The organism is Acidicapsa dinghuensis (genome assembly GCF_025685685.1).
Classification (GTDB): Bacteria; Acidobacteriota; Terriglobia; order Terriglobales; family Acidobacteriaceae; genus Acidicapsa; species Acidicapsa dinghuensis.
The window spans coordinates 1-57,671 of record NZ_JAGSYH010000005.1 but is presented as its reverse complement, the minus strand read 5'-3'; the positions used below and the strand labels follow the sequence as shown (position 1 = coordinate 57,671).

Genomic DNA, 57,671 nt, shown 5'->3' with positions numbered 1-57,671 from the left:
GCGGGAGATTTGCAGCTGCCTGTAGTCAAGCGCAAGCGCATAGCATTAGGGCGCTCGCGCAGACGGTTGAGCTTTGAGCGCGCCTTGCGTCTTTGGCTTTATTTAATGGGACTGCCAGCCTTTGGGTTGATAGCGCTTGAGTTATGGCAGCATCATGTCGATTCATCGATTGTCTGGATAGCTCTGCCTGCCACCGCTTTCTCCTGGATGTTTCTCGTTTCGCTCGTGATGGAGCATGTCATTCGCCCCCTGCAGACGTTGGCGAATGTGGTGGCTGCTTTACGTGAAGACGATTATTCCTTTCGCGCGCGCGGCGCCAGACGTTACGACGCAATGGGCGATCTCGCACTCGAAATCAATGCACTCGCCGGCATGTTGCAGGTGCAGCGTGTTGGTGCCATGGAAGCGATGGCTCTGGTCGAGCGAGTCATGAAATCCATGCAATCTCCAGTCCTGGCGTTTGATCCGGATGGGCGGCTGAAGCTTTTAAATGCGGCTGCTGAGCGGGCATTTAATCTACTGCCTCGTGGCGTGCAGCGTTCGGCCGTTCGCTCAAATAGCAGCAAGCTGGATGTCGAGCGGCTGCTGCGCGCAGAGGATAATGATGTACTTTCCGTGGGCGATCCACAGCACACAGAAAGATGGGTGGTAAAACGCAGTAAGTTCCGATTGCGCGGCATTCCACATACGTTGTTTGTACTCTCCGATGTGAGTGAGGCACTACGTGAGGAAGAACGGTTGGCGTGGAAGCGTCTGATTCGCGTGCTCGGACATGAGATAAACAACTCGTTGACGCCGATCAAGTCAATCGCTGAGAGCTTGCGTGGTCGGTTCAGCGTGAGCCGAGCTCTTTCAGAAGACGATGAGGATTTCGCGCGCGGATTGGAAGTAATTGAAGATCGCGCAGAGTCGTTGAACCGGTTTTTGCAGGCTTATCGCGAGTTGACAGGTTTGCCAACCCCGAATTTAGAGCAAATTTCGTTGGCGGGGGTGATCGGCAGAATTGCAAAGTTAGAGACGCGTCTACCGGTAACGATAAGGAACACGGACGACGTGCTGCTAGATGCCGATCCGGATCAACTCGCTCATGCACTGATTAATCTTGTGCGTAATGCGGCCGAAGCCGCCCTCAGCCCGGATGCGGCATCCATAGCGACTCTCGCCGAAAAAAATGTGGATTCAGCTACGCTACCTGATCCGTGCGTCGAGATTCTATGGGAGACAGGATTTCAAGAAGTAATGATAACGATCCTCGACAATGGTCCCGGTCTAACGAATGCAGACAACCTCTTTGTACCTTTCTATACGACCAAACCTCAAGGAACTGGAATAGGACTTGTGCTCGCGCAGCAGATTGCACTAGGGCATGGCGGTTCAGTACAACTGTTGAACAGAACGGATACTCACGGATGCAAGGCATGCCTTCGGCTGCCGTTGCGCACCACTGCTCGCGAAATTTCTTGACTACGTCTCACGATTCACCTGTGTGCAGGTCAATTTTTATTCCTATATTAGATTTGTTGGAACATCATTGCGTCCTTGACCGTACAACGCACTGGAGGGCTCCGCATGGGCACGGTGCAGCAGGATCTCGCGTACATTATTCGCAGGCTTTCACGTTCAAAGGGATTCGCAGCGGCGGTAATTGTTTCGATCGGCTTAGGGATTGCTGCAAACGCAACCATCTTTTCTATGGTGAGTCGCTTTGTGCTGCGGCCAACGCCGGCCGGTGATCCATCTACACTGCTCGCATTGCACACGCTCCATGATGGAGACCAATGCTGCAACGCTTTCCCTGAGCCAATTTATGAAGATGTGCGGGATCAGGCGAGATCGTTCCGTGGAATAGCTGCCTATTATGAACTTGTGCCTGCTTCAATTAGTGGCAGCGGTGAACCGCTGCGAAGTTGGGGACAAGCTGCGACAGCGAACTTCTTCGACGTGTTGCAATCGTACATGACCTTGGGGCGAGGATTTTTGCCCAAAGAAGAAGATCAGCAGGTGGTCGTTCTTAGTAGAAGGCTCTGGCAAACGCGTTTTGCGGCAGATCCTTCCATCGTAGGACGAAAGATAACCGTGTCTGGACGGCCCTACACGGTAATTGGCGTAGCACCCAAGGGATTTCATGGGCTTGATCTCGTCCTGGATACAGACTTCTGGGTACCGCTAGGGAATGTTCATTCACTCGTTGCAGAGTCGCTTGACGAGCACTCGCGAGAACAGCACTGGCTGCAAGTTGTTGCGAGACTGAACCCTGGTGTAACTCGCGAACAGGCCTCAGTTGAACTAAACACTATCGCTCGTAGGCTGGCGGTTGCATATCCAGCGACGGACAAAGGCAATGGATTCCGGCTTGACCAGGCAGGAGCATTGCCTCCACGAATGAAGACGGTCGTCCTTCTTTTTCTGACCGCTCTATCTGTGGTTGTCATGCTCGTGCTTTGCATTGCATGTGCTAATGTAGCGAACCTGCTGTTGGCACAAACCGTTGGACGGCAGAAAGAGATGGCAGTGCGCCTCGCTCTTGGAGGAACCAGGGGTCGCATTCTAAGGCAGATGGTGTTGGAGTCAGTTGTTCTTTCACTCAGTGGAGGCGTATTGGGTGTTTTGCTTTCGCTTTGGTCTACTCAGTCTTTGTCGGCCTTTCGCATTCCAGCACCCGTGCCTCTCGATATGTCGATTACTGTTGATTGGCGTGTGCTTTTATTTGCATTTGTGCTAAGCGTAGGTGCGGGCTTTCTGTTCAGCGTGATCCCCGCTTGGGCAGCCTCGCGGCCAGCGTTGATGAACGCATTGAAGGGGGAGGATCCCCTCGCGAAACCTGGGCGCAGAATTACTTTGCGTAGTGCGCTGATTGTGGTTCAGATGGCGATGTGCGCCGTGTTGCTGACTGCGACAGGTCTTTTTCTGCGGAGCCTCCAGAATGCTGCAAACATCGATATCGGATTTCGCACACATGGGATGGTCAGTATGCAGCTTGATCCACGCGTAAACGGTTATTCGCCAGAGCGTACGGTTGCATTTCTGCACGAATTGCGTGATCGGATAGCGGGTGAGCCTGGCGTGCAATCAGCCGTGATAACCGACACGCTGCCGCTTAGCGGTGGCGGTCGAAGCGACGGATTCACTGCGGTGGTGAAAACCAAAAATGATACTGGGGCCAATAGGCAACCAGTGAATACCGAGCTTTATATGGCGACGCCGGGATATCTGGAGACAATGGGCATTCCTCGAATTACGGGAAGGGACTTTCGAAATGAATCAGTAACGACTGGACCGAAAGCCGCAATTGTGAATGAGGAATTTGCGAAGCAGGTCTTTGGTTCGGAAAATCCTATCGGACAACTGGTATCTGGAGGAGGCGTTATCTATCAGATTATTGGCGTGGCCGGAAATATCAAGTCACGAACCCTGGGGGAGTCAGCGCGGGCTGTGCTGTTTCGTTCACTGGACCAGACAGTAAGCTACGATCCGGCAACGATGGGGTATACCCTTGTGATCCGATATGCAGGAGATGAAGGCACAACCTTGGCGCAGGCGCGTCAGACTGTGCGAACTCTCGACTCTTCGATAGCTGTGTACAATATCGCAACCATAGAAGAACACATGAATGAAGCATTCTTCCTGCCTCGATTGGCCGCAGCGTTGTTTGGTGTCTTCGGTGCGATCGGTCTGATTCTGGCCTCCGTCGGGTTGTACGGCATGATGAGTTATTCTGTCGGGCGGCGCACACGTGAGATTGGTATCCGCATGGCGCTTGGAGCACAAGCCTTAAAGGTCCAAAGCTTGATTCTGAGGCAGGGCCTCATGCTTGCAATCATTGCTCTTGGCTTGGGCATTCCAGGAGCTATCGCAATCTCTCGGCTTTTCTCCAGCGTTCTGTATGGGATCGGAAATCACGATCCCATTACATTTATCGTGGTCCCGGTATTTTTGCTAATCGTGGCTCTGCTCGCCTGCTGGGTTCCAGCCCGAAAAGCGTCACGCGTCAATCCGCAGGTAGTGTTGCGGAGCGAGTAGCTATCCAAACTGAAAAGTGCTCGCTTACATTACGACAGTCAACAGACAAGGCATGCATTGCTTCTTGCCGGCAGGGCACGTAATGCATTAAATGTTCGATAACGTTTTGGAGCGGGAGACCGGGATCGAACCGGCGACATTCAGCTTGGGAAGCTGACGTTCTGCCACTGAACTACTCCCGCATCAACGGTATTCTACTTCATTTTACCAGCATAATAGGCGCGCGCCAGAAGTTAGCTTTCTGCCCGGCCGGATCGAGAATCGTCACCTGACAGTCATATTTGCCAGGCTCGAGAGTGTGAACATCCAGATTGAACGACATCGACATCGTTCCTAATCGGCTTGCACTTGGAACAATCCGTTCGGGCTCAGTCTCATAAGTCTTCTTGCCATCTTTATAGAGGTTTACAAACGCAAACAACGGCTCTGTGCTCGGCGTGGATGTTTGCCTGTAGGCCTGGAAGTACACATACACGACACGCCCAGTGTTGAATACACGTGTCACGCTTGGAATCATCTTCTTTCCGCCAGCTACAAGCGGATTTACCGCGTCATCCTTCTCTCGCTCTTTTGCTTTGGTTGCGTCGTACAACGTATCGCTCAGCGCCACTTTCTGGCTGCTCAACACCACCGAACTCATTGCTACGCGATCCCGTACGCGGTTGAGATTGGGAATCGTGAACGATGTCTGGTAGGTGCCGATTCTTCCCGTCTCGTCATCGCGCGCCAAAACCTTGATCATATAGCTGCCGGGAAGCAGGGTGAATCCCGCGTCGTATTCGATAGGACGTTTAGTCAGTTCGGTCGCGGTCGCATCAGAGAGCTTGATGTTCACATGATCACGCACATTCGTGACTGTGGTGCCACCCACCGTATCCTTAATCTCGCCCACAAAGTCAATTAACGTGCGCGGCGCTCCTCCGTGCTTGGCCAGTGCCAGCTCCTTTCCAGGAATCTTCACGATCACAGGTACAAAGTATTCGGCACGATTGATCTGGAAGTAGTCGATTTCCATTGAGATGGTTAGATCTGTTATCGGATCTTCCAGCATCAGCGCGTCCTCAAGTTGCCGCTCTTTATCAACCGAATTAAACTTTGCAAATTCCTTATCCGCGTAGTATCCCTCGCGATAACTCAGATCTGCTGCGATCTTGTCTGCTAACGAGATCTTGATACGTCGGAAACGACCATTCTTCTCTGTATTTGTCGTGTAGTAGCCGAGAATGTAATAGTCTTGCGTTGCTCCCTGCGCCTGCACGATCCCCCGCGTCAGGTCGTTATTGTCCAGTAGCACCTTGCCGCCGCTGTCGCCTGCAAGAGCAAACATAGTGTCTTGCGACTGCTGAAAATCGCTTACTGTGGCGCTTGCTGCGTCACCGGTGTAGATGCCGGAATTACCTGCTGACCCGTGGGTTGCATCGCCCAGCGGTGCTGCCGCCACGAGTCCGCGTGCATCAATCGGCCAGAACGAAACGCCCGCTTTGATCGCTGCGTCTACTGTTGCGTGCAGCTGTGCTTGGTTATCAATGCCGTTCAGCCGTAGCCCACTGGCGAAATAGAGCAGCGCCTTCTTTTCGTTCACATGGCCCAGTATGTTCGCTGCCGTTTCGAGCGCAGAGAGTTGACGATTCGTATTGAAGACATTGAACTCGCTATCGTCTTGGCCAAACGCCGCACCGGTATCGGCGCTGCTCGCGTCGTCTACTTCATTGGCCGAGTTCTGCCCCTCACCGACGATCATCGTTTCCAGAATGCTTAGCAGCCGATTCCGATCAGCCGTAAAATCCTGCAAAATGTCCACTGACCCACCCTGGTAGCGCATTAGCGCAATCAGGTCAGCGCTGGTCATTTGTGTACGAATAAACTTCTCCGCCGCGCTGATAGCTCTTAACTGATCTCCCGGCGGCATCGTTGTCATATCGAAATAGAACGCGAGCAATCTGCGGTTTTTGTATCGATTTGTCTCCACCGATTCTGGTGTAATTTGCGATCGCACCAGCCGATTGTAGATCTTGATGTCTTCGTCCGCGGCTTTCATCGCCGGCAGCGGTTTCGATTGTGCGCTCAGATCTTGGTGCTCACAAAAGCGTACTGTCTGCAATGCGCCATCTTCGGTCAGTACAAAATCCTTTGCCGTCAATCCTGGAATGAATTTGCCTTGCTTATCTTTCACCTCCACTGCTTCTACAACAAGTTGCGACTGCATCGCTAGCGTAAAGTTCTTATCCTGCTGCCCCGCAGGCGTATTCGTGCCAATCTCCTGCGCGCCGGCAGCAAAGGCAACAAGAAGCGCAGATGCAATCAATGTGCGCATGGCTAAAACCTGAGGCGCAATACCGTTTGCAGGCTGCGCATTGAGCCGGCGGAAACCGGTAGGCCAAATTGCGTATTGCCGATAGTCGAGTTCCAGCTTGAGAACGCCGGATGATTGAGCGTGTTAGTTGAATCAATGCGGAGATCGAGATACCACTTTTCATGTGGGCGAAACGTGCGCTGCAGCGAGCTGTCCAGAGTCAATTCCCCCGGCCCAGTGATTGAGTTGCGTCCGGCGTCGCCCCATACTCCGGATGCGGGGGCAGAGTACGCACCAGGATTCAGATGTTGACCTGTCGTCCCGCCATAAATCATCTCATTCGTCCGATCAGGCCGGATGAATCCAGAGAAACCGGTCCCTGGAGTTACAGCGGGATATACCGGTGTTTCCGGTTTACCTGCACCCCAGGCCAATGTTGTTGTCAGCGTCCATTCCTTGTAGGCCCGACCCTTCCATCCGCTTAGCAATGTGCCGCCATGCAACCCTTGGCCTGTGGTGTATTGCGCTTGCACGTTCAACAAATGCCGTTGATCAAAACTCGACAATGACCTTTCTGATCGCGGAGACAGCCAGTTCTGCGCAATAGCAGCGGCCGTTGTTCCTGCCGCTCCTGGCGCTTCGCCGGGGCTGCTCGCTACGACGTGCCCCGCCCCTCCTAAGTACGCGTCGTCGTCAATTGACTTCGAGTAGATATACGCAGCCGACGCTCCTAATCCATTCAACAGTCTTCGTCGCAGTTGGATGTGTCCTTCATGCCGCGTAGAATCGCCGCCGGACATCTCATATGCAAATCCTGAAGGACAGCTTGAGCAGGGATTCGTTGCACCGATCGGGTAGCTGTTTGGCAGAATTTCCTGAGGTCCATGCGTTCCTTTTGTGCCAACATAGCTTGCCACTACCTGTAACGCGAACGGCAGATCGCGCTGCATCTCAAGATTCCCTACCTGCGCATAGCCCACGCGAAAATGCGGATCAACCGCAAAGGTGCTGCTCGTGAATGCTGAACAATCCTGAAATCCATTCGCTAATGTCAGTGGGCACATCGCGCTGTTTTCGACATTAAGGCTTTTTGACAGTGGTGCTTGCTGCGACATCTGGTTCACGATGCGCAGATATACCGAAGTGTCGTAGTAGATACCATAACCAGCACGCACAACTACCGATGATGCAGGAAATGGTCGCCATGAAATTCCGATGCGAGGTTCTATGCCTGTACGATCTGGTCGCATCAGCGAAGACGGATAGTGCGTGCCCGTGATCGGTCCGATCGGATTGCTGCCCAACACAGGCTCTGCTTCGCTGAAATTGTTGGCTATATCCAGGTTTACGAGACGCTCGAAAAGCTCCGTCATCGGAGCTCCATACTCCCAACGTACGCCTGCGTTCACCGTAAGAGCTGAGTTCACGCGGAAATCATCAGTGAAATAGGCGTCATACACAGGCTCGCGAAAGTATTTGTCAGAGTTGCCGTAGGCAATGGTGCTCGCATCGGGAACGCCAACCAGAAAGTCTGCAACGTCTGATCCTGTTGCTGCTCCCGTAAATGTAAATGAGCCGCGCGGATTCTGCTGCGCGAGATAGTTGTATTCTTGCCTGCGAGAATCTCCGCCCGCTGAAATATTGTGCGGCCCGCGATAGTAATTCATCGCAACAGAAATAGCATCTGTGCGGTCGCGATTGAATGCGCTATTTCCGTCGCTCATGCCCGCAATCCCGCTCACAAAGTTCAGAGCAGGCGGTCCCCAGTTCGTTGAGTCCTGATCGTTGCCTGTAATGCCTGCCTCACCGGAGATGTTCACGCGGCCATCAAATTGAGGCACAATATGTGTTCGTAGGCGGCTGAAGTTAAAGCTGGCATTCAAAAAGAAGTGTGGATTGATCCGGTGAAGCCAGTGCACATTCGTATTCATGCCTAACACATTGGTCGTGTCGACAAACCCCAATAGATTCATGCTTTCGGCTCGAGTACTTTCAAGATTGAATCCTCCGTAAAAGTGATCGCGATGACCAATCGACTTCTCAAGCCGAAGCTGCACCGTGTCCTGATGTGTCGCGTTCAATACCGCCGTCTGATAGTTGTATGCACTAGCGTCAGAGATATTGGGCTCGGGATATAACGCCAGCAGCGCAGCCGCTTCGGAACTGACCGGAACCAGGTTGTTTGCATAAGGCTCTCCGGTCACGGGATCCTTCACTGATACTGGCAGGCTCGACAGATCGCCATTGCGTTCTGCCAGGGTCGGTACGAGACCAGTATTGATGGCTGCATTACTCACGCGCGTCCATGTATATGCCGCAAACAGATTTGGCCCTTTGGGCATTAGATGTGGAATATTTAACGGCCCACCGAATTGAGCGGAATTCGTCACATGCGTGTAATCGTTCTTCGGCGCCTCCACGCCGCTTACCGAATACGGCCGTGCGTCTGTGCTTGAGTTATCGATAAATGTTGCTAAACCAAAGTTGTAGAGTGAGCGCCTGTTCCCGTGTGCATTACCAAACGCCGGATCGATCGTGAACGGAGATGTAGCTGAGTTGTTCTGGCTTCCATTCACCAGAAATCCGTCCTGACTCTGCTCCTCCGGCTCCTGCACCTTCGGAATCTCCACTTCGTCGCTTGGTTGCTTCTTCGTATCCTTGGTCTGTTTCACTGTGGCGCTGGCAGTTTCTTCTATATCCGGCGCGAGTGCAGGCCGCGAATGCGCCGTCAGTTGTGCGGTTGTCTCAAGCACCAATGGCCAGCTTACGCTCTTTATATGTGGCCCTATCGTCACCGTTGCATGGATAGTTTCGAAACCTTGTAGATCGATCTCGATCATCCACTCGCCATCAGCCACATCATCAAATTGAAATACCCCTCCTATACCCGTTACAGTTGCGAGCTTTTGCGAGCCATGAGTCATCGTTACTGTTGCGCCCGGAACAGCAAGGCCTTGGAATGTGACTCTCCCTGCATAAGGTGCAGCCGCCGCCATCATCGCGCAACTGAATAAGCACAGGCTCACCATCAGACATCTGACCGCATGCCAACAACGCATCCGCAGTCTCCGGGAATCGTTAACGTATGTTCTGAAGTGGCGTAGACCGAAGCCACGACCTTTAAGTGAATTTTTCCTCAAGAGAAATCACCTGCTTACACTTTCGGAAAGTCCACACTAATTTGAAAAATGCCTTAATTCGGCGATGGCTGATTGATCTGATCCACGACGATCACATCCACCAGTTCCTTCTTCGATTCGAGCTTCAGCCCAAGCTGTTCCTGAAGTGCTGCAACGAGCGAGGGGCCTGTAGGACGCGTCGTTGCGCCACCGCCTGGTTCAGATCCTTCTCCTGGTCCGTGCGGCATCATCGGCATACCCTGTTCAGGAACCCATGTCATCTTGTAGTCATACTTTCCTGTCAGGCCGGTCTTGTCGATCACAGTCGCACCTAACTGGAGCGAGAGTGCATGTGCAAGGTTCTCGATCGGCGCATCGTCACCTTCCATCGTCATGCCTTCGGATGACATGCGCATCATCTGTTTAGCATGGTTCTTGTCATCGCCCGCCTCAGGCGGCGACTCCTTCAGCTTAGGACCGCCCTTCCCGGCCACCAGTGTATACACCTGCAGTTCCTTCGTCTCGTGGTGATACTTCAGGCCAAACCGGTCCTGCAGAAGAGACAGCATCATTGCCCAGCGATCTTCCATTTTGATCTTGTCCAGTGCGGATACATCCGCTGCACTCACCTTTGCTTCAATGTCGTATCGAGCTGTCTTGGTCCATCCCAGTGTACCTAGTACGCGATCCTGCGATATACCAAATGCCGCACGAATAAGTTCGTTGAGCGGCATGCCTGATACCTTCACGCCATCCGGAGTGAATTGAACACCAATCATCATTCCGCTCGCCGGGTCGTCCTTATGCGGCTTGATCGAAGCCACATCGAACTCTGGTAGCTTCTTTTCCGTGTTAGCCTGCGACGTCGCTGTATTCTCTTGCGCTTGGCCAAAGATGCCGAGCGTAACCGGAGCGCTCACGCAAAGGATTGCCACTACGGCGAGCGCAATCCGTCGCTGCAGGCTTATTCGGCATTCAACTGGATTCGACAGAATACGAATGACTCGTGTCTTTAGATCCGCGCCGGTGATTCCCGAGATGCATGTCATAGGAGATTCCGCACAGAACCGGCACGCCTTAAGCAAACTCATCGCATAAACCTCCGGTCTGCTCGTTTGCTCCACGGCAGCCTCATCGCATGCTCGTTCCCGCTCCTCCAGCATGTGCGACTCAATCCACCAAACCATGGGGTGAAACCAGAACACAGCTTCCACCACCATGTGGATAGCCGCTATCAGATTGTCCTGCCGGCGCACGTGCATGAGTTCGTGCGCAAGAATGGCATCCAGATTTTCAGTTGTCAGTTGTTCAGTCAGGCGCTCCGGCCAAAGCAGCGCGGGACGAAAGATCCCAAAGATACCGGGCTCTGTCATTTCTTTCGATCGGAGAAGGACGACCTTGCGGCGCAGTCCCATTTGGAGCTCAAGCGTCCTAAGTGCTTCTACTTCAGTTCCTTGCTCTGATGGAAAAGCCATTCTTTGTAAACGTGAGACCTTCTTCCACCGCATAACCCAGATCGACACAATTACCATCGCGCCGAGCATCCAGGCCAACGCCGCCGCCGGAATAAGCCAGTCAGAGTAGGTCCTTTGTGAAGTCGAATTTTCTGTATAGAAAGTTCGCTCCTCGCTCGAAAAGGGTTGCTCTAAGATGTGCGCCGTTGTCGACAATGAAGTTCCCTGAGGCACAAGTGTGGGCTGCAGCTTGAGTGAATGAGCACCGAGTCCAATCAACACAGAGAGAGGGATTAAAAATTTCAGCGACGCCGCAAACCAAAGGAGATGGCGTGTCCGGGCGCGATCCTTCCTAAGAAGCATCGTCAGAAGCCAGACCAGAACTACGAAGCCGGTTGATTGCCACAAGTGATTAGCTAATGCAGGACCGATCCGCGTACCGATTATGGTGAGGACTCCGCTCATTCTTCTTTACCTCCAAGGTTTGCTTTCTTGAGGGCCTGCTCGGCAAATTCGATATCTTCCAATGTCAGCTTGCCTGCGCCGATCAGATGGGCCATCACCGGTCTCGATTCGCCACCAAAGATCGCCAGTAGATCGTTTACCCACCTGCGTTGTGCGGACTTGCGTGTTAATGTCGCTGCGAACAAATGAAAATTACCGACCTTGCGTACGCGGCGCAACACCTTCTTCTCCTCAAGCCGATAGACCATCTTCTGTACAGTCGTATAGCCAGGACGTTTTCTGCCTTGAAGCGACTCCTGTATCTCTCGAATAGAGGCCTCGCCCTTGGCCCAAAGGGCCTCCATGATCTCCATTTCAAATTTCGTTAATCGAACTGCTGCCATATTCGCAGACTCCTGTCATAGGAACTATGACAAGTGTCATAGAAATTGTCAAACCTTTTGATGAAACTCCTTAGGGGGTGACTTCATCGGCAGCCGCTGATGGGTCCGGTCACGAGACGGAGGCTTTCGTTCTGCTCTGAGAGTGTTGAGCAGGATGAAATTAGAACGCCCCACAACGTTGGTTTGGCGATGCAACGATCACCTTGTCGACGATCAACACGTGCAAACGAAACGTGGCATCTTGTAGGTGCCAACAGGTAGCCGCAATTTCACCAGGTCGGTCGATCCACTCCGGTGTCAGTACGACAAATTATTCCTTTTGTTGGGGAATGAGCAGCGAAAACCAGGTTTACGATCACATCGATCGGTTGGCAATTAGCGAACTCCGCTAGTGACAACGGCGTTAACTCCAAAGCGAAGCTGTTGTAGATATCTCAAGTTTCAGGTCTGCTTTTAGGAATGATGATTTCTCGTCTTCCGAAGAGGCATGCGTCGATAGAGAATGCTCCGGGACCGAGCAATACCAGTGCAACGGAGAGGACCGTTAGATACAGCAGCGCGAATTCATCCGCATGCAGCGTAGCATCCTGTGCAGATAATAATGGCAAACCAATACACAGTGTACGAATTGCAGCCACCGCTGCCGCGATGGGTGTCAGAAAGCCGGTAACCAGGATTATTCCGACCAGCAGTTCCAAAAGGCCAGGTGTCCAACGGGCCGAGCCTAAGTCAATAGTGAGCCGCATTATGTGGTAGCCATCAGCCAATCCACTCACGCCGACTGTAAGCCGCAGAAGCAACAGGCCAATACCCGGACCGCCATGCGGGAATGATGGGAAAAGCAGTTGCAGCCGCTACCTCCCTGGCATGCTTCAGCATTCACAGAAAGTCTAGGCTGCGGGCTAGCTGCCGGTAATCCCTCGAAAGGGTTGATTTTCTATCTTGCAAAATCGCTTTTCCACGAATGCACTAACTATCAGAGATGAATCATGCCTCTGCGCAAACCGATTGCAACGGCTTCCGTGCGATCGCTGGCTCCGAGTTTCTCCATGATGTTGCGAACGTGCCCTTTGACGGTTTCTTCTGAAATGTAGAGTAAAGAAGCAATATCGGAATTGCGGTTACCGCCAGCGATCTTCTGCAGAACTTCGAGTTCGCGTTTGCTCAGTGATTCTTCGCCCACATGTTCGGCCAGCAGTGCAGCAACTTCGGAAGGAATATGCTTCTTCCCGGCGTGAACTCTTCGTATTGTTTCCAACATTTGTTTACGCGGCATGCTTTTCAGCATGTATCCCTGTGCTCCTGCTCGAAGCGCGCGTTCTATCTCCGCATCTCCTTCAAACGTAGTCAGCATGATGACTCGCGCGTCAGAATTGACAGCACGAATTTCGATTAACGAATCGATGCCGGAGATGTCGGGAAGTCGAAGATCCATCAGCGTCACATCGGGTCGATATTCGCGAAAACGCTGAATTGCTTCTCGCCCTGTCGAGGCCTCGGCAATCAATTCCATATCCGGTTCATTGGCAATGACAGCTGCAATACCTTCGCGAATGAGCGGATGGTCATCGACGCTGAGTATGCGAATTCGAACATCGTCAGTCATGGCTATCCTCCCGACTGTTTGTTTGCCTCTCTTTATATCTCTTCGGCTGAAGGCTATTCATAATCCAGTGAACGCTTCGACGCGTAGAGCCATCGGCGAAAGCGATGGCCCCGGGAACAGTCAACTCTACTTCGGTGCCGGCCCCAACACGGCTCCGAAGCGTCACAGTAGCGCCGATTGCCTCGGAGCGCTCGCGGATGCCGATCAGCCCCCAGTGCCCTTTGCGTCCTGATTCAAGTATCTTTGGGTCCATGCCGCGTCCATCGTCGCGTATCAAGAGCCGAAGAGACTTTCTCAGGTATTCTACGTCGACTTCAATGAAGGTAGCGCCGGAATGTAAGACCGCATTGACGACAGCCTCGCGACCTATATGCCAGACGCCATCGCGTACGATGGGATGCAGCGGCCGTGAGTCTCCTCGTACAAGGACACGGTAGAAAATGTTCTCATCAATAGGGAAATCGTGCTTCAGTTGCGAGAGGGCTTGTTCAAGCAGAGGCGCGGCAATGCCATCGTTTCTCAGGCCGCTGAGTGCGCGTCTGCCTTCATCGATGACTTGCCTCATAAGCTGCAGAACACGATGCAGCCGCGATCTGGCTGGAGAGTTTTCAGGTAAACGATCTTCGACCAAATCAAGCTGCATGGAAGCGCTGAGGACACCTTGGAGCAGGGTGTCATGCAAATCCTGCGCGATGCGGGTGCGCTCTGCAAGACGCTCCTGAAAGCGCATGTTGAGTTGCCGTGTGAGATGGGTTACACGTAGTTTGTACAAGGTAGCGATTACCAGCAGGATCGCAATCAAACAACCGACGCGAAACCACCATGTTTGCCATGCCTCAGGAGAGATCTGAAAGGATACGTCTGCCTCTGGGCCATTCCAGAGTTCATTTACGCTGGATGCGACCACTCGAAACCTGTATTTCCCCGGTTCAAGATTACTGAATACCACTTGCCGCGAATCGATAATACGGCTCCAACCTTGTCCGGAGCCGTCGAGCGTGTAACGATAGCGAACCCTGTCAAGATCCGAAAGATTTGTGGAGGCATAATTGAAAATAATAGTCCGCGTTCCCGGAGCGATCTTGAGAGAACCATGTAGATTGATCGCGTCTGAGCCGGCCAGCATGGAGTCAATGCGTACTGATCCCGGAATAGCATTGCGCAGATTGCGTATGGGATCAGCAACTGCCAGTCCTCGACTGAGCGAAACCCAAATACGGCCAAGGCCATCGGAAACAAGAGAACGATCGCGTCGAACGCCTTCGATGTCGCGTAGGCCATCTTTAGGTCCAAAACTTTCAACATCGGAATCGTCAAGTGAGCCGCTTAAGAGCTTGTCGCGATTTACCTCGAGAATATGATCGGATGTTGAAAACCAAAGATTCCCTAATCCATCCTGCGCGATGCCAAAGATTGGCTCATTGAGTAAAGCAGGTGAATTATACAGTGTGTGAAATTTCCCCTGTATCTCATAAGCAACGCCCGCCGCAGTTGCAATCCAGAGCACACCATGTCCATCCCCAAATAGAGAGAAAACATTCAAAGACGGAAGTCCATCTGACGTTGTATATCGATGCCACTTGCCATTGGAGAACGAACCCAGGCCATTCGGAGTGGCAAACCATATTGTGCCGGCCTGAGATTCGACAATGGAATTCACCGAATTGGAAGGCATGCCTTGTGCAGTTGTGTAGCGTATGAACGTCCCGTTTTTCCATAGGGATACACCGGCGTTCAAGCTTCCAGCCCACACCGAGCCATCCGGATTACATCGGACAGAAAAGATGCTGTTTTGTGCGAGTCCCTGGGTTGTCGTGTAATTGTGGATTGAAAAGGAAGGCGTTTTCAAAGACTTGCTGGACTCTTTCAGCAGCGTCAACCCGCCGGTCTGACGACCAAGCCATATCTCTCCTTTTCGGCCATCGATCGAATAAATTACGTCACCGTCAAGATCCGTATTCGCTAAGTGATGCAACGTCCCATCCTGGAGCCAATCGAGGCCGCCTGAGATTGGTGCAAACCATGTCCGTCCCACGTTGTCCACGTAAACGGGACCGTTGTTGTCCGAGGGTACACCCTCGGCAGTGGAGAATGTTCTGAAGAGACCTTCGTGAAACCGCTCTATACCTCGAGCAATGCCAAGCCATATGCCGCCATCGTGATCCTGATACAAAGCGCGTACAGGACCGTCGGGATTAGAAATAGTGCGTACTTGAATTGCCTCGTCATAATTTTCCAAACGCCACAGTCCATGAGTTGTCCCTACCCAGACGTCTCCGTCAGAGTCTCTCATCATGCTCAGCACTTGTAGCGTGCCCTTTGTCCAGCGAGTCGAGAGGGAAGTCAACACTCCATCATTCCAGCGCAGCAACCCATCGTCGGTGCCGATCAGTATCGATCCCCCTTCGGCTGGAAGCAGCGACACGATAGCCGTGTCGGTAAACGGAGAAATCAGAGAGTAGTGGCCGTTGTCGCTCCGGTACAGTCCGTCATCTTGGGTTCCCATCCAAAGCGAACCGTCTCTGGTTTGTGCCAGCGATATGATTGTGCCCGGAATCCTGTCCGCATCTATTAACGTTTGCAGTGCGTAATTATGATGTTGCAACACCATGTTATCCGGCCCCGAGAAGAGAAGGTCTCCCGTTTGATTGCGCGCAAGGGCAATTACAGTTGATTCCTGTAATTGCAATGAAGAGGTAGCTTCTTCAAAGTGGCCGTTATGGTAGAGAACAAGACCTAACCCCTCTGATTGGATCCAGAGAGTTCCATTTGCGTCGTTTATCAACGCCCGGACAGATCCAATCGGTGGAAGATCAGGTATTGGCCGTTGAATCAGGGCAAAGGTATATCCATCAAATCGAACAAGTCCTCGTTCAGTTCCAATCCAGAGATAACCATCGCTGGATTGACAGATGGTATTGACTGCTCCTCCGAGAAACCCTTTTTCTGAATTCCAATCGTCATGAACGTATTGCGATATCTTTGGGTTGCTGCATCTGCCCACCATAGATCCAAGGCATACAAACGCCAGCACAACGAAGGCCACGAGGTTGCTCATTCGTAGATATGGAGAACGGCTATTACGGTAAATATTCAAATTTCTCAATGACAACCTCGACTGGGCCTTGCAGGTGACTTTGAGAGTGATGGAAATCATATAAATCAATGTGTGCCGTTTGCGCTGCCGCGGCAGGCACGCCTGATGTGAAGACATGCTGGGCGAATGGCTTTGAGTCAGGGTGTATCATCCGGCCACGAACGGAAGCGAAAGATACCTTGCCCGGCTGCCATCGAAACGAATGCGTTACCAAGCCGTCAGGAGTTGAAAATCGCGCGACGTTTTCAGTAATGTAGTACGGCTGCACAAGATATTGCGAATTCTTGGAATTCGGCTTGCTCCATTGGCTTAGCTCAACATCGAGCTCATTCTCGACGATGGAACTCCTGGTTTCATCCGTGGTGAACAAGCCAACGACTGCAGAAGGAGGTAGATGAGAATTGTCTTCCAATACAAATCGGTATGAGCCATAGCCAAGACTATGGTTGAGGTTGACTTCAGCGCAAGTCCAATGGCCATCTTCCATCGTCATGCGTAGGTGCAAATACCCCTTGGAATCGGTCCATACATTTTTAGCAGAGTATGCATTCGTTTCGCCGCCGCGACTGCTGCTTGCTGCGCGTACGATCCAATCGTATCCGCTGAAGTGAATCAGTTTTTCCGATGCGGGCATTCCTATCGTTCCTTTGCTGACCATGACACCGGACACGCCTTTACCTAAAGGAGGAAGGGTATCTAATTTTGCGCCGGGGTGATAGTTGGGGGCTACTAGGAGTGCTGCATACTCCGTGCCAAGATGCGTGGAGTTTTTCCATGTACCATCGGGTTGTATTTTCGTGAAGGGTTGATCCGTGGTCGGCTGAATCCACCAGGCGCCCGCATGTGCATAGAGCACAATTTGTTGATCGGGTGCAGCGTTTTCTACGCGCCCTTCGATGAGGTCAAGCAAGTCAGGCCCTCCAGGATTCGCTTGAGGAACACGGGTAAATTCGATCGCTGGCGACTTTTGAAATGAAGATTTGCAAGAGGCGCAGCAGACGAGAAGAGTCAATAGCAGCAACCGGAAATATGGCAGGGAGATGTAAGAGGCTTTCATTGGTAACGAGATTGCTGCCGAATCATGTCGTTCTCCGAGAAAATGGTCCGGTAGATGAAGTTAGGTGGTGTTGAAAATTGCAACTGCTGCCATGAAGTCAACGAACTTTGTGCAGCAGAACTCTGTCGGGCTCAAGAAAAGACCACTCTATCGAATGGATTGGCCTTTATTGTTCCGATACCGGCCTGATCAGCAGGGTATATGCCTGCCGGGGAATCATCCCGCAACATACTGCGTGGCCAGATGATAGCAGACGAGACCATGTCAGGATTTCGATCCAAAAGGGTTGGAAGGGAGTGCCGGAGCTTACCAGGAAACCGTTCACCGGAGACCATTCAATTGATGACAGAGCTTAGAGCGCTTGTAGGAGCAAATTTTCGGAGCATGCGTCGACAGAATATCTTCTTGTGAAAGCGCATGAGGAAGAGCGAAGCTTCCATTTGCGCACTAAGCCTGCCCCTCTGAAGGATTCGCTTGCCCAACCGTAAATCCGCGCCCGTATACGTGAAGAAGCCACAATCCTTGTGCGGGATTGATGACCGGCCGGCTATCTAACGCTGTCCCCGAGTCGATGCAACGGCTCCTATCCACTTTTGCTCACTCCACTAACCAGAGGTACAACACGCATAAGTAGGCCCGCATCCCATGATCAGTTTGTTAATGAGATAGGAGAGCCAACTATGCTTTGGACTATTTTCGTGATACTGCTCGTGCTGTGGTTAGTCGGATTTATTGGTTTTCACGTGCTCGGAGCTTACATTCACATCTTGCTTCTGATAGCGCTGGTAGTACTCATCCTGCAGCTCGTAGGTGGTCGTCGTCCCATTGTCTAGCTCACAGGTTCTTTACTAAGCGGCGGACTTTCGGTAGTCCGCCATCTTTAGGTTTTGAGGATATGGAAGGCTTTTTCCAGGTCAATATCCTGCCTCAGCCTTCGCATTGTTACCCACGGATCGCCTCCGTGGTTCCACTCCGCTGCAGTCGCCACAAAAGCATGCGGACGCTCGGATCCGTCGAGTGCAGACCATGGAAGTGGCAGCGCAACAGGAGCTCCGCTACGGGCTCGTGGTGAATACGGCGCTACTGCGGTTGCACCTCGCTCATTACGCAGATAGTCGACAAAAATTCTTTCTTTTCGCTCAGCCTTACTCATCTTCGTGATGAAGAGCCGTGGATCCTGTTTCTCAAGATGCAAAGCAATTTCGTGCGCAAGTTGCTTAATCGCAGTCCAATCTTGATCCGGGATCACCGGCGCGACAATATGCAGTCCTTTTCCACCCGTGTTCTTGAGAAAGCTGTCGAGGTTTATCTCTTTGAATAAATTGCGGACAGCGATGGCGCTTGCGGCAAGCGTAGGCCATGAAATCGATGGATCCGGATCAAGATCGATGATGATGCGATCTGGATGCTCAAGATCGTCGTTTGTAGCACCCCATGGATGAATTTCCAGAACACCTAGTTGCGCGAGCTCCACCAGAGCATCTTTTGTAGAAATCGTGATATATGGCTCTGCTTTATCGCTTTTCTTATCTTTGATCAAAACAGACTCGATAGCCGAGGACAGCGAATCTGTCGCATGCTTTTGAAAGAAGCACGGCTTGGAAGAGCCTTGCGGGCAGCGCACAATGGATAGCGGGCGATTCGCAATATGGGGCAGGATACCGTCTGCAATCGATAGATAGTAGTCTGCCAGTTGCTGTTTTGTTAGCTTTGATTCCTCGTCGAGAATCTTCTCCGGGTGTGTCAATACGACAGGTGATTGTGATGCCTCGACCTTTGTAGTGGATCGATTCATCTTTTGAACTTGGTGATGACGGGCCTTTCTTGATGCAGAAGCATTGGTCTTTGGAGCCCACACATGATCTTCGCTTTTTGAGATCGCCTCCATGCCCCGCCCAGTCAACGCGCTTTTTGTCTTTTCATCAACAATAGATATGTCCTCTGCATCGCGTTCATAGCGATCATGCTCTTTTATCAGAAGCCACGCCGGCTTCGTCTCTGATCCAAACTTTCTTTTCATTCGCACAAGCGCCCAGCTGCCTTTGAGCTTGGTCCCGTGCAGCGTAAATTTCAAAGATCCTTTCTCAAGCTCCTCGTTCACATCCGCATGATCAGTCTGAGGTTCCCATGTTCCGTAATCCCAAACCATAACAGTGCCGCCGCCATATTGGTCCTGAGGAATAATTCCTTCGAAGCCGCCGTACTCAACGGGGTGATCTTCTACCTGAATGGCCAGCCGTTTGTCGGCCGGATTCATACTTGGGCCTTTTGCCACAGCCCAGCTCTTCAACACGCCATTCCAGCCCAGGCGAAAATCGTAGTGAAGATGAGACGCGGCATGTTTCTGCACAACAAAAGGCAGCTTGGCAGATGCTTTGTGAGCAGCATTCTTTCCGCGCGGCTCACCACCGGTAATACCAAAATCCCTCATCTCCCGGTACCGTTCGAGTTGTTTTTCCACGGCCTCGGCGGGCTTCTGTTTGCTATTACGCTTTGCGCTCATTTGCAAACTCCATTTGTCACGAACCAATAAAAATCGCGAGATTCGCCTCTGATTATGCGAATCTCGCGCTCTGTTGCAGGAACTTCAGTGTCTAGGGAAGGCAATGAGGAAATCTAACGTAGTCAGCCGTTTTCTGTTTTAGTTTGGATGCTCTGTGCATTCTCCACTATGCAGCAGAGCATCTCGACTACCTGTTGACGGAGGTTATTCTCCAGCTCTTACCTGTGCGGTGCCGAAATAGCGGCTGATGGCCCGCAGGAACGGACGGGTTGCTTCAGGAGGCGGAACCGAGCCATGCAGAATCTGCTCGAAGCTGTGATCTCCACCATAAAGTTCATTAGTGTCTGCCGTATTCTGGCTGACCGAGACGCCATTCAAGTCGATTCCCGCAAAGAGGCCGCGGCTGCGTGACCAGGTTAGCAACTCGGCTCTCATGCTTATATCAGTAGCTGCTTGTGCGTCGCGCCCAACGGGACCAGCGGCAGCAGACGCATCGCCGCCAATCTTGAATTTGCTCTTGAGCAGATCAGTAAATCCCTTGTGATTGACAGCTACGAGAACAAGATCGGTGCCTTGTCCGCCAATTTGAAATCCAAACGATCCGCCAGCCATGCGGATGAATACTGGAGCGCTCCATCCATGCGGAGTACGGCAGGTGACAACGCCTTGCCCATATTCGGCGCCTACAATAAAAGCTCCTTTGACCACGCTGGGTATCACGCCGATGCAGACTGCCTGTTTCGCAATGCTGTCAGGCACCGCTTTGTCGGGTACAGACATGATCTGATCAATCACCGCGCGCGCGGAATCCAGGCGAGAATCAAGTTTTTGCGTATCGTCAGCGGCACGTGCAGGAAGTGTCATGGATATTCCCGCCAGAAGCATCAGGCCAAGCAGCTTCTTCATTTCTTTTCTCCTTTTGTTGTTTGTTTCGATGCACTTTTCCGAAAGGATATGCTGCTTCTCTCTCCATCTAGGATGCAACGGGTACTCAAGGGGAGGTCTCAGTTACAGCGGTGAATCACGAAAAGAAAGTTTCGATTCAATCCCGTTCGCAGGAAAAGATGCAGAACGATAACGGTTTGTTGCCCGCTTATTCCCTCTTTTTCCGGTCGGGAAAGGTGGCGCCGTTCATTTATCCGGCGTTAAATCAATCACAATCCCAAATCGGGAGATATCGTCGCGACGAACTTTCGCAACATACCTACCGCAGACCGGTCGCATGCTCTTCCTTTGGTGATCCGAGAGATTCCGTCGGGGCAATCTGTGCGGCATCTGGCTTAGGAGTGTTTAACCATCTTAGTAACGCCGGAGCAAGCAGAGCCGCGCCATCATCCGAAAGGTGAATACCATCCTGAGCGCGCAGCCGTACGGTCCTGCTGTCTGATGTCTGGCCAAAGTCACGATATGCTCCCGTGGCATCGCCAATATAAGTCGCTGGATTCCACCACACTGCCAGCGGGTTGCGGCTGACAACGCTGTAAGCGATGCGATTGATCTGAGCGATTTTGGCGTTATAGATACCGGATTTCATCGGTGGCAGCCCGATCCAGACAACGTGGGCGCCATGGGCCGTTAGCAGATTTAGAAAAGCTGTGGTCCGCTCTTCGTAGACTGCAATCCAGGCAGGCGTGCCAAACGCGAGTACCGTGCCGTTCTCAACAAATCCTTGGCCATCGTTTGCTCCGATCGCTACGTAGATTGCGTTTGGCTCTTGATCTGCAATCATCGCGTGATATTCCTGCATCCAGTTAAAGACATCCGGGCGTGCGAGACCTGTTCCTGAGCGATATGCACGAATGACTTGCAAATTAGAGTTGCCTGCAGTCTGGCGCAGCAGAATGTCGCTGAGAGCCACCGCCATCATCGAATCGCCCACCAGCGCCATCGCACGACGCTGGCCGGTCATCAGTTGGGGAAGAGGAGTAAGCGAAACATGCTGCGGTACATCGTCTATGATCGAACCCCGGGTAACTGAAGGGTGTGCCGTTGTAGTGAGCGCTAAAGTTTCAGGCGTTGGCACTTTCGCGCTGCTATTCCCGTTATGTGGACTGTTTACAAGCAATGATGCTTGGGCAGACGCAAACTGCGCCGGGTCATCGCTCCACCCCACGCGATTTAAGGCGGCGAGTGCTTCCTGGCGCATCGCCGACACCCCAAGCGGAGCCAGCATTTGTCGTAGTCGCGAGGTGAGTTGCACAGCGATAAGCGACGTTTGGCTGACCTCGAGTTGCAAAGCCCATTGCTTCAGGCCCTCTGAGTCCAACAAAACCATCGTGAATGCAAAGCCACAAGCTGCTGTTGCAAGCTGCAGAAGCGAGTTGTGTCGAAAGATGCGCATAAGGATTCAAAATCGGAAGTAGATAAATGGAGCAACGCCAGATGGTCCCAGCAGTTCAACAGTGAAGACCGCTCCGGCAAAGATGGCTCCGCGGGCAGCCGCCGGCCAGTAGCGTAGCTCCATCTCGATGGCCCTGCGCCAGCGCTTGGGTTGGAATTGTCCGGCCAACCCAGCGATAAGCGCGAGCGCCACAGGAATCGTCGCCAAGGTGGATCTGCCGGGAACGGTGAGCCCGTGCAGCATTGTGAACGCAATCGTGAACGATGGCGCGCGAAAGAAGACCCATCCCATACAGACCGCATTGAAAAGAAGCAGCCGGGCAATCCATCGCCATGCTGTTGTTTCCCGGAACTCGACCAGAGGCTGCCATGAGATTGCTCTCCATGTCCGATGAATGACCAGATAGACACCATGCAACGCACCCCAGATGACAAACGTCCACGCAGCGCCATGCCACAAGCCTCCGAGCAGCATTGTGATCATCAGGTTGGCAGCAGTACGCCACACCGAGCCGCGAGATCCGCCCAGCGGAATGTACAGGTAATCGCGCAACCAGATCGAGAGCGAGATATGCCAGCGCTTCCAGAATTCCTGCGGATTCGTTGCGGTATACGGCGCGTTGAAGTTGCGCGGAAAACGGTAGCCAAGCAGCATTGCGCAGCCGATCGCCATATCCGTATAGCCGGAAAAATCGCAGTAAATCTGTGCGGCATATCCGTAGATAGCCAGCGGAATATCCATTCCGTGATACGCCTGAGGAGCGGCGAAGACCGGTTCCACTAACCGCGTTGCAATGATGTTGGAGATGACAACTTTTTTGAAGAGTCCAGCTACGATCAGCAGCATCGCGCGATCGATGCGTATCGCCAGCGGATCTGGACCCTGTTTCAACTGTGGCAGAAAGCTGGATGCACGCAGGATCGGCCCAGCGATCAGTTGAGGAAAGAAAGCGACATAGAGCAATGCATCTTCGATGCGAACTTTCTCTTTAAGCTTTTTGCGATAAGCATCCATCATCAGAGAGATGGCGTGGAAGACAAAGAACGAAACGCCAAGCGGAAGCATTGGTACTGGGATATGAATCGTAGGTGGATGCGCAACATGAGCCCACACGTCGAGAACTGTTATCAGCAGAAAGCTTGTGTATTTGTAATATCCGAGGGTGGCGAGGCATAGAGTTATGCCCGTGGTGAGTCACAATTTCCTGCTGCGCGCTGTATCGCTTGACTGGATGCCCCTGGCGACCATCCCGCTCAAAAGAGAGATGCCAAAGAGCAGAGGAATGAACCGCCAGTCCCAGAAACCATAGAACACGTAGCTGGCCAGAAGCAGAAAAGCCTTATGTGCAGTCGGCCATCGATACAAGCTCCAGGCGGCGATGAGCACGATAAGAAAGAAGAGCGCAAATTCAACAGTAGGAAACAGCATCGAGGCTCCGTTACGGCATCACGTCATCCGAAGCCATGCACATGCACCGCCAATCTTGCATTATGAAAACAAAGGATTTATGAAGAGCTGGTACCAAACACATCGTGTCCCTGCAGACACGATGTGTTTTCGCTGACATAACCGCGCCGACTTTTTAATCGCTGTAAACGTCGTTCATTACACTGGACCGTGCGGTAAAGAGGCTTAAAACACAGCTTCGCGGATCGTCTGGTGCCGTCCATAGATATTTCGCAGGATTTTTAATGACCGAACAGGAGTCGTTTTATGCCAACGCAACAGAGTCTTTCTGCAGCCGCCGCCGGTACGTTCACTCTAGGCGGCGATCTCGCAGTCAACCGCATGGGATACGGAGCCATGCGCATCACAGGCAAGGGAATCTGGGGACCTCCGGAAGACAAGCCGGGAGCGCTTGCCACGCTTCGCCGCGCTGTCGAACTAGGTGTCAATCTGATCGACACTGCCGATTCCTACGGTCCCGGCACATCGGAAGAGCTGATTGCTGAAGCCCTGTATCCCTATCCAGCAGGTCTCGTCATTGCGACCAAAGGCGGATGGGAGCGCCCCGGTCCCGGCAAATGGACACACAACGCCAGCCCCAAGCATTTGACGGAGACTCTTGAAGGCAGCCTGAAGCGGCTTCGCCTGGAGCATATCGATATCTATCAGCTTCACACACCTGATAATGCAGTTTCTTTCGAGGCTTCTGTCGAAACACTGGCGCGTATGCGGGAACAGGGCAAGATCCGCCACGTTGCGCTGTCGAATGTGACCCGCGAGCATATCGAGCGAGCGCGGGCCATCGTTCCCATCGCATCGGTGCAGAACCGATACAGCTTCGCCGATCGCGAATCGGACTATATTATTGACCACTGCGAGAAGCACAACATTGGCTTCATGCCCTGGGCGCCGCTCGGGCAGGCAAGAGAAGCGCACGAGGCTATCAAGAAAGTAGCCGACGAGCTCAAGGCTACTCCGCTGCAAGTGGCATTGGCGTGGCTGTTGAAGCGATCTCCAGTGATTTTGCCTATTCCTGGTACATCATCAGTAGCGCATCTCGAAGAGAACATCGCAGCCGCTAGTCTTGAGTTGCCGCAAGGCTCATTCGACGAACTCTCCACAGTCAGTCACCCGCCTGCCAGCCTGCGTGGCTGAAGTGTAGAAATCGATTGCGTTGCTATAACCCCGGCCTGTCGCTTACCTTGGACTTGTCTCCACGAATCGGCGTTCAGGTCGGGATGCAATGACAAAACAAAATTCTCTCGCTCACATTCCCAGAAATTTCCGATGGAATCGATACCATCCTTTTGCCGTGTCAGTTGCGGCGGTATCGCTGTGCTGGCTCCTATCGCCGCAGGTAGAGGCCGCAGTTCACTCCGACGCGCCGCAGGATGCGCTTTACCGTCACGCCGACGCCCCAATAGAGGAGCGTGTCTCCGATCTGGTACGCCGCATGACGCTGGAAGAGAAGGTGCGCCAGCTCGACATGTACTCTGGCGCCACGGCGATAGTCGACAAACACTCCGACGAAACACATGCCACAGCCGACGCAGTGTTTCTTCCCGAAAAGGCCGAAGCTCTGTGGGGCAGTCTAGGCGTGGGCGCGATTCATGATCTGAATCCCACGCCGGATCAGGCAAACACCATCCAGAAATGGGTTATCTCACACAACCGCCTCGGCATCCCGGCGATGTTCATCGAAGAGGGCTTGCACGGTTTCGACACCGGCACCGTATATCCAGCGCCGATCGGCCTCGCCGCTACGTGGAACCCGGAAATTGCCCGCAAGACCGCGGAAGGCATCGCATCCGAGGCACGCGCGACCGGCGTGGACATGATCCTCGCTCCGGTGCTCGATCTTGCCCGTGAACCCCGCTGGGGCCGCGTCGAAGAGGACTTTGGCGAAGACCCGTACCTGACAGGGCAGTTGGGGCTTGCGTACGTTCGTGGAGCGCAGGGTACCACGCTGAACACAGATCATTCCGTAGTAGCCGAGCCCAAGCACTTCGCCGGACACGGTTCGCCCGAGGGTGGCACCAACACCTCGCCCGTTCACATCGGTGAGCGCGAGCTGCGCATGGTCATGCTCAAGTCCTTTGAGCCGGCCTTCCGCGAAGGGCACGCCATGAGCGTGATGGCTGCTTATCACGAGATCGATGGCATTCCCGTAACAGCCGATCCTCTGCTCTTCGAAACTATCCTGCGCAAAGAGTGGGGATTCAAAGGCTTCGTCCTTTCCGATCTGGGCGCGATCGAGCGTCTCTACAACGCACACCATGTTGCCGCGACGCCGAAAGATGCTGTTTGTCTTGCCAATCGCTCCGGCGTCGATATGCAGTTCTACGATTTCCATCACGATGTCTATCAGCAGGCCCTGATCGATTGTGTCCACGATGAGTCGATCCCCGAGTCGGACCTCGACTACGCGGTGCGCGCCGTATTGCGTGTCAAGTTCGAGCTCGGACTCTTCGACCATCCTTACGTCGCTCCGGCGCTCAATAGCAGCGTGCATCGTTCGCAGGCCCATCTCGATGTTTCGCTTGAGTCCGCACGTGAATCGATGACGTTACTCAAGAATGAAGGCGGCCTGTTGCCGCTTTCGAAGTCGACACGGCACATCGCGGTCATCGGTCCGAATGGCGACGTAGCTCGCTACGGCGACTACGAACGCGAATCAAACGGCGAGCGCATCAGCATTTTGCAAGGTGTCCGTACCTTGCTGCCATCGGCGTCCGTCACCTTCAGCAATGGCGACGATATCGCCGCTGCAGTTGCACAAGCGAAGTCTGCCGATGTGGCAATTCTGGCGCTCGGTGAGCGGCAGGGAATTTCCGGCGAGGGCTTTGATCGCTCGAACCTTGATCTTCCCGGCAAGCAGGAACAGTTACTCGAAGCGGTCGCTGCCACCGGAAAACCTATCGTCCTGGTTCTTGAAAACGGCCGCCCACTCACTATCGGCTGGGCTAAAGAGCACATCCCGGCGATTCTCGAAGCATGGTATCCCGGTGAGTTTGGTGGTCGCGCTGTCGCCGAAACCCTATTCGGAGACAACAATCCCGGCGGCAAGCTGACCATAACCTTCCCCAGGAGTACCGGCCAGCTACCTGACTTCTACAACGCCGATCCAACGCGCGTTCGAAAGTACGTCGATGATGACGGCAAGCCGCTCTTTCCTTTCGGATACGGACTCAGCTATACCGCCTTCAGCTTTGCCAACTTAACGGCTCAGCCGCCCACGCCTGGAACTCGGGGAGGCGTAGAGGTCAGTGTGGATGTAACCAACTCCGGAGATCGTGCCGGCGATGAAGTCGCGCAGCTTTACCTTCGACAGGATACGAGCAGCGTAGAAACGCCCGAGCGGTCGTTAAAGGGCTTTGAGCGCATCCATCTCGCTCCGCACGAGACCCGCACCGTCCACTTCACCATTCCCATACACGAGCTTGAAATCTGGAACGCAGAAGGGAAGTGGGTTGTCGAGCCCGGTTTTTACACATTGTGGGCGGGCGGTGACTCGCAGGCTCAACTGACGACTAAGTTCGTTCTGAAGCATTAGCTCAGGAACTCGGCAACCGCCCTTACAACCCGCTCCTGCTCGTCTGCGCGAATCTCCGGAAAAATCGGCAGCGCCAATACCTCGCGCGCTGCCCGTTCCGCCTCTGGAAACGCGCCGTCCTCATAGCCAAGAAACTCCAGTGCCTTCTGTCTGTGCAGAGGAACCGGGTAGTAAATCTCCGAGCCGACCCGCTGCGCCGTCAGAAAATCCCTCAATGCATCCCGGCGCGCCGTGCGGATGACATACTGATGCCAGATATGCCTGCCGCCCCCGATCTCCTGCGGTAACACCACTCCCTGCTCGGGATAGACACGATTCTCGGCAAGTCCAGCGTTGGCAAACAGTTTGTGATATCGCTGCGCCGCTTCTCGTCTGAGCGCATTGCGCTGTTCAATGTACCGTAGGTGCACGCTGAGCACAGCCCCTTGGAATCCATCCATCCGCGCATTCCAGCCCAACTCATCGTGGTGGTAGCGCTCCCGCATGCCGTGCTGGCGCAGCATCCGCGTGCGCTCGGCAAGCTCAGGATTGTTGGTAGTAACTGTGCCCGCATCGCCCGCCGCATTCAGGTTCTTGGTCGGGTAAAAGCTGAATGCCGCAATGTCTCCAAGACCGCCGGCTTTGATGTCGCCTCGGCTCGCGCCCCAGGCCTGCGCGGCATCCTCCACCAGAGCCAGTCCAAACTCCTTCGCGAGCTGCGTGAAGTTTTCCCACGCAACACACTGCCCGTAAAGATGCACAGGAAGGATTGCTGCAACTGAATGTTCCGGTGCGTTGCCAAGCACCTTTTTTACCTGCGTCGCATCAAGATTGAAGCTGACCGGGTCAATATCGCACAGCATGGGCTTGCCCCCGGCGCGCAAAATACTGCTGACGGAAGCAAAAAAGCTGAAAGGAGTGGTGATAACGGCCTGATCCTGAATTCGAACCGCAGCTAGAGCAAGCCACAGGGCGTCCGTTCCTGACGCACAACCAACTGCGTGTCGTATCCCGAGGTGCTGGCAGGCTTCCTGCTCAAATCGAGAGACGAAATCGCCTAGAATGAATTGCCGGCTATCCACTACCTCGGCAAGCGCGGCGATAATTTCATCCCGAATCGGAGCGTATTGACGCTCAAGATCGAGCATTGGAACTGCGGGCAAGGCAGGATGCGTAGTTGGAGCAGCCATGAATGGTTGGGCTGTTTCTGTATTAGCCACGTTTGCTAGTTTATCAACCCAGCACAAATTTAGGCTTGGCACGCAGAGATAGTTTTGAAACGAATCATGCTGTGACGGGTCTACTTAGGATCAGGCTAATGAACGGACGTTGATACAGTACGGAGGCCCGATTCGGGCTTCAAATCGCACAGGGATTGTTGAATTGTGGTTGCAGCGCCTATAGTGAGAAGGGTAGATTTCGGAGACTGGTGTAAAAGTCAAATTGACTCTAGCTTCAGTTACCGTTTGAGCAACCAGAGTTGGCCGGTCCAGGGCAGTGCAGGATAAGTCTGGTGCTATGCGGGTTCCGCACTTTTTCATCGCGGGTCCTGAGCAGGCAAGGTGCAGTTTGGCTGCCGGATTGGCTTCAGGGTGAAAGAACAGAAATTGATCAAAGGAAGTGGGAGATCGGCATATGGAGAACAAGCCGGCACAAAATATTCAGGACACATTCCTGAACACGGTCCGCAAGGACAAGACACCCATCACTATCTACCTGGTCAGCGGCGTTAAATTGACCGGAAAGATTCGCTCATTCGATAAGTATTCCGTTCTGTTGGAAAACAACAGCCAGGAACAACTGATCTTCAAACACGCGATTTCAACGGTAGTCAGCAATCGCAGCGTTATGCACGCGCCCGACTATCGTGTGAACGCGCCGGCTGCAGGCACAGCCAATGCAACCGCGGCTCCGCCAGCGGCTGCTCCGGCCAGCCCTGTCAGTCATTCATAGGCAAGCTATTCGTAATCGTAAGAAGCACTCTGGCGAAGTAGAGGCAATGGGCGAAGCAGCTGACAGCTTCGCTTCATTCTCTGTTTCCGCGTCGGGCGAAAAGCAGGCGTACTGGGCCATTGAACGCGCTGACAACGGCGAACGCGCCGTGCTCGTCGGTGTGAACATCTCAGCTCGCCCTGCCGCGCGCAGACCGAGCGCCGAAAGTGCCCGCGCCGCAGCTCTGATTCAAGCCGAAAACTTCAACGAAACAGACACCCAGTCTTCCCGCCCGCTTTCCTCCGGAGAATCGATCGATTTTGATACTGGCCTGACGCCTGATGCCTCCCTCGCAGAATTCCGTGAACTGGTAGAGAGCGCCGGAGCGAGTGTCGTTGCGCAATTGATCCAGCGGCGATCCCGGCCCGATCCGGCAACACTAATCGGCGCAGGTAAAGTTGAGGAGATCACCGGCATCGTCGCGGCCAATAACGCAGATCTGGTCATCTTTGACCGCGATCTAAGCCCGACTCAGTTGCGAAATCTCGAAAACCTGCTGCCATGCCGCGTCCTTGATCGCACGCAGCTCATCCTCGACATATTTGCCCGTCACGCCCGCACTCGCGAAGGTCAGTTGCAGGTCGAATTAGCGCAGCTTGAGTACATGCTTCCTCGCCTCACCGGACGCGGCAAAGCGATGTCGCAGCTAGGCGGTGGCATCGGCACCCGTGGTCCTGGCGAAACGCAGCTTGAAACCGACAGACGCCGCATTCAGCGCCGTCTCGTGCATCTGCGCGAAGAGCTTGAAAAAGTGCGCCGCATCCGGCGCCAGCAGCGCCAGCGTCGTGAAGCAGTGCCTGTTCCCACGGTCGCACTCGTGGGCTACACCAATGCGGGCAAAAGCACACTCTTCAATCGCCTTACCGGAGCAGGCGTGCTTGCCTCGTCCCGCATGTTCGCCACACTCGACCCCAAGCTGCGTACGCTGGAGTTGCCCAGCCGCCGTAAGATCCTGCTTTCCGATACCGTCGGATTCATTCGCAATCTACCCCACACTCTCGTCACCAGCTTCCGAGCCACGCTGGAAGAGGTCGAACGCGCCGAGGTTCTGCTTCACATACGCGATGCTTCCTCCACCTATGCGGAAGAGCAGAAATTGCAGGTTGAAAAAGTACTTGGCGAGCTTGAAGTACTCGATAAGCCGCGCATCGAAGTGATGAACAAGATCGACCTGCTGCCAGCAGAGGAGCAGGAAGCTCTGGCAGTTCGCGGGCGGATACAGGTTTCAGCCAGAACCGGCGAGGGGCTGGAGGCGTTACTACGTACGATCGATGAAGCCCTCGTTGCCGATCCTCTGGTTGATGCGGATCTGATTGTGCCGCAATCCGCAGGCGCCGCGCTCGCCGCGATCGAAGCAGGCATGATCATCCATCAGCGTGCGTTTGAAGGGGATCGGGTGCATCTATCAGTTCGTGGCCCTGCGTCCCTGGTGGGACGCATTCGCCAGGGAATTGCGAAACTCGACGTACACTAAGCGATCATTTGAGACTCAGGGCGTAGTAAGCCGTTCGCGAACCCTCCGGGCAAGCCTCTCGATCAGTTCGACCTTCTTCATTTCTTCTGAAGTAGGCATGTTTCCCGTCTTTTTCGAGGCAATACATACCTCCGTCGCCAGCGTGACCAGCCGATCGGTATCCGCAACGTTTTTCTTCTGGAACTCCGCCGTGAAATACAAGGCAAGCTTTTCGCGTCGAGGATCGTCGATAAACATCGTCAAATCGGTTGTGAAAGGGGTGTATCCGATCCCACCACTGTTGCGCGGCGGTGTGCCGGCTAAGGCCGTTCCTGAACCTTGAATGACGATCGGCTTGGAGCCAGAGCCTCCCCCGACGCCACTTGCTCGCGGACCGGGTAACGGATTCTGAGCCAGGACAGCGACTGCAACTGCGAGCATTCCGAATTGAGTCAAGCGGCGCCAGGGATACATCCGAATCTCCTGCCGGCTTTTTGCCGCCGGCGATGCCATCGGAAGCCCAAAACTAAGGTAGGCTGCAATCCAAGGGGAGTGGAGATGCTTCCCCAAGGATCGCAGCCCGCTGGACCCTGAACCGGGTCGAGGTGATACGCTAAGTGTAAGCCCGTTCTCCTCCGTTGCAACAGAATTCTTTCAGGCCTTCATCATCGGATCCGGTAAAGGTTTTTCCTCGCCCGATCCGTCCCATTTCAACCTTGCCGTTACGTTGACGCAGGGCTCACGCCCTGATACAAAAGAGTGTTCCTGCGCAAACGGCGCACAACCCTGAGAAACTGGCGAACCTGCCGATATGCAAGCGATTCTAGGACAACTCGGCGATTTGTTTCTTTCCTCTACGCCGACACTTATCCTCTTTATTTTGTTGGTGATCTGCTATCAGGTGCTGGTTCACGGCCCGCTTAGCAAAGCACTGAAGGAGCGGCGTGCCCGTACGACAGGCGCCATCGAAGAAGCGGACAAGGCCGTCGCCGCCGCTGCCCAGCGCGCAGCTGATTACGAGAGTAAGCTCCGCCATGCGCGTGCCGAGGTTTTCCGTCTCCGCGAGCAGCGGCTGAAGCAATGGGCTCAGGAGCGTGAAACGGCAGTCGAGGCCGCACGGAATGCAGCTGTTCAGCGAGTTCTCGAAGCACGGCTCTCTATCGATGCCGAGGCCGATCAGGCGCGCAGCTCCATCGCAGCCAGCGTCGATCAACTGGCCGATCAAGTTCTGCATGCAGTCATGCCGGCGGCTGCCGGGGGTTCCCGTTGAGTTTTCGTAAGCTATTCTCCATAAAAATTGCTGTTTGCCTGGTCTTCGGATCGCTCATCTTCGCTCTTCCAAGCGCAAGCCGCGCTGTCTTTGCGCAGGAAGCACAACCCCAGGCTCAATCCACACCAAAGAGCCAGGGAAGCTTCTTCAAGCAGGAGCGTCAGGCGGTTAAGCAGGAAGAAGCGGCAGAGACCGATCAATTCCGGCACTCAGCCACCGTCCAGTGGCTCGCCAAGACCCTCCATATGGATGTGGAGACGGCAGCGACGGCCTTCGAGTACACCAATTTCATCGTTATCCTGCTTTTCATCGGAATTCCGCTCTACCGCATCCTCCCTAAAATTCTGCGCGAGCGCCGGGCAAAACTTAGCTTTGAGCTCGATCAGGCCAAGGCCCGAACCGCCGACGCCGGTGATCGTCTCAAAGCGGTAGAAGCCAAGCTCGCCGGTCTCGACGCCGAGATTGCCCAAATTCGCAAGCAGGTTGCAGAAGAGATGGTCGCCGATGAGGCGCGCAGCAAAGCTCAGCTTGAGGAAGAGACATCACGCGTCGTTCGTGGTGCCGAGCACGAAATTGCCGCCGCCGCAGCTCAGGCGCAGCGCGGCCTGAAGCAGTTCGCTGCCAACATCGCGGTGGACCGCGCCCTGAGTCGCATGACGGTGGATGAAGCCACCGACCGGGCGCTCTTCGCCGAATTTGCTAGTGACGTTGCCGGAAGCCATCGCGGTTCGCACGGGAAGGGAGAGCACGCATGAGCGTTTTTGCTGCCCGTTACGCCCGCGCATTTGCCGATGTTGTTGGTCAGTTTGGTGAGAACGAAACCGGAGGAGCAGCAGCCGTCGAAAAGCAGTTGAACGCCTTCCTCGCCGCATGGGACGAGAGCCCGGAGCTGCGTGAAGTTTTCGGCGATCCTTCGGTGCCCGTCGTGCAGAAAGTAGCTGTGGTCGATGCGCTGAAAGCGAAGCTCCATTTCGCTCCGCACGTGCGCAATTTTCTTGCCGTGCTGATTGAGCACGACCGCATCACCGCAGTGCATGAGATTGTCGCCGAGTATCACAAGGAACTGCAGGAACGGCTCGGTATTCACCACGCGGAAATCGTCACCGCCCGCGAATTGAATGCTGACGACAAGGCCGCTCTCGTTGAGAAGATCGGCAAGCTGGTCCACGGCAAAGTAGATCCCACCTTCACTTTGGATAAGTCGATCCTCGGTGGGGTCGTGGTCAAGATTGGTTCCACCGTATATGACGGCTCGGTCGCAGGGCGCTTCGAGCGGCTACGGGAAGAGTTGAGCAACTAACGGAAGTTTTTCGGACAGAACAGGAAGCTTGAGTATGGCGCAGATTAGAGCAGACGAGATTTCGCAGATTCTCCGCGAGCAGATCGCAAATTACGACTCCAAGGTGCGGGTCGACGAGGTTGGCTCCATCATCTCGCTCGGTGATGGTATAGCCCGCCTGCATGGCCTCGACAAAGTCATGGCCGGCGAACTGTTGTCCTTTCCGCATGGCATCGCAGGACTCGCTCTGAGCCTTGAAGAGGACCAGGTCGGCGCGGTGCTGCTTGGCGACTTCACCGAGCTTCGCGAAGGCAACGAGGTCAAGCGCACCGGCAAGATTCTCAGCGTGCCTGTAGGCGATGCCATGATCGGGCGCGTCGTCAACGGGCTCGGCGAGCCTATCGACGGCAAAGGCCCCATCGCCACCAAAGATACCCTCCCCGTTGAACGTCTCGCTCCCGGCATCATTGACCGCCAGCCGGTGAAGCAGCCCATGGCTACCGGCATCAAGGCCATCGACTCGATGATTCCGATTGGCCGCGGCCAGCGCGAGCTCATCATCGGCGACCGCCAGACCGGCAAAACCGCTGTCGCGCTCGACACCATTATCAACAACGCCAAGAATGACCTCATCTGCATCTACTGTGCCATTGGCCAGAAGCGTTCGTCGATCGCGCAGGTCGTGCAGACACTCACCGACGCAGGCGCGATGGGCCACACCATCATCGTGGCAGCATCGGCTTCCGAACCTGCGCCGCTCCTGTATCTGGCTCCCTATACCGCGACCGCCATCGGCGAATACTTCCGCGACTCGGGTCGTCACGCGCTGGTGATCTATGACGATCTCTCCAAGCATGCAATGGCCTACCGCGAAATTTCGCTGCTGCTCCGCCGTCCGCCAGGTCGCGAAGCGTATCCGGGTGATGTTTTCTATCTCCACTCCCGCCTGCTCGAGCGCTCGTCCAAGCTGAGCGATAAGAAGGGCGGCGGATCGCTCACCGCCCTGCCCATCGTTGAAACACAGGCAGGCGATGTCTCGGCATACATCCCAACCAACGTCATCTCCATCACTGATGGCCAGATCTTCCTCGAAACCGACCTTTTCAACTCGGGCGTCCGCCCCGCAGTCAACGTCGGTCTCTCAGTTAGCCGCGTAGGATTCTCAGCGGCCATCAAGGCAACCAAGCAGGTTGGTTCCACGCTCAAGCTCGATCTTGCGCAGTACCGCGAGCTCGCAGCCTTCGCCCAGTTCGGCTCGGACCTCGATCCACTGACTCAGAAGCAGCTCAGCCGCGGCCAGCGCCTCACTGAGCTTCTGAAGCAGCCGCAGTTCCAGCCGCTCACGTGGCAGCAGCAGGTTGTCATCCTCTTCGCCGGTACACAGGGCTACCTCGATCCCTTCCAGGTTTCCGAGATTCGCGCCTACGAGGACGGTCTATACAACTACATGGCGACCGCGCAGAGCGCGCTCGTGGATGAGCTGACTCAGAAGCGCCAGCTCGATGACGACGTTAAAAACAAGCTACACGCTGCACTCAAAGAATACTCAGCAACCTTCCAGGAAACGCTGAAAGCGAATCAGGAAGCCACAGCCAAAGCTTAAGAAACAAGTGTGCAGGTGTGAGTAGCACTATTACTCTCACACTTCACACTTCCACACTCACACTCAAGGTTTTCAATGCCCAGCGTACTCGACTTAAAACGGCGCATTCGCAGCGTGAAGAACACGCGGCAGATCACCAAGGCCATGAAGATGGTCTCGGCCGCACGCCTGCGCCGCGCCCAGGCCCGCGCCCTTGCTGCCAGGCCCTATGCGCAGATGATCACCAGCGTCCTTGAGTCGCTGGTCCGGCGCATTGAGATCATTGACCCGGAGACCAATAACATCCGGCATCCGCTCTTCCTGTCGCGTCCGGAGAAGCGCGTGCTGCTCGTCGTCATCGCTGGCGACCGCGGTTTCGCAGGAGCTTTCAACGGCAACATCCTCAAGGCGGCCTTTAACTACATCCACGACCGTGGCGAAAAGGAAATCGACATTGAAACCGTCGGCCGCAAGTCCACCGATGCGTTTCGCCGCCGCTATCCAGCGGCGATTTACAACGAGAAAAAAGTCGATAACCCAGCCGACGGCGAAATGACCGTCAAGGAACGCGACCGCAAGGCTCCCATTGAAATGGTTGGCGATCACCTCGGTATTCTCGAAAAGCTCGAAGCGCACTCTGCTTTTGAGATCGCCGAAGAGATTATTCGCCGCTACGTTCACGAAGAGATCGACGCCTGTTACATCGTTTACAACGAGTTCAAGTCGGTCATACAGCAACGCGTAGTCACCGAGCGCCTGCTGCCTCTGATCGAGATCGGTAAGCATGACATCACGCAGTCCATCGAGCTTACCAGGGAAGAACGCGAAGAAGCCGCCAGGGCTGCCGCCTCTGCAGGCATCGAGCTGCAGGAACCGGATACGCACGAGGCCGACGAGGAAGCGAAGAAGTTCGGAACAGCCGAGGTCGACTACATCTATGATGAGTCGCCCGAGGAGCTATTCAACGGCCTGCTGCCCCAATATGTTTCCGCGATGCTCTACCACGCAATGGCCGAGTCGGTAGCGGCTGAGCACGCAGCGCGTATGACGGCGATGGATGCGGCCACCAACAATGCCAGCGACATGATCGACGCCTACACGCTCAAGATGAACCGCGTGCGTCAGGCTGCAATCACCAAGGAGATTATCGAAATCGTCAGCGGAGCCGCGGCGGTTTAAGGAATCGGGCGCCCCATGTCTCGATTTTGAGACATGGGTAACGAGGCCCCGAAGATCAGTAGTAGGCAAAGATTTGGAAGGCATACGATGGCAAAGAATATCGGCAAGGTAATTCAGGTTTCCGGTCCCGCCGTGGACGTGCAGTTTGAAGAAGCGACAATGCCGCCTATCTATCAGGCACTGCGCGTCACCAGTGAGGGCTTCAACGTCCCCGTGCCCATTGACGTAATCCTCGAAGTGCAGCAGCACCTCGGCGAGGGCCGCGTCCGCACCGTCGCCATGGAAGCAACCGACGGCATGGTGCGCGGCATGAATGCGCACGACCTGGGCGGTCCAATCACCGCGCCTGTGGGCAAGGAGACGCTGGGCCGTGTCCTCAATGTCATCGGCAACCCAGTCGATGAGCTCGGTCCTGTCGACGCAAAGCAGCGCAAGCCTATTCATCGCGCCGCGCCGTCGTTCGAGGAGCAATCGACCCAGGAAGAGATGTTCGAGACCGGAATCAAGGTCATCGATCTCATCCAGCCCTTCTTGAAGGGCGGCAAGATCGGCCTCTTCGGCGGCGCCGGTGTCGGCAAGACAGTCGTCATCATGGAGCTGATCAACAACGTCGCCAAGAATCACGGCGGTTACTCGGTCTTCGCTGGCGTCGGCGAGCGTACCCGCGAGGGCAACGACCTCTGGCTCGAAATGTCCGAGTCCGGCGTCATCACGCCCGGCGATTCCTCGAAGTCCAAGGCCGCACTTATCTACGGCCAGATGACCGAGCCGCCCGGAGCCCGTCTGCGCGTCGCCCTTACCGCTCTCACCGTCGCCGAGCACTTCCGCGACGAAGAAGGCGCCGACACGCTGCTCTTCATCGACAACATCTTCCGCTTCACGCAGGCCGGTTCTGAAGTATCCACACTGCTCGGCCGCATGCCCTCGGCCGTCGGATACCAGCCCAACCTCGCCACTGAAATGGGCGAGCTCCAGGAGCGGATCACCTCCACCAAGCGCGGCTCCGTCACCTCCGTGCAGGCCGTCTACGTGCCCGCCGACGACTTGACTGATCCCGCCCCGGCCACCACCTTCGCCCACCTCGACGCTACCACTGTGTTGAGCCGTCCGCTGTCCGAACTCGGTATCTACCCCGCCGTCGATCCGCTGGCCTCCAGCTCGCGCATTCTGCACGCGCGCGCCGTCGGTCAGGAGCACTATGATGTGGCCCAGGGCGTGAAGCGCATTCTGCAGCGCTACAAGGATCTGCAGGACATCATCGCCATCCTCGGCATCGACGAGCTCAGCGATGAAGACAAGATCACCGTCGCCCGCGCTCGCAAGGTGCAGAAGTTCCTTTCGCAGCCCTTCCACGTTGCCGAGCAGTTCACCGGCATCCCGGGCCGCTACTGCAAGATTGCCGACACCGTCCGCTCCTTCAAGGAAGTCATCGAAGGCAAGCACGACGATGTTCCCGAGCAGGCCTTCTATATGAAGGGCACCATCGAAGAAGTGCTCGAAACCGCCGAAAAGATGAAGGCAACAGCGTAGAAAACGAGTGTGAGTGTGAAGTGTGAGGTATTCGGCTTTTCACACTTCGTACTTCACACTCCACACTGAGGTTTTATGGCAGACTCCACCAATCAACTCCGTGTTCGCCTCGTCACCCCCGAGCGCGTGATCGTCGATCTTAAGGCTGATGCCGTCGAGCTTCCCGCGAAGACCGGCTACATGGAGGTGCTCTACGGGCACGCTCCGCTGCTGGCCGAGCTGGGTGCGGGCGACGTAACGCTCCACGGCGCAACGGGTGGCGAGAACGCCGGTAATTCGGACCGTTACAACGTAAGCTGGGGCTTCGTCGAAGTTCTCCCCGACCGTGTAACCATCCTCGCCAACGATGCCCAGGCCCCTGCGCAGATAGACACCGCCCGCGCCAAAGAGCAACTCGAACACGGCCATAAGCTCTGGTCCGACGCCGGGGATGATGCCGATAAGTACACTGAAGCTGAACGCGTCATCCGTGAAGCCGAAGCCAAACTCGCCAGCGCTGGCGACGCCAAGACACACTGAGTTCTGAGCAATCAGATCGAGCAAAAGCCCCGCCAAAGAAGGTGGGGCTTTTGCTTTGCTGTTGTTGACGCGACAACCGTCCGCATTTCCTCCTACAATGCCATGTAGTTATGGCGAAACCGTCCCAAATCCGAGTCTTTGAAGTAGCCTGCCCCGATTGCTCCGCTATTCTGCGCATCGACGCAGAAACCGGCCTGCTCATCAGCCACACACCCGCTCCGCGTAAGCGCACGTTTGAGGATCTTGCCGCAGCCACCAAGGCCATGCGCGAGCATGAGGAGCGCAAGGAGTCCATCTTCCGCCAGTCCGTTGAGGCCGAAAAAAACAAGTCCGATCTGCTGGAAAAGAAATTCGCCGAAGCGCTCAAGAAAGCCAAAGACGCCCCAGAAGGCAGGCCATTGCGCGAATTCGATCTCGACTAACGCCGGAAGTATCTGTGGCTCAGTGGTTTGTTCTGCCTTACCCAGATAGTTTTCGTTGTGAGTAGTGACTTTGAATCACGGTTGGCATCCAACCCATTGCAGCTTTTACGAAGGAGAGACTATGCCTGCCATTCCCATTTCGAAATCGGCTCCAGCAGCTCAATACACCGAGGTTAAGCTTACCGGCGCAGCATTACCCGCAGCCCCTGCAACAACACCCGCGCAGGAGCTGGACCTGACCAATCTTCTCGCCGCCGGCACCCTCGTCGCAGGTGGAATTCTGCTGCTTGCGGGCCGCCGTCGCGCTGCCGCCGCCGTGGCCGCAGCAGGCACTGCCTATGTGCTGCTTGAAGAGCAGGAAGCCGTGAAGCAATGGTGGGAGCGATTACCGGGATACGTAGCTGGCGCTCAACAGTTCATCGAGCGTGTAGAAGGCTACATGCAGGAAGTCAGCGCCCAGGGACATCGTCTGCAGAACATTCTGCGCCGATAGAAGTCCCAGTCCTCAGTTTGCCTTTAAATTCCAAGCTGCAACCGCCCTGCCGCACTAATACGGTGGGGCGTCCACTTTGGCTCCCATACCAGATCGACTTGCGCCTTGCTCACCTGCGGAATACTCATCAGCCGGTTGTGTACCTGCTCAAAAATCAATCCGCCCGCCGGACACTGCTGCGTCGTCAGCGTCATCGTGACCTTCACATGTTGGCGCGGAAACGCCGGAGCAGCATTCGGATCAGCTTCGAGCGCAACGCCGTAAATCAAACCAAGATCGACAAGATTAAGCTTCACTTCCGGATCAAAACAGTCTCGAAGCGCAGCATAGATGTCATCTGCGGTCAGTTCTGGAAGCTGCCATCGGGAACTCTGCTGCATCATGGCGACGACTAGCTCTTGCGCTCAACGAGATAGCGTGCAACAGACCGCAGACCCTCGGCATTCGCGCCGAATGGCTCCAGCGCAACGAACGCCTCGCCGATCAGCCGGTCCGCATCGCGCAGGCTCTGCTCAATGCCATACACCGCCGGCCACGTCGCCTTGTCCTGATTCAGATCCTTACCCGCCGTCTTACCAAGCTGCGCGGAGTCCTGCGTCATATCCAGCACATCGTCGATGATCTGAAAAGCAAGCCCAGCCTTACGCCCGAAGGTATCCAGCAGCGCCACCTGCCCGGGCGTAGCCCCGGCAAAGATGCCACCCGTTACCACGCTCACGCGAATCAATGCGCCAGTCTTCGCGCGATGAATCGCATCCACCGATTCCGGCGTCGGCTTCGACCCTTCGCCTTCAAGATCCAGCACCTGCCCGCCAATCATGCCTTCCACCGTGCCGGTGGCGTTGGCAATCTGGCGAATAATCTCAACCGTCGCAGCAGGAGGGCAATCGAGCGTCGCCAGCACTTCGTACGCCCGCGTCTGCAGCGCATCGCCTGCCAGAATCGCAATCGCTTCGCCAAAAACCACATGCGCCGTCGGCTTGCCGCGCCGCAGATCGTCATTGTCGAGCGCCGGCAGGTCGTCGTGAATCAGCGAGTACGTATGCAGCATCTCAATCGCCGCACCGAGTTTCCCAATGCCTTGCGGAACCGCTCCCGCAACCGCCGCGGCTGCCTGATACACCAGCACCGGCCGCAGCCGCTTGCCACCGGCAAACGTCGAATGGCGCATGGCCTTGTGAATCGAAGAAGGAACGGTTTCCGGAGCAGGAATCAGCGCCTCAAGATTCACGTCCGTCAGCTCGACGCCTTCGCGAAGCAATGATTTCACATCGAGATTGAGCGCTGTATCCATTCTTTCCATCATAAATTAACCATCGAACGCCGTCTTCGGATCGCAAACCACATTCCTGCCAGCACAACGACTGCCGCCGCGCTAATCTCATCGCCCCACAGATCGTCCGCCAGATTATGCCAGCGCACATCCAGAGTGGAGTCGCCTTCGCTCACCGGTACTGCGATCAAGCCATCCTCACGTTCTGGCGCATTCTCCGCAGGTTTTCCATTCACCATAATCCGCCATGCCGGATACCGGCTTAGACGCAGCACAACAAACCCCGCATGGTCCGCATTGATCTGAAATATCTTATGCTCGTTCTGCCAAAGTTGCGCCGTGAATGTCTGATCGCACGAGCCCTGCTCGGGATACCAGTCAGGCTCCGAACCGTTCTGGCTCTCACCCAGTTTTTTGGTCGCATCGGTGACAAGGCAGGCGTCCGGCAAATCCGATGAAATCAGCGAATTGTCGCTATCCAGCGCCGCGTATTCATCCGTTCCGTCCACGCCCGAGTTGGCTTGAAACACAGCCTTCTGATTGCCGACGTCATCCTCGTTATCGCAGTACTGATAGAAGAACAATGTTCCGAGTGCCGTGAAAAGCACGAGTACAACAGCCCATCCGGCTGCCGATCCCAACCGCCAACGCAGACTCTTCCACGGCGTCGAAATTGCAAGAAATATGGCGAAGGAAAGATTCAACACCATCAGCCATCGCCACGGAAACTGTAGGAACGCCAGCTTCGGCAGCCATGACCACAGCGGTGCCGAAACAGGGAACTGAAGCAGCAGGATCACCGGTATGAGCGCTGCCAGCGGAATCCATATCGCACGTCCATCCCGTGGCAACTTGCCGCTCCGCCATGCGGTCACGAACCCCGCGCATGCCAGCACCACCGTCAGCACCACCAGCACAGAAGCAGTGCGTAATACCTGGTCATGGTATGACAGATCAGGCGATGCGTGCCGCGCAAACAGCCAGCTATCCTGCACCCGCATGCCCACATCCACCGCGCGGCCAATATCGATCCATTTCTGCTCAACCGCTGCCGGCACCAGATAACACGCCGCTAATCCAAGCCCGACAGGCAACGCTATGGCTGCACGGATCATCGGCCACCACTCCCGCCGCAACAACGCTGCGCCCGATACGGCATACATCAGCAGATAGCACGCCATCACACCTGACGGAGCATTGGTAAGCCAAGTAGCCGCAATCACCAGCGCAAGCCAGAGTATCCAGCGATCAAAGCCTCGTACGCCAGCCGAGCGATCAGGTTCCTTCCACGCAAATAGCAGCACCAGCGGTATAGCCACCGCCGCTGCCAGTTCACTGAAAGCCGTACGCTCATACGCAGTAAACAACCCATAAGGGGTAGCAGCCGCAATCACCCCCGCAAGCGTCGCCTTCCCTCCGGATACCCATGAACTCGCCAGTCCACGCAACATTGCCCGCACAGCGAATCCCGTCGCCGTCAGAATCAGGAAGACAAGCGCCGACGGCAGAATCGTCCAGGGCAGCAGATACCCAAGCAACGCACCCAGCATCCAAGTCAGCGGAGGATAAAAGACAAATCGCGGTTCACCCGCATCCCAGTTTGGCGTCTGCGCCCAATGCGGATACAGTACGCCCTGGCTCCATGCGCGCTTCGTCTCCATCCACGAGATCAAATGGAACTCAAAATCATGCCCGCACGAGACTCCTCGCAACACCCGTACACTGCCAGCGACAAACAGCGCTGCCAGCGGAATCCACAGCGCACCATCACCCCATTTAAGACCGCGCCACACTCTGGCGAATGCGCCGTTTTGATTTGACCCGCCGGTTGCAGCCACCTATGGCACCAGCCGCAGTGTGTGAGAGGTTTGTCCAGTCACAGCCGCGTCAGAGAAAGGCATGGCAAAGGTAGTACCGCCATACCATGCCGGCCATTGATCGCGAAACCACGGGCTCAGCGGATCGCCGCTTTCACCCAGCACGATATTCTCTGTCGACTGATCGGGCGCGCTCCAGTCCATCGTGAAGCGCTGGCTCGGCCCGAAAGCGCGGCCCACCTGCTTGATCGTGACGGTATCGCCGCTCAATGGCTGTTCACCTGTGCCCGACCATCCCTTGATCAGCGGCAATAGTTGATACACCGGATGCTCCAGGTCAATCACATGCCACGACCCATAGCTCCATTTCGAAAGATTCTGCGGAGCCTTGGACTGCTCCAACGCCTTGCGCACCGCATCGGTCAGCAATGAATCCCAGTCCTTGTAGTTCGGTGGCAACCACGGGCTAGGTCCCGGCCCTGCCGAGCCGTGCATGATGATCTCTTCCTCGGCAAAATTCGACTCACCCCATTCATACGATTCGCCATCGGCCCCAAGCTTCGGCTGCAGAATCATCGGCCAGAAAGCCTGTCGTGCGCGGAACACAATCGACGCAGCGGCAGAATCAGCCGTCATCCGTCCGTCCCAGCTTCGCAGTAGATCGGCAGTCTGTTTCAAACGGGCATCCGTTCCTGCCGTATGGTCAATCGCATAGGCAACCCGATGCGCAAGCTCCTGGTCTTCTTCGCTGTAAATGTCGGTTTGTACTGCAATCATGTCTTCGCGCTTCAGATTGTCGCGTCCCCGCAAATCAAGATAAATCCGCTCGGCACGGTACGGATCGGGCCACTCGAGCGTCAGCGGAAACTTCGTGTCGTTCGGTGTCACGCGCGCATTGGCCGTCGCCAGCAGACCCGACGGCGGATCGAATGAGAGGGGAAGATCGTCAAACGGAATATACCCCTGCCACTCATGCTGCGTATCTGTAATCGGAGTTCCGACCAGTCCCGCAGGCCGCATTGGCACCTTACCCACAGCGTGATATCCGATATGCCCGGCGTCGTCGGCATAAACCACATTCTGCGTAGGCCAGCACCACGCATCCAGAGCATTCGAAAACTGTTGCCAATTGCTCGAAGTGTCGATCTCATACAACGGAATCGACGCCAGCGCAGGATCGTAGAGTGTCCAGTGCAGCGCGATCGGACGTTTTTCCTTCTTGAACACCGGGTCAAGCAGCGGGCCGTGATCGGTCAGTTCGACATCGAGCTTTACATCTGGCTTGAATCGCACATGGATCGTCTCATGCACATGAGCCAGTGGCCGCCAGTCTCCTTGTGGGCTCAGATAGTTTCCTTTGCCGTCCAGCTTCTCAACATAAAGATCCTGTACGTCCGCATACAACGCGGTAAATCCCCACGCTACGTGCTCGTTATGGCCAGCGATCACAAACGGCATGCCCGGCAGCGTCACGCCCTCCGCATGAAAACCCTGAGCCTTCAGATCAGCCATGTACCAGATATTCGGCACTGTCAGGCCCAGATGCATATCGTTTGAAAGCATCGGCTTGCCGCTTGCCGTATGCTTGCCCGCAATCACCCAGTTGTTCGATCCAGGAACACATCCCGCACAGGCTGGCAGCCCCAGCGCACGGCGCAACTCCGCGATGTCCTCGCCCCCCGGCGCTCTTTTCCCGGAACGCATTTGTGCCTCATCCGTATCGTCCGGTGGCGGCGCAGGATGAGGCTGCGTCATATCGGCAACAGCTGCGGTAGGCGGTTGATCGCGCCACGATCCAGTCGGATACAGATCAGCCTCGAGTTTTGCGTTGTTCAGCTTGCTTGAAATCAACTCACGGCTCAGCTTGGCTTCCCAATGTGTGTCCAGGCTCTCCACCATATTCAGTCCGATGAGAATGGAATCGGAACCCTGCCAAGGCTTCGGACGATAGTGCAGGAAACGAAACTCGGAAGGCCATTTGCCGTTGCATTGCGCAATATAAAGATTCACACCCTTGGCATACTGCTCATAGCGCCGCCGATCCGATTCTGGAAAGCTGTTGTATACACGCAAAGCCACATTGCGAAACTGCAGCACACGCTGCATTTTGTCCCGCTCAATCATCGATGGGCCGATGATCTCGGACAATTCGCCAGCCGATGCCCTGCGAAGCATATCCATCTGCCACAGGCGATCCTGAGCCGTCACAAATCCCTGCGCCAGCCATAGATCATCTTGCGTTGCGGCTTCAATATGCGGAACGCCATGGTCATCGCGTCGCACCGTAACCGGCGCTGAAAGACCGGAGAGATGCAGCTCACCATCCACCTGCGGAAGGGAAGCGGACATCGCATGATGCAGCCACCACACGCCAAAGAGCGCCACCAGCAGGACAAATGCTGCGAGTCCGCCAACAGCCCAAAGCAATCGCCGCAGCCATTTTCCCGCTCGTGTCAAACAATTTCTCCTGGCGAATCCAACCGGACTCAACGCTACACTTCTGCAATCTCTCTGGCCTGCTTAGAATAGCTGGCCCAACCGGACTCAAGAAAGATTGTCCATAGGCAGCGCCGCTCGTTTGATTCGTCTCGAAGCAACAACCGCAAGCCCCAACATCACCAAAACGATCAAGGGAAGAATCAGCACACTGCCCTCCGGCCCTGCGCTGCCGCCACTCCAGAGATTCGGTCCCGCAGGAGCGGAGGTCAGCCAGTGATCCTTCGGTGCCATGCCGCTATCTGCCGTTCCAAACAGAAATGTCTGAGCCCAGTCCCACGCCGCATGAAAACCGATCGCCCACCATGCCGATCCCAGCGCCCACACACTCACGCAAAATGCAAACCCGATCAGTGCCGTGCCGAAAATACCAACCGAGCTTTCACCACGATTAAAGGTGTGCAGGTAACAGAAGAGTACTGATGTCAGCCATGCCGCGCACCAAAAACCTTCCATTTCGGAGCGGCGTAGATGCAAAACCAGGCAGCCCGGCACGCCTAACACCGCAGCCGCATACACTCCGGCAGTTCCATTGCCGTGCGCATTCACCGAAGCAGCGAGACAGAGAAACGCAACGGTGCCGCTCGACCACCAGAAATCTGCGCCACGCGTCAAAGTGCCAAGCAGAAAGCAGCGAGTCATACCCTCTTCGACCAGCCCCGTAAGAAGAAACACTCCCGCCCACGCCAGCCCGAACCGAACGGCGTGCGTCTCTTGCAAATCGCCCACGCTAAAGCGAATCCACCCACCGCTATGGAGTATCGCCAGCAACAATGAAAGAGATGCGGCGCCAGTAAGCGCTCCGACAGCGAACTGCAAGACCCAGTGCCGTGAACGCAGGTTGTAATCCAGCCAGTTACACCGGGCAACCAGCGCTCCCAGCAGCATCGCAGTCACAAGCGCTAGAAATGAGACAACCTCGAGAAAGCCCGCAGTCGCAGGTCCAAAACCCTTGAGTGCGTTCTCCAGTGAGATCCCAAGCACCTGAGCGCCGATCACGGTAAAAATCCTCGACGTCACGAAGTTCACAACGAGAAAACCGGCAGCGATCCAGCCCGAACGTAACCCATGCGGGCCAAATAATATCTGCTTCAGAATCCGGATTTCAGTTGGCTCAATCGGGCTGAGTGGTGGCGTACTGCTTATGCCCACAGTACTGCTCTGGTGATGAGGGTCAACGTCTGCCATGAATATCCTTTTAGGAATCAGAATACGCTGCACCGAAAATCGCAGTTCCCGCTTTTTCCGCTTTGCGTTGTGATGGCCGCCATTGTGCGACCGGCGACTTGACACACCCAGGCAGACCTAAGATGCTAGACACTTCGGCCATTGTGCCTGTCCCCGTCGCGCAGAGTGGCGGACGATTCAGCTAGCTACGGGAGCAGCCAGTCTTGCGGGTTCGCGTTTTCTACCACGACAAATGCTTTGACGGAGCCTGCTCCGCCTCACTCTTCACCCGCTTTTATCGCGAGTGCATTGCTCCGACCCTCAGCGAGCCCGTCACCTATGAATATCAGGGCCTCGTTCATCGCGCCGGAGCTCTCTTCAATGAAGCCGACTTCACCGGCGACGAAAACGCCATCGTCGATTTCAAATACTCGGCATCTCCAAAAATTACCTGGTGGTTCGATCATCATCTCTCGGCCTTTTTGACACCCGCGGATCATGAACACTTTCTGGCCTGCCAGCGTGATCCCGTCTGCGCCGGACACAAATTCTTCGACCCCAGCTACACTTCCTGCACCAGCTATCTCGCGCACATCGCCGAGACCCGCTTCCGCTTCGATACAGCGCCAGTTAAGGACCTGATCTACTGGGCCAACATCGTCGATGGCGCTCTCTACGAAAGCCCCGAAGCCGCAGTCGAAATGGCAGCGCCTGCCATGAAGCTGACGCTCATCATCGAGTCCACGCAGGACCCCACTTTTATCCCGCGTCTCATCCCGCTCCTCACAGAGCTGCCGCTCGCCGAAGTCCTCAGTCAGCCTTTCGTCGCGCCTCTTTTGTTTCCGCTGTTGGAGCAGCACGAGCGCGCCATCGCCCTCATCCGCGAGCGTGCCGAGTATCGAGACGGCACCATCTTCTTCGACATCTCCGATCATCAGCTCGAAGGCTTCAATAAGTTCATCCCGTACTACCTCTACCCGCAGGCCACATACTCCATAGGCCTGTCCAAATCGAGCTTCCGCACCAAGGTCGCAGTCGGCTCCAATCCCTGGACCAAGGCAAAGCCAGAAGAGATGGTTAATCTCGCCCAGGTTTGCGAGCGCTACGGCGGCGGCGGCCACGCCCGTGTCGGCGCCATCAGCTTTCCGCCAGACCGTAGCGATGAAGCCCGCGAAGCCTCCCTCGTCATCGTCGCCGAACTGCGCGCAAAAAATCCCTTTCCCGGCAAGTAAACGCACGCAGAAAGGAGTCGCATCCAAATGCGCCTTTCCCGGAAGGTCCAACAATTCTTGCTCGTCGCCGCATCGGCCCCTTTTATCGTCGGAGCCACCGCTCAGCAGATAGTTCAGCAACCCACGCATCCGCAAGACTGGGCTCTCGGCCCATTTACACGCCCAATCCAAGAGCCAGTCATCCGCCCCAATCCCGCCAGCGTCTTCGAAGACCCAATCCTGCATAAACCCATTCATTGGGAGGGTCTGCACACCTTCAATCCCGCGGCCATCGTGCGCAACGGCAAGATCGTCGTTCTCTATCGCGCCGAAGACGACTCCGGCTCCATGCAGATCGGCATGCACACCTCGCGCCTCGGGCTCGCTGAATCGGGCGATGGTATTCACTTCACCCGTATGCCTGAGCCCGTCTTCTATCCCGCCCAAGACAGTCAGAAATCGCGCGAATGGCCCGGTGGCGTCGAAGACCCGCGTATCGTCGAGGCTCCTGATGGCACCTACGTCCTTACCTACACGCAATGGAACCGCAAGACCTACTCCATCGGCGTCGCAACATCGCCCGACCTCATCCACTGGACCAAGCACGGTCCCGCACTTGGCGATACCGGCCCTTACGCGAACCTCGCATACAAATCCAGCGGCATCGTCACGCATCTTGAAAACGGTCGCCTTATCGCCGCACGCATCCACGGAAAATTCTGGATGTACTGGGGCGAGATTCAGATACGCTTAGCGTCCTCATCCGATCTCATCCATTGGACCCCCATCGAAGAAGCTCCCGGCGAGCCCACCGTCGTGCTCAGCCGGCGTCCCAAGTTATTCGACAGTGCCTTCCCGGAAGTAGGTCCGCCGCCGATTCTAACGAAGCAGGGAATTCTCCTGCTCTATAACGGCAAGAACGCCGAAAAGCCCGAAGACCATCCAGATAAGCAACTCGGCCCGGGCGCATATTCAGTCGGACAAGCTCTCTTCGACCCAGACCATCCCACGCACCTGCTCCAGCGACTTAACCAGCCGAGCTTATTTCCGCAGGAGCCATACGAGCGCAGCGGCCAGTACACCGCAGGCACAACTTTCGGCGAAGGTCTCGTGCTCTTTCAGAACAAGTGGTTTCTCTACTACGGCACTGCCGACTCATTTGTCGGTGTCGCAAGCGCACCTGCCGGCAACCTCGTCAGATAATTCGCTCACTCAGGCCTTGATGTGCACGTGCTCTTTAGGGTGCGGATTCAGGCTCGGCCACTTCGGACGGCGATGTTCCAGGAAGGCCATGATGCCTTCGCGGAAATCTTCTGTCGATCGCTGCAGTGAATTAGCAGTAATGGCATCTTCGATCTCATCATCAAGCTGCGCAGCAGAGTGGCTCACAACCAGTTCTTTCACTGCCCGCATCGCCTGCGGACTGTTCTGTAGCAGACTGTTTGCCAGCGCGTGTACCTCCGCCATCAGTTCTTCCTGCGGCACAACGCGCGTCACCAGCCCCAGCCTGCATGCTTCCTCTGCCTTCAAAATCCGTCCGCTTAACAGTAGTTCGCGCGTATGCTTTTCACCTACCTGCCGGATGAGGAATGACGCAACCACGGCGGGAGTGAATCCAACCCGGACCTCTGTAAAACCAAACCTCGCCTCTGGGGCCGCATAAGTGAAGTCGCACAACACCGCCAACCCCATGCCGCCCGCGATAGCCGGTCCGTTGACAGCCGCAATAATCGGTTTGGGAAACTCATACAACGTTCGCAGGACGCGAGCCATGTTTTCCGAGTCACGCCTATGCTGTTCCTGTGTCCTGGCATGCATTGTTTCCAGGTGTTCCATGTCCAGTCCGGCACAAAATGCCGATCCTGAGCCTGTCAGGATTACGACCTCGCAATCGCACTGTGCGGTATCGTTCAGTACTTGCGTTAACTCGTCGATCAACTCCGGACTGAGTGCATTGCGCTTCTCAGGACGGTTCAGCGTAATGATCTGTATTCCCTGTTCCGACTCGACTTCAATGAAGCGAAACTGGTTCATGACAAACGCCTCCTGGCAACGAACCATCATAGCCTAACTTTGTTTCGTTCCGCCTTCACCTATGTTGATGTGCCAAAGAACAAAAAGGCGGCGACTGATGTCGCCGCCTCAAATAAGCCCCTCCCCAGGTGGGCGAATCGAATCTAATTACCCCGCGAACGTCAGCAGCCACAGCACCAATATGCACACACCATGCACCAGCAGCATCTGTGCGATGGCCGATTGCAGCCCCTTGCCGCGCGCCAGCAACAGTGTCATGAACACGCCATCGAGTGGAAGCTGCCCCAGGACCATCAGGTGCGACCAGTGAGCCGCTCCATGAACATCCAGGCCAAAGGCGGGCTGCGAGACCAGCGTAGCGTAGGGAAACGTCAGCCGCAGCGCCCAGATGCCTGCCTGCGTTGCCATCGCATACCATTCCTGCGCAAAGCCTGCGAGGAACAGGCCCACGGCAATTGGCCAGAATGCAACGAGAAACGCACCCGGCTTCTTTTTGTCTTTTGATTTTTCTTTCTTTACTGCTTGCTGTTTCGGTTCTTGAGCTGTTTGAACAGCGGATTGAGAGCTGGCCGCGTGTATATTTTTCTTGGTTTTGCGGTGACGGGCCTCAGGCATCGTTGTCGCAATCTGGTTCATGTCTCAGAGAGTAAGGTTACTTTCGAATGCCCTCAATGCCCCTAAGTGGGTATAAACACAACCATCGGTGGGAAACTAAGGGGGGATTTCTGCTCGGCCTGCCACTCTCCCCCTGCCGCAACGCGCAATCGCCCGAAAACACCATCCACCACACCTTATTTCGAGGAGGGATCACACTGTGCCGGCAATACTTTTCAAATTTCAGGAAGACGACCCTGTGGTCACCGGATACATCAAAAGAGAAACTCTCGATGACGTCGAAAGATGGCAAACCCGCGATGATTACGATTTCGAATTGCACTCCGGCCATCTGACCGGATACCCGATCTACATTCGAACGGTCCAGTACGCGCGCGCGACCTCGAATATTCCCAAATTCGACACGCTAAATAAGAGCGCGACAGATTACACGCAAATTTCAGACTTTGCGAATGCGGATAAGCTCGGCAGTCTACCGCTTCCTGCGAAAAACGAAATTCTCACTCTCATCGCGAACAACTGGGAGGCTTTTTCCGAATTAGCCCAGAATTACTGGAACAATACCCCTGTCTCTACGAAGACTCGCGAAGAGATCGAGCATGAAGCCTGGGTGAATGCGGAAACTTCTGATACCGGTCAGCACTTCGACCAGATATCTCTCAACCAATTCCGTTCTATGTACTGTCTCTGAAATCGTCGCGGATGCACGTTGCTGGCAGCAGTGCATCCGCGACACCCACAAAGCTACAGTCCCAGCAAATCCGCCCGCCTCTGCATCGCCGCCAGGCAAAAAGCGATATGCGCGTCCAGATCGACACCAAGCTCTTCTGCTCCCTGAATCACATCCTGCCGGTTCACGCCGCGGGCAAAAGCCTTGTCCTTCAGTTTCTTCCGGACATTCGCAGGCTCTACGTCAGCGATAGCCTTTGAAGGTTTCACCAAAGCGCACGCCGTCAGAAAGCCCGATAATTCATCGCACGCGAATAACACCTTCGCCAGATAGGTATCGCGTGGCACACCTGAATACGTGGCATGCCCGAGGATCGCCCGGCGCAGACTCTCCGGCCAGCCAAGCCGCTCGAGCTCGCGTACCCCAACAAACGGGTGCTCTTCGAGTGAGGGATGTTTCTCATAATCGAAATCGTGGAGCAGAGCAGTGGTGGCGTACAGGTCCAGCAGTTCGCCGCGTTCCGGATCGCTTTCCTCCAAGCCCAGCCGGTCAGCCTCGGCATTTCCGTAGGCCACTACGCAGGTCTCTACACCAAGGGCATGCTTCCGCAAACTCTCGCCCTGCGTCCATTCCGTCAGCAACGCCCAGGCGGCGCTGCGGTCAAACCCGTTGCTGCTCATGGCCTCCATCTTACCGAAGCGTCGTGATGCGTTTCTGTAAGGGGGCATGCGCGTTATCAGTCATGTCGGCTCGCTGTAAGTGTCTCAAAAACCGCCATGTTGCAGCTTATGGTTCGTGTTTCTTTGGTTTTCTTCAGGTTTCTTGCCGGTTTTTCCGATATGACCCGAGTTTTTCACTTGACAATTATGGTTCAACAGGCGGAAAGTAACACTTGACGCGGCGGAAAAGTCACTTCTCCTGTTTTCTATGTCGGGTATATGCCTGAGTGGGGAGCGAGAGAAGGGTTGATTCGCCAACGGAAGCCCTGCTCTGGCTCTCCGCAGCAATCTATGGCAACGACAGTGGTGACGATGCCTCTAACCATGCCTGCACGCGAAGTATTGCGCTGCGAACACTGCCAGCTGGTGCAGTTCCGAACCAGCAACTCCATGTGCCGGCGCTGCCACAAGGCGCTCGACATGGAAGAAGCTCCCGCCCCCATCGCCATGGTGCCAGCGGTTGATTCCGATTCCGAGGAATCCGACGCTGGTCTTCGCGTGGCCTCACAGGTCAAGGAGATTCGCAAGGCGCGCCATCTCAGCCAGCGGCAGCTTGCCAGCCGTATGCAGGTGCCTCGCACCTATATCTCCAAGATCGAAAACGGCAAGGCTATTCCGACACTGGGTTCGTTGGAGCGCCTCGCCTACGCCCTTGAAGTCGATATCTGCCATCTGGTGCGCGATGGTCGCGGCCGTCGCGAGGAAGAGACAGCGCAAATTCTCGCCGATCCGTTTCTGGCCGAGATTGCTCAGTATCTGCCCCGGCTCGAGCCATTGCAGCGCTCCTTGCTCCTGAATCAGGTGCGGGACCGCGCCCGGGAAGCTGCGCGTGAGCAGGCGCTGGGCAAGCGGCGTACCGCGTAACACACGATTTGTAACTGATCCGTCTTCTCCAAGGCGGCGGCGCAGCACCTACTGAAGTCGTTGTGCCGCCGGCTCCGTCTCGATCTGTGAGTCCCATACGCTCCGCGCGATCGATCTTGAATTGCGATGGCAAGGCGCATGTGCTAGCGTCGAAGTTGTCTGCTTTGTGGCGCCAACCATGCATTGCGCGCAGAAAGCATGCGCTTGCAAGAGGCGAATTCTTTGTATCTCACCACTACGTCACGGATCCATGAGCTCTCGCCCGAAGAGCGAGCTATCTTCGATACCCTGACGCCTACCCGCTTGCCAGAGCATGTCGCCATCATCATGGACGGCAATGGCCGCTGGGCAGGGGCCAGATCACTTAAGCGATTCCTCGGCCATCAGCAGGGAGCCAAGAGCGTTCAACTCGTCACCGAAACGGCCTCCCGCATCGGCCTTCCGTGGCTCACCCTTTACGCCTTTTCACTGGAAAACAATCTCCGTCGCCCTCGCGCTGAAGTCAGCTTCCTCATGCGCCTGTTGCGCAGCTATCTGGAAAGCAACGTCCAGCGCATGATGGACAACAATGTTCGCATCCGTTACATCGGACGCACCCACGAGCTCCCCCCCGACGTGCAGGAGCGTATGCAGTGGGCTGCCGAAGAAACAGTCAACAACACCGGTACCACTCTAACGCTGGCCCTTAATTACGGCTCCCGCTCCGAACTAGTCGACGCCTTTCGCTCCCTTGCTGCTGAAATGAAGCAGAAGGGAGTCAGCCACGATCGGATCACCGAGGAGGACATCCATCGCCACCTCTATACGGCTCACATGCCAGACCCGGATCTGCTCATCCGCACCTCAGGCGAGATGCGCATCTCCAACTACCTCCTCTGGCAGATCGCCTATACCGAAATCTTCGTCACCGAGCGCTTCTGGCCCGACTTTCGCGGCATTCACCTGCTCGAAGCCATTGCCGCTTACCAGCGCCGAGAGCGTCGTTACGGCGGCCTGGGCGAAGCCGAGCGTGAAGCTCATGCAGATGAATCCGAAGACGCAGCGGTAGCTCCCTCCGGCGCGCGCTGACTCGCGCTATGCAAACAGTTAGAGCAGGGAAATCGCAGCCCAGCGGTGTATCCTCACCCTTGGCATGAAAAGAATTCTTACAGCGCTCGTACTTATTCCCCTCGTTATACTTCTCGTCTTCTTCGCGCCCGACTGGCTAGTCACGCTCGCTACCGCTGCAGTCGCCATCCTGGCCGCCTGGGAATTTCTAGGCATCGCCCAGCACACCGGCGCAAAACCTCCACGCATCCCTGTCGTGTTTTCCATTGGTCTGCTATTTCTCGTCAGTTTCGAATGGCCAGATAAGCTCCTCACCACCGTCGGCATCCTTTCGCTCGCACTTCTTGTCTACTGCGCCTTTGCCTGTCCCATAGCGGAAGTCCTCTCCAGCTCTGCCGCTGCCATATTCTGCCTCATCTACACCGGGCTCACGCTCATCGCCGTGCCCTTCATCCGCAGTTCCGAAGAGGGTAAATCCGCGCTCGTTTTCCTACTGTGCGCCGTCTGGTGTGGAGACATCGCAGCGCTTTACATCGGCCGCGCCTGGGGCCGCCGCAAGCTCGCCCCGCGGCTGAGCCCCAACAAAACCTGGGAAGGCACCGCCGGTTCAATTTTAGGCAGCCTGATCGTCACCGCTCTTCTACTGGTTCTTTCCGTCCAGTTAGCTCATCGCGAACTGCATTTCCTCGTTTACTCGGGCACCATCGCCTACTGGCTCCTCATGGCCATCCTGGTTAATATCGCGGCCCAGGTAGGCGACCTCGCCGAATCCGCCCTCAAGAGGTCAGCTGGCGTCAAAGACTCCGGTACCCTCCTTCCCGGCCACGGAGGCATTCTCGACCGTATCGACGCCCTCCTGCTCGCCGCCCCAGTCTTCTGGTACGCCCAGGTCATCCAGCACTTCTAAGCAAAAAGTCTCGACCCGATCTACGGCGCTAAACCAGATACCATAGAAGTTGTCATCCTGAGTGAACCGGATCCCCGCGGACAGGTCTTCGTCCGTGGGGTGAAGAACCGGGTCCCCGGCGAACGCGCTTTTCGTTCGTTGGGGTGGAGAAGCGAAGGATCTGCTTTTCAGGATGCACCACAGGATCACCTCTTGAAACGACTAGCAATTCTCGGCTCCACCGGCTCCATCGGCCAAAGCACCCTCTCCATCGTTGAGTCCTATCCCGACCGCTTCTCCGTCGCCACCCTCGCCGCTGGACGCAACATCGATTCCGCCTTCGAACAGACCCTCCGCTGGCATCCGCGTCTCGTCTCGCTGGCTACTGAAGAGCTCGCCTCCGAACTCGCATCGCGACTCCGTGCAGCAGGCATCACCGATACCGAAGTCCTCTGGGGCTCAGGCGGGAGCGTCGCCTGTGCTACCCATCCCGACGTGAATTTCGTAGTTTCAGCCATCGTCGGCGTAGCCGGCCTTGAAGCCACCCACGCAGCCATCCTCGCCGGCAAGCCCATCGGCCTTGCCAACAAGGAGTGCATGGTAGCCGCAGGCGAAATCCTCACCCGTACCGCCCGCGCAGGCAACGTCCCACTGCTTCCCATCGACTCAGAACACAATGCCATCCATCAGTGCATGCGCGTCGGCGTCGCCGCTGAAGTCAAGCAAATCTGGCTTACCGCCTCCGGAGGCCCATTTCGCCGCCTCCCGCTTGCCGACTTCGATTGCATCACCCCCGAGCAGGCCCTCAAACATCCCACCTGGGTCATGGGGCGCCGCATCACCATCGATTCGGCCACCATGCTCAACAAAGGCCTCGAAGTCATCGAAGCCTGCCGCCTTTTCGACTTACCACCGTCGCAGGTTCGCGTCACCGTCCATCCGCAATCTACTGTCCACTCGTTAGTCGAATACGTAGACGGCTCCATTCTCGCGCAAATCTCCGTCACCGATATGCGCCTGCCTATCCTCTACGCCCTCGCCTACCCCGAGCGTCCGGCCTCCAATCTCACTTTCAATCTCGCCGCGCTCTCGCAACTCGATTTCGAGCAACCCGACTTCGCCCGCTTCCCCTGCCTGCGCCTCGCCTACGAAGCCGCCCAAAAGGGTGGAGAGCACCCCATCGCTCTCAACGCCGCCGACGAGGTCGCCGTTGAAGCATTCCTCGACCGCCGCATTCCGTTTAACGGAATCCCGCGTACAATAGAAGAGGTGCTGGAACGGACTCCCACAAGCCATCCGGAGACAATCGCCGGGGTGCTTGCAGCCGATTCCCAGGCGCGTGAACGGGCTCGCGAAGCAGTCCAACAAGCTGCCACTCGCGTGTAAAGTATTTCTCCTGAGTTGCATCAGCCGGACAGGAGAAATACCTCAGGTCATGTTCTGCCTTGGCCGCCCATTGAAGCATTGAGGTTTTGCACGCGCATCTATGCACACGTTTCTCGTCGATACCATCTCAGTACTCATCGTCCTCGGCATCATGGTCCTGGTGCATGAGTTCGGCCACTTCGTAGCAGCCAAGCTCTGCGGTGTCCGCGTCGAGCAGTTCTCCATCGGCTTCCCGCCGCGTCTCTTCGGCATCCAGATCGGCGAAACCGATTACTGCATCTCCGCCACTCCGCTCGGCGGCTACGTCAAGATGACCGGCGAGTCCATGCCCGGCGAAAACATGTCGCTGCAAGGCGCGGACGCCGAGGCCATCGAAGCCAACAAGGTCGATCCCGGCGCGCTTACCTCGCATCCCCGCTGGCAGCGCATCATCATTGGTCTTGCCGGACCGGTCGCCAACTTCGTTCTCGCCATCGGCCTCATGACCGGTTTCTACATGCTGCACAATGAAGTGCCTGTCTACGAAGATCAGGCCGTCACTCTCGACTGGGTCGTGCCCGATTCACCCGCAGCCAAAGCGGGCCTGCAGCCGGGTGATCGCATTGTCAGCTTTTCGCATGACGCCAATCCCACCTATCAGCAGATCTACGAAGAGTCCGCTCTGGCCCTCCAGTCCCTCGGCCAGGAGCACACGGTATCCATGGAAGTCGAGCGCGGCGGTCAGACACTGCCTCTGACGCTATCGTTGCCAGACGCGCTGAAACACGATGATTTCTCCCCCGACGAGATTGGCTTCATCCCTGTCTTCCAGCCCGACCCCGTCAAGGTAGTCTCCATCAATCCCGGCTCGCCTGCAGCAAAGGCAGGCATTCAACCCGGCGACCAGCTCATCACCCTGGACGGCCACGCCTTCCACAGCACCGAAGCCGTCATCTCCTACCTGCAATTCCGCAAAGGCGCGCCGATCTCTGCGCAGGTTGATCATCAGGGCAAACTCTCAACCATCGCCATTCAGCCCGCATACGATACCGCCAACCCTCCGCCAGCCTGGCGTATCGGATTCACTGGATCAAGGCCTCCATTCCATATCGTCCAGCTTCCGTTCCCGAAGGCGGTAGCCGCGGCAGTCAAGTTCAACCGGCAAAACTCGACCCTGATCCTGCAGGTGCTGCACCGGATCGTCACGCACCGTATGTCGATCAATACGCTTTCCGGTCCCATCGGCATAGCCCGCCAGACCGGCGAAGCAGCGGAAACTCCCGGTTGGGAAGCCAAGTTGAAGGTCATGACCTTCATCAGTCTCAACCTTGGCATCCTCAACCTGCTGCCGTTCCCCATCCTTGATGGAGGCATGATTCTCTTTCTCATCATCGAAGGCATCCTGCGCCACGACATCGATATGCGGGTCAAGGAACGGGTCTACCAGGTAGCCTTCGTCATGATTGTTGTCTTCGCCGTCTACATCATCTTCAACGACATTTCCAAGCTGCCTCTCTTCACCCAGGGCAAACCGTAAAGTGCGTCGTACGATGTAAGTTGTCATCCTTGAGCGGAGCGAAGGATCTACTTTTGTTTTTGTTGTTGCTTTTCTGGTCTGTCATCCCCGAAGGGGATCTGCTTTTCCTGATGCAGCCAGCCAACCACTACTAAGCCTCTTTATCCCTCGCACTTAAAATCAAATTATGCCGATCGTCTCCGAACAGCGCGTCCGCTACGCCGAAACTGACCAGATGAACGTGGTCTACTACGCCAACTATCTGGTCTGGTTTGAGATTGGCCGAGTCGAGTTACTCCGTGCCCTCGGCTTCGATTACAAGCAGATGGAAGACGAGTATGACTGCATCCTGCCTGTCGTCGAAGCCAGCTGTCGTTACCGTTCGCCTGCCCGCTATGACGATCTCGTCCAAATCGAAGCCGACCCCACGCTGCTGAAGAACTCCGTCCTCAAATTCGCCTACCGCCTCTCGCGCAAGGAAGCGGACGGCAGCGCGACGTTGCTAGCCGAGGGAGAAACTGTCCACGTAGTCTGTACTCACAGCATGCAGAGATGCCCAATGCCCAGGCAATACGAACAGGCAATTCGCGATGCAATGCAAGCAGCCAAGTTGGATCGCACAGAAAAACAGGACGAGACACAAGAACCAACACTGCAGAGCTAGGTCAAGGTTGTCATCCTGGGCGAACCGGGGTCTCCGGCGAACGCGTTTTGTTCGCTGGGGTGGAGAAGCGAAGGATCTGCCGTAGCCTTTGTTTTTGCAGTTGTCCTTGCTTTTCTGGTCTGTCATCCCCGAAGGGAATCTGCTGTTCCCTGAAACCGCGTCGCCGGGTGCCTGTAGAAGCTCAAGAGGTTGTTCCATCGGCGAGCGGTATCTCGGAGCGGCTGATGGGCGGGTTGTAGTTGAGGCTACCATGAGGTCTTTCGTGGTTGTAGTAGTGAGTCCATGGCTGCAG

At 55.6% G+C, this 57,671-nt stretch carries 48 protein-coding genes and 1 tRNA gene (1 of these 49 running past the window's edge); 25 read left to right on the top strand and 24 right to left on the bottom strand.

Annotated elements, in window-relative coordinates; all coding sequences use genetic code 11:
• Together OHL22_RS15155 and OHL22_RS15150 are read left to right on the top strand one after the other, a co-directional pair.
• Nucleotides 1-1,464, top strand: the 3' portion of a protein-coding gene (locus OHL22_RS15155; RefSeq protein ID WP_263339043.1) for a sensor histidine kinase. Its footprint begins 45 nt before the window's first position; the window shows 1,464 of its 1,509 coding nt (coding positions 46-1,509); the start codon falls outside the window, past its left edge; it ends in the stop codon at nt 1,462-1,464.
• Nucleotides 1,465-1,569: 105 nt separating this feature from the next.
• Nucleotides 1,570-4,020 (top strand): ABC transporter permease, encoded by a 2,451-nt coding sequence (locus OHL22_RS15150; RefSeq protein ID WP_263339041.1) that lies wholly within the window; start codon nt 1,570-1,572, stop codon nt 4,018-4,020.
• A gap of 107 nt (nt 4,021-4,127) precedes the next feature.
• On the opposite strand, the gene OHL22_RS15145 is transcribed toward OHL22_RS15150, so the two are convergent.
• From OHL22_RS15145 to OHL22_RS15105, 9 genes are all read right to left on the bottom strand, one after another.
• Nucleotides 4,128-4,202: transfer RNA gene (locus OHL22_RS15145), tRNA-Gly, on the bottom strand.
• A 17-nt stretch (nt 4,203-4,219) separates the two neighbouring features.
• Nucleotides 4,220-6,334: a VWA domain-containing protein gene (locus tag OHL22_RS15140; protein ID WP_263339039.1), complete on the bottom strand. Its 2,115-nt coding sequence runs from the start codon at nt 6,332-6,334 to the stop codon at nt 4,220-4,222.
• 2 nt (nt 6,335-6,336) lie between these two features.
• Nucleotides 6,337-9,237 (bottom strand): TonB-dependent receptor, encoded by a 2,901-nt coding sequence (locus tag OHL22_RS15135; RefSeq protein WP_263339037.1) that lies wholly within the window; start codon nt 9,235-9,237, stop codon nt 6,337-6,339.
• A 269-nt stretch (nt 9,238-9,506) separates the two neighbouring features.
• Nucleotides 9,507-11,351, bottom strand: a complete 1,845-nt coding sequence (locus OHL22_RS15130) for a M56 family metallopeptidase (protein WP_263339035.1) — start codon at nt 11,349-11,351, stop codon at nt 9,507-9,509.
• Nucleotides 11,348-11,734 (bottom strand): BlaI/MecI/CopY family transcriptional regulator, encoded by a 387-nt coding sequence (locus OHL22_RS15125; protein WP_263339032.1) that lies wholly within the window; start codon nt 11,732-11,734, stop codon nt 11,348-11,350. The genes OHL22_RS15130 and OHL22_RS15125 overlap by 4 nt, the downstream gene beginning before the upstream one ends.
• A gap of 434 nt (nt 11,735-12,168) precedes the next feature.
• On the bottom strand, nt 12,169-12,432 hold the full coding sequence (locus OHL22_RS15120; protein WP_263339029.1) for a TQO small subunit DoxD: 264 nt from the start codon (nt 12,430-12,432) through the stop codon (nt 12,169-12,171).
• A gap of 278 nt (nt 12,433-12,710) precedes the next feature.
• Nucleotides 12,711-13,340, bottom strand: coding sequence for a response regulator (locus OHL22_RS15115; RefSeq protein ID WP_263339026.1), 630 nt, complete (start codon nt 13,338-13,340; stop codon nt 12,711-12,713).
• Nucleotides 13,333-16,398 (bottom strand): sensor histidine kinase, encoded by a 3,066-nt coding sequence (locus tag OHL22_RS15110; protein WP_377819500.1) that lies wholly within the window; start codon nt 16,396-16,398, stop codon nt 13,333-13,335. Before OHL22_RS15110 ends, OHL22_RS15115 begins: the two co-directional genes overlap by 8 nt.
• 22 nt (nt 16,399-16,420) lie before the next feature.
• Nucleotides 16,421-17,494, bottom strand: coding sequence for a glycoside hydrolase family 16 protein (locus tag OHL22_RS15105; protein ID WP_263339022.1), 1,074 nt, complete (start codon nt 17,492-17,494; stop codon nt 16,421-16,423).
• A gap of 680 nt (nt 17,495-18,174) precedes the next feature.
• Here OHL22_RS15105 and OHL22_RS15100 point away from each other — a divergent pair.
• Entirely contained in the window at nt 18,175-18,327 is a 153-nt protein-coding gene (locus OHL22_RS15100) for a lmo0937 family membrane protein (protein WP_263339020.1), read from the top strand.
• Nucleotides 18,328-18,374: 47 nt separating this feature from the next.
• Here the strand turns inward: OHL22_RS15100 and ligD are convergent, their stop codons facing one another.
• The 5 genes from ligD to OHL22_RS15075 all read right to left on the bottom strand — a co-directional run bounded on the left by ligD (nt 18,375) and on the right by OHL22_RS15075 (nt 23,766).
• Entirely contained in the window at nt 18,375-19,997 is a 1,623-nt protein-coding gene (gene ligD, locus OHL22_RS15095; RefSeq protein WP_263339018.1) for a non-homologous end-joining DNA ligase, read from the bottom strand.
• 204 nt (nt 19,998-20,201) lie between these two features.
• The gene (locus tag OHL22_RS15090; RefSeq protein WP_263339016.1) at nt 20,202-20,903 is read right to left on the bottom strand and encodes a lipid-binding SYLF domain-containing protein; all 702 of its coding nucleotides are present in this window, start codon (nt 20,901-20,903) and stop codon (nt 20,202-20,204) included.
• Between the two features lie 298 nt (nt 20,904-21,201).
• A complete protein-coding gene (locus OHL22_RS15085) occupies nt 21,202-22,338 on the bottom strand; it encodes an SGNH/GDSL hydrolase family protein (RefSeq protein ID WP_263339013.1) in 1,137 nt (378 codons plus the stop codon).
• 6 nt (nt 22,339-22,344) lie between these two features.
• Nucleotides 22,345-23,403: an MBOAT family O-acyltransferase gene (locus tag OHL22_RS15080; RefSeq protein WP_263339011.1), complete on the bottom strand. Its 1,059-nt coding sequence runs from the start codon at nt 23,401-23,403 to the stop codon at nt 22,345-22,347.
• A 129-nt stretch (nt 23,404-23,532) separates the two neighbouring features.
• Nucleotides 23,533-23,766 carry a hypothetical protein gene (locus OHL22_RS15075; RefSeq protein WP_263339009.1) on the bottom strand — a complete coding sequence of 78 codons (234 nt, stop codon included), beginning with the start codon at nt 23,764-23,766 and terminating at the stop codon, nt 23,533-23,535.
• A 285-nt stretch (nt 23,767-24,051) separates the two neighbouring features.
• On the opposite strand from OHL22_RS15075, the gene OHL22_RS15070 reads away from it, so the two are divergent.
• Both OHL22_RS15070 and OHL22_RS15065 read left to right on the top strand, forming a co-directional pair.
• Nucleotides 24,052-24,939, top strand: coding sequence for an aldo/keto reductase (locus OHL22_RS15070; RefSeq protein WP_263339007.1), 888 nt, complete (start codon nt 24,052-24,054; stop codon nt 24,937-24,939).
• Between the two features lie 157 nt (nt 24,940-25,096).
• The gene (locus OHL22_RS15065; RefSeq protein ID WP_263339005.1) at nt 25,097-27,337 is read left to right on the top strand and encodes a glycoside hydrolase family 3 N-terminal domain-containing protein; all 2,241 of its coding nucleotides are present in this window, start codon (nt 25,097-25,099) and stop codon (nt 27,335-27,337) included.
• Here OHL22_RS15065 and OHL22_RS15060 read toward each other — a convergent pair.
• Nucleotides 27,334-28,536 carry a DegT/DnrJ/EryC1/StrS family aminotransferase gene (locus OHL22_RS15060; protein ID WP_263339003.1) on the bottom strand — a complete coding sequence of 401 codons (1,203 nt, stop codon included), beginning with the start codon at nt 28,534-28,536 and terminating at the stop codon, nt 27,334-27,336. The two genes, OHL22_RS15065 and OHL22_RS15060, sit on opposite strands and share 4 nt — an antisense overlap.
• 415 nt (nt 28,537-28,951) lie before the next feature.
• Between OHL22_RS15060 and hfq the strand changes: the two genes are divergently transcribed.
• Together hfq and hflX are read left to right on the top strand one after the other, a co-directional pair.
• Entirely contained in the window at nt 28,952-29,269 is a 318-nt protein-coding gene (gene hfq, locus OHL22_RS15055) for an RNA chaperone Hfq (RefSeq protein ID WP_263339001.1), read from the top strand.
• Nucleotides 29,270-29,315: 46 nt separating this feature from the next.
• The gene (gene hflX, locus OHL22_RS15050) at nt 29,316-30,782 is read left to right on the top strand and encodes a GTPase HflX (protein WP_263338999.1); all 1,467 of its coding nucleotides are present in this window, start codon (nt 29,316-29,318) and stop codon (nt 30,780-30,782) included.
• A 15-nt stretch (nt 30,783-30,797) separates the two neighbouring features.
• Here hflX and OHL22_RS15045 read toward each other — a convergent pair whose 3' ends face one another.
• Nucleotides 30,798-31,235 carry a hypothetical protein gene (locus OHL22_RS15045; RefSeq protein ID WP_263338997.1) on the bottom strand — a complete coding sequence of 146 codons (438 nt, stop codon included), beginning with the start codon at nt 31,233-31,235 and terminating at the stop codon, nt 30,798-30,800.
• Nucleotides 31,236-31,572: 337 nt separating this feature from the next.
• Here OHL22_RS15045 and OHL22_RS15040 point away from each other — a divergent pair, with 337 nt between their 5' ends.
• The 9 genes from OHL22_RS15040 to OHL22_RS15000 all read left to right on the top strand — a co-directional run bounded on the left by OHL22_RS15040 (nt 31,573) and on the right by OHL22_RS15000 (nt 39,035).
• Nucleotides 31,573-32,031: an ATP synthase F0 subunit B gene (locus OHL22_RS15040; RefSeq protein WP_263338995.1), complete on the top strand. Its 459-nt coding sequence runs from the start codon at nt 31,573-31,575 to the stop codon at nt 32,029-32,031.
• The gene (locus tag OHL22_RS15035) at nt 32,028-32,786 is read left to right on the top strand and encodes an ATP synthase F0 subunit B (RefSeq protein WP_263338993.1); all 759 of its coding nucleotides are present in this window, start codon (nt 32,028-32,030) and stop codon (nt 32,784-32,786) included. The genes OHL22_RS15040 and OHL22_RS15035 overlap by 4 nt, the downstream gene beginning before the upstream one ends.
• Nucleotides 32,783-33,331: an ATP synthase F1 subunit delta gene (atpH, locus tag OHL22_RS15030; protein ID WP_263338991.1), complete on the top strand. Its 549-nt coding sequence runs from the start codon at nt 32,783-32,785 to the stop codon at nt 33,329-33,331. The genes OHL22_RS15035 and atpH overlap by 4 nt, the downstream gene beginning before the upstream one ends.
• A gap of 34 nt (nt 33,332-33,365) precedes the next feature.
• Nucleotides 33,366-34,913, top strand: a complete 1,548-nt coding sequence (atpA, locus tag OHL22_RS15025; protein WP_263338989.1) for a F0F1 ATP synthase subunit alpha — start codon at nt 33,366-33,368, stop codon at nt 34,911-34,913.
• Between the two features lie 75 nt (nt 34,914-34,988).
• Nucleotides 34,989-36,071 carry a F0F1 ATP synthase subunit gamma gene (locus OHL22_RS15020; protein WP_263338987.1) on the top strand — a complete coding sequence of 361 codons (1,083 nt, stop codon included), beginning with the start codon at nt 34,989-34,991 and terminating at the stop codon, nt 36,069-36,071.
• Between the two features lie 87 nt (nt 36,072-36,158).
• Complete coding sequence (gene atpD / locus OHL22_RS15015; RefSeq protein WP_263338985.1) at nt 36,159-37,601, top strand: F0F1 ATP synthase subunit beta; 1,443 nt, start codon at nt 36,159-36,161, stop codon at nt 37,599-37,601.
• Nucleotides 37,602-37,676: 75 nt separating this feature from the next.
• Nucleotides 37,677-38,120: an ATP synthase F1 subunit epsilon gene (gene atpC / locus OHL22_RS15010; RefSeq protein ID WP_263338983.1), complete on the top strand. Its 444-nt coding sequence runs from the start codon at nt 37,677-37,679 to the stop codon at nt 38,118-38,120.
• Nucleotides 38,121-38,230: 110 nt separating this feature from the next.
• A complete protein-coding gene (locus OHL22_RS15005; RefSeq protein ID WP_263338980.1) occupies nt 38,231-38,542 on the top strand; it encodes a hypothetical protein in 312 nt (103 codons plus the stop codon).
• A gap of 121 nt (nt 38,543-38,663) precedes the next feature.
• Entirely contained in the window at nt 38,664-39,035 is a 372-nt protein-coding gene (locus OHL22_RS15000; RefSeq protein WP_263338977.1) for a hypothetical protein, read from the top strand.
• A 23-nt stretch (nt 39,036-39,058) separates the two neighbouring features.
• On the opposite strand, the gene OHL22_RS14995 is transcribed toward OHL22_RS15000, so the two are convergent.
• The 5 genes from OHL22_RS14995 to OHL22_RS14975 form a co-directional block, all read right to left on the bottom strand.
• Nucleotides 39,059-39,418 (bottom strand): metal-sulfur cluster assembly factor, encoded by a 360-nt coding sequence (locus OHL22_RS14995; RefSeq protein WP_263338974.1) that lies wholly within the window; start codon nt 39,416-39,418, stop codon nt 39,059-39,061.
• Between the two features lie 8 nt (nt 39,419-39,426).
• Nucleotides 39,427-40,329 carry a polyprenyl synthetase family protein gene (locus OHL22_RS14990; RefSeq protein ID WP_263338972.1) on the bottom strand — a complete coding sequence of 301 codons (903 nt, stop codon included), beginning with the start codon at nt 40,327-40,329 and terminating at the stop codon, nt 39,427-39,429.
• A gap of 8 nt (nt 40,330-40,337) precedes the next feature.
• Entirely contained in the window at nt 40,338-42,146 is a 1,809-nt protein-coding gene (locus OHL22_RS14985; RefSeq protein WP_263338970.1) for a hypothetical protein, read from the bottom strand.
• On the bottom strand, nt 42,147-44,582 hold the full coding sequence (locus OHL22_RS14980) for a penicillin acylase family protein (RefSeq protein WP_263338968.1): 2,436 nt from the start codon (nt 44,580-44,582) through the stop codon (nt 42,147-42,149).
• An 87-nt stretch (nt 44,583-44,669) separates the two neighbouring features.
• Nucleotides 44,670-45,809: a CPBP family intramembrane glutamic endopeptidase gene (locus OHL22_RS14975; protein WP_263338964.1), complete on the bottom strand. Its 1,140-nt coding sequence runs from the start codon at nt 45,807-45,809 to the stop codon at nt 44,670-44,672.
• 203 nt (nt 45,810-46,012) lie between these two features.
• On the opposite strand from OHL22_RS14975, the gene OHL22_RS14970 reads away from it, so the two are divergent.
• Together OHL22_RS14970 and OHL22_RS14965 are read left to right on the top strand one after the other, a co-directional pair.
• A complete protein-coding gene (locus OHL22_RS14970; RefSeq protein ID WP_263338962.1) occupies nt 46,013-47,020 on the top strand; it encodes a phosphoesterase in 1,008 nt (335 codons plus the stop codon).
• 27 nt (nt 47,021-47,047) lie between these two features.
• Nucleotides 47,048-48,202 carry a glycoside hydrolase family 130 protein gene (locus tag OHL22_RS14965; RefSeq protein ID WP_263338961.1) on the top strand — a complete coding sequence of 385 codons (1,155 nt, stop codon included), beginning with the start codon at nt 47,048-47,050 and terminating at the stop codon, nt 48,200-48,202.
• Between the two features lie 9 nt (nt 48,203-48,211).
• Here the strand turns inward: OHL22_RS14965 and OHL22_RS14960 are convergent, their stop codons facing one another.
• Both OHL22_RS14960 and OHL22_RS14955 read right to left on the bottom strand, forming a co-directional pair.
• Entirely contained in the window at nt 48,212-49,033 is an 822-nt protein-coding gene (locus OHL22_RS14960; protein WP_263338960.1) for an enoyl-CoA hydratase/isomerase family protein, read from the bottom strand.
• A gap of 147 nt (nt 49,034-49,180) precedes the next feature.
• Nucleotides 49,181-49,669: a hypothetical protein gene (locus OHL22_RS14955; RefSeq protein WP_263338959.1), complete on the bottom strand. Its 489-nt coding sequence runs from the start codon at nt 49,667-49,669 to the stop codon at nt 49,181-49,183.
• Nucleotides 49,670-49,847: 178 nt separating this feature from the next.
• On the opposite strand from OHL22_RS14955, the gene OHL22_RS14950 reads away from it, so the two are divergent.
• Nucleotides 49,848-50,339 carry a hypothetical protein gene (locus OHL22_RS14950; protein WP_263338957.1) on the top strand — a complete coding sequence of 164 codons (492 nt, stop codon included), beginning with the start codon at nt 49,848-49,850 and terminating at the stop codon, nt 50,337-50,339.
• 53 nt (nt 50,340-50,392) lie between these two features.
• Here the strand turns inward: OHL22_RS14950 and OHL22_RS14945 are convergent, their stop codons facing one another.
• On the bottom strand, nt 50,393-50,998 hold the full coding sequence (locus OHL22_RS14945; protein WP_263338955.1) for an HAD family hydrolase: 606 nt from the start codon (nt 50,996-50,998) through the stop codon (nt 50,393-50,395).
• A 330-nt stretch (nt 50,999-51,328) separates the two neighbouring features.
• Between OHL22_RS14945 and OHL22_RS14940 the strand changes: the two genes are divergently transcribed.
• The 6 genes from OHL22_RS14940 (at nt 51,329) to OHL22_RS14915 (ending at nt 57,379) form a co-directional block, all read left to right on the top strand.
• On the top strand, nt 51,329-51,901 hold the full coding sequence (locus OHL22_RS14940; protein ID WP_263338954.1) for a helix-turn-helix domain-containing protein: 573 nt from the start codon (nt 51,329-51,331) through the stop codon (nt 51,899-51,901).
• A gap of 198 nt (nt 51,902-52,099) precedes the next feature.
• Complete coding sequence (locus OHL22_RS14935) at nt 52,100-52,969, top strand: isoprenyl transferase (RefSeq protein ID WP_263338953.1); 870 nt, start codon at nt 52,100-52,102, stop codon at nt 52,967-52,969.
• Nucleotides 52,970-53,033: 64 nt separating this feature from the next.
• A complete protein-coding gene (locus OHL22_RS14930; RefSeq protein WP_263338952.1) occupies nt 53,034-53,855 on the top strand; it encodes a phosphatidate cytidylyltransferase in 822 nt (273 codons plus the stop codon).
• A 192-nt stretch (nt 53,856-54,047) separates the two neighbouring features.
• Entirely contained in the window at nt 54,048-55,220 is a 1,173-nt protein-coding gene (locus OHL22_RS14925; protein ID WP_263338950.1) for a 1-deoxy-D-xylulose-5-phosphate reductoisomerase, read from the top strand.
• 100 nt (nt 55,221-55,320) lie between these two features.
• Nucleotides 55,321-56,736, top strand: coding sequence for an RIP metalloprotease RseP (rseP, locus tag OHL22_RS14920; protein WP_263338947.1), 1,416 nt, complete (start codon nt 55,321-55,323; stop codon nt 56,734-56,736).
• Nucleotides 56,737-56,902: 166 nt separating this feature from the next.
• Nucleotides 56,903-57,379 carry an acyl-CoA thioesterase gene (locus tag OHL22_RS14915; RefSeq protein WP_263338945.1) on the top strand — a complete coding sequence of 159 codons (477 nt, stop codon included), beginning with the start codon at nt 56,903-56,905 and terminating at the stop codon, nt 57,377-57,379.
• The last annotated feature ends 292 nt before the right edge of the window (nt 57,380-57,671 follow it).

Coding starts and splice junctions, on each gene's coding strand:
- OHL22_RS14935 (WP_263338953.1), top strand. CDS start 52,100: ATGCGCTTGCAAGAGGCGAATTCTTTGTATCTCACCACTACGTCACGG.
- OHL22_RS15140 (WP_263339039.1), bottom strand. CDS start 6,334: ATGCGCACATTGATTGCATCTGCGCTTCTTGTTGCCTTTGCTGCCGGC.
- OHL22_RS15150 (WP_263339041.1), top strand. CDS start 1,570: ATGGGCACGGTGCAGCAGGATCTCGCGTACATTATTCGCAGGCTTTCA.
- OHL22_RS14960 (WP_263338960.1), bottom strand. CDS start 49,033: ATGAACCAGTTTCGCTTCATTGAAGTCGAGTCGGAACAGGGAATACAG.
- OHL22_RS15125 (WP_263339032.1), bottom strand. CDS start 11,734: ATGGCAGCAGTTCGATTAACGAAATTTGAAATGGAGATCATGGAGGCC.
- OHL22_RS15070 (WP_263339007.1), top strand. CDS start 24,052: ATGCCAACGCAACAGAGTCTTTCTGCAGCCGCCGCCGGTACGTTCACT.
- OHL22_RS15085 (WP_263339013.1), bottom strand. CDS start 22,338: ATGCGCATCTTTCGACACAACTCGCTTCTGCAGCTTGCAACAGCAGCT.
- OHL22_RS15100 (WP_263339020.1), top strand. CDS start 18,175: ATGCTTTGGACTATTTTCGTGATACTGCTCGTGCTGTGGTTAGTCGGA.
- atpC (WP_263338983.1), top strand. CDS start 37,677: ATGGCAGACTCCACCAATCAACTCCGTGTTCGCCTCGTCACCCCCGAG.
- OHL22_RS14955 (WP_263338959.1), bottom strand. CDS start 49,669: ATGAACCAGATTGCGACAACGATGCCTGAGGCCCGTCACCGCAAAACC.
- rseP (WP_263338947.1), top strand. CDS start 55,321: ATGCACACGTTTCTCGTCGATACCATCTCAGTACTCATCGTCCTCGGC.
- OHL22_RS14975 (WP_263338964.1), bottom strand. CDS start 45,809: ATGGCAGACGTTGACCCTCATCACCAGAGCAGTACTGTGGGCATAAGC.
- OHL22_RS15090 (WP_263339016.1), bottom strand. CDS start 20,903: ATGAAGAAGCTGCTTGGCCTGATGCTTCTGGCGGGAATATCCATGACA.
- OHL22_RS15130 (WP_263339035.1), bottom strand. CDS start 11,351: ATGAGCGGAGTCCTCACCATAATCGGTACGCGGATCGGTCCTGCATTA.
- OHL22_RS15020 (WP_263338987.1), top strand. CDS start 34,989: ATGCCCAGCGTACTCGACTTAAAACGGCGCATTCGCAGCGTGAAGAAC.
- OHL22_RS15115 (WP_263339026.1), bottom strand. CDS start 13,340: ATGACTGACGATGTTCGAATTCGCATACTCAGCGTCGATGACCATCCG.
- OHL22_RS14965 (WP_263338961.1), top strand. CDS start 47,048: ATGCGCCTTTCCCGGAAGGTCCAACAATTCTTGCTCGTCGCCGCATCG.
- OHL22_RS14995 (WP_263338974.1), bottom strand. CDS start 39,418: ATGATGCAGCAGAGTTCCCGATGGCAGCTTCCAGAACTGACCGCAGAT.
- atpH (WP_263338991.1), top strand. CDS start 32,783: ATGAGCGTTTTTGCTGCCCGTTACGCCCGCGCATTTGCCGATGTTGTT.
- hfq (WP_263339001.1), top strand. CDS start 28,952: ATGGAGAACAAGCCGGCACAAAATATTCAGGACACATTCCTGAACACG.
- OHL22_RS14940 (WP_263338954.1), top strand. CDS start 51,329: ATGGCAACGACAGTGGTGACGATGCCTCTAACCATGCCTGCACGCGAA.
- OHL22_RS15005 (WP_263338980.1), top strand. CDS start 38,231: ATGGCGAAACCGTCCCAAATCCGAGTCTTTGAAGTAGCCTGCCCCGAT.
- OHL22_RS14915 (WP_263338945.1), top strand. CDS start 56,903: ATGCCGATCGTCTCCGAACAGCGCGTCCGCTACGCCGAAACTGACCAG.
- OHL22_RS15040 (WP_263338995.1), top strand. CDS start 31,573: ATGCAAGCGATTCTAGGACAACTCGGCGATTTGTTTCTTTCCTCTACG.
- OHL22_RS15080 (WP_263339011.1), bottom strand. CDS start 23,403: ATGCTTCCGCTTGGCGTTTCGTTCTTTGTCTTCCACGCCATCTCTCTG.
- OHL22_RS15135 (WP_263339037.1), bottom strand. CDS start 9,237: ATGACTCATGGCTCGCAAAAGCTCGCAACTGTAACGGGTATAGGAGGG.
- OHL22_RS15000 (WP_263338977.1), top strand. CDS start 38,664: ATGCCTGCCATTCCCATTTCGAAATCGGCTCCAGCAGCTCAATACACC.
- OHL22_RS15110 (WP_377819500.1), bottom strand. CDS start 16,398: ATGAGCAACCTCGTGGCCTTCGTTGTGCTGGCGTTTGTATGCCTTGGA.
- OHL22_RS15045 (WP_263338997.1), bottom strand. CDS start 31,235: ATGTATCCCTGGCGCCGCTTGACTCAATTCGGAATGCTCGCAGTTGCA.
- OHL22_RS14945 (WP_263338955.1), bottom strand. CDS start 50,998: ATGAGCAGCAACGGGTTTGACCGCAGCGCCGCCTGGGCGTTGCTGACG.
- OHL22_RS15105 (WP_263339022.1), bottom strand. CDS start 17,494: ATGAAAGCCTCTTACATCTCCCTGCCATATTTCCGGTTGCTGCTATTG.
- atpA (WP_263338989.1), top strand. CDS start 33,366: ATGGCGCAGATTAGAGCAGACGAGATTTCGCAGATTCTCCGCGAGCAG.
- OHL22_RS15075 (WP_263339009.1), bottom strand. CDS start 23,766: ATGCTGTTTCCTACTGTTGAATTTGCGCTCTTCTTTCTTATCGTGCTC.
- ligD (WP_263339018.1), bottom strand. CDS start 19,997: ATGAGCGCAAAGCGTAATAGCAAACAGAAGCCCGCCGAGGCCGTGGAA.
- hflX (WP_263338999.1), top strand. CDS start 29,316: ATGGGCGAAGCAGCTGACAGCTTCGCTTCATTCTCTGTTTCCGCGTCG.
- OHL22_RS14990 (WP_263338972.1), bottom strand. CDS start 40,329: ATGGATACAGCGCTCAATCTCGATGTGAAATCATTGCTTCGCGAAGGC.
- OHL22_RS14930 (WP_263338952.1), top strand. CDS start 53,034: ATGAAAAGAATTCTTACAGCGCTCGTACTTATTCCCCTCGTTATACTT.
- atpD (WP_263338985.1), top strand. CDS start 36,159: ATGGCAAAGAATATCGGCAAGGTAATTCAGGTTTCCGGTCCCGCCGTG.